Consider the following 55734-nt stretch of genomic DNA (forward strand, 5'->3'; position numbering starts at 1 on the left):
AGCAGTGTGCTTGGCCGGATCAACTTGCACCGGCCCCTCCAAAGAGCCTCCGTGCCCCCGCGTGACGACATGTGGTTCGTGCCATGCGCCCCTAAGCTGTTCAAGAGTCCAGATCACCGTTGGTGTTTTACCGGTTCCACCAGCGTTTAGGTTGCCGATACAGATCACGGGCACACCAGGCTTTTCGCCGGATTCCGAGGCGATCCTTCGGGCGGTTGCCGCAGCATATAGGCGCCCCAACGGTGCCAGCAGACGCGCCCTCGGATCCGGTTGGTCCGGGGGCGTGTTCCAGAAATCAGGTGCCCGCATGATCCGCACTCCGCTGATCCAGAATATCCTGCACCAATTCGATCAGGGCGTCAGCCTGTGGTGCGCCTTCGGTCAACAACTGCCACCCCGCCAGCGCCATGTCGGCAGCTTGATCCGGGGCCAGAAGCTGCACAACGGCGTCGCCCAGTTCGGTTGCCGTTTTTACCTCTTTGGCGGCGTTCACCTGTTGCAGGCTGGAATAGAATTCCTGATGGCGGTGCACATATGGTCCGAACATGATCGCAGACCCCAGCGCGATTGCTTCGGACGGGTCCTGACCGCCCGCGCCGCGTTCCAGCGAGCTGCCCATGAATGTCACTGCTGCCATGCGATGCCACAGGCCCAGGTTTTCGGGGTCCGATGTCAGGACGACCTGAGTGGTATCTTCGATCATGTCCCCTTCATCCCAGCTGACGCAGCGCAGGTCCATCGATTCCAGCCGCCGCCTCAGCGGCGTGACTTCCGGCTCGTTTGCCACGTGCAGCACCAGAACCAGCCGATGCAGCATCCGCAGCGCCTGACGGTGGGCTGTCAGGACCGAGATAAACTCCTTGTCCTGAACCCATGCCGCCAACCAAACCGGGCGCCCGGCAAGCGTATGAGTGGTCTCGATAAGCTCGTCTTCCGGCCAGGGCCGGGGGTCGGGGCTGATCCGCAAAGGCGGTGATTCCACGACTTTTCCGGATGGAACACCGAGACGGCGGATCTGTCGAGCCGTCTCGGCGGATGGCGTGAGAATCTTGCGGAAACAGTCAAAGGTCACCCGTGTGATGTCCGGCAGCCAACGGGCGTTTCGGGACAGTGTGACGCTGAATTGAGCGTCGAACAGGACCAGCGGGATCGCCTGTTCGTCAGCGCGCGTGACAATGTTGGGCATCAGATCCCCACCGACCCACAACCCCATGTTCGGACGCCAGTATTCGATAAACTCGCGGGCTGCTCCACTCTGTTCCTGTGGCAGGTTGATCAAGGGGAACTTGCTGTCCGGCCAGTTGGACAAATCCTCATTTGGGGGTGCTGTCAGCAGGAAATTCAGCTTGGCCCTGACCTGTGACAGCCGACGACAGAAGTCGGTCACAGCCCGCAGCCGATCCGGGGTGGCAACATGGATCCACAGCAACTCACCTTCGGGGCGCGGCATGTTGGATTGCGGCGCAACCCGGTTGCGCATCCCCCATGACAACACCCTATAGGCGGCCAGGCTGAGTGAGCGCGGTTTGCTCATGTTCCGATTCCCGGCCCGGCCGGGTCCAGCAGTGCGGACAGTTGCTGATGAATCGAGGCGCTGGCGGCGATCACGCCGTTCAGCCTGGGGTGCGCATTGTTGAAGATCAGCCGTTGCCCCGTACGGTCCGAACAGATTCCGCCGGCCTCTCGAATGATCAGGTCGCCTGCGGCAATATCCCATTCCCAACTGGGGCGCAGGGTCAGCATGCCATCGAACCGCCCCTGCGCAACCAAAGCCATGCGATAGGCAAGCGACGGGCGGTAGGCGCGTTCGAACTCTGGTGCCTGCGCGTGGCGCCAATGCCGTGCGTCAAGGTTTGGCTTGGCGGCCAGAATTTCTGATTGCAAAAGCTCTGCGGTGTCCGAGGTCGTGATCGTTTCGCCATTGAGAGTCGCGCCCTGACCCTGTGCCGCCGTGTACAGCAAATCCCGCATCGGCAGGTAGATGACCGCCGCCGTCACCACGCCGTTGTCGGCGACGGCCATGGAATGCGCCCAGGTGCGCGCGCCTTCTGCAAAGCTTCGGGTGCCGTCGATCGGATCGATGATGAAAGTGTTGCTGCGGTCCAGCCGGTCGGGTGAGTCTTCGGATTCCTCGCTGAGCCAGCCATAGCCCGGCCGTGCTGAACACAACCGTTCCTCCAGCATCGTGTTCACGGCAAGATCCGCTTCGGTCACTGGCCCGGCGCCATCGGGTTTGTCCCAGCGCTGTGCTTGCGTGCCGGAATAGCGCGTGGCGATCTTGCCGGCCTCCAGTGCCGCTTCGATCAGCAGGGGCAGGTCAGTTGCCGGCAAGTGTCATTCCTTCGATCAGAAGCGACGGTACCACGCGCGACAGATAGGGGCGGGCATCGTTCGCCGGGATGATCCGGCGCAGCATGTCCCGCAGATTGCCCGCGATGGTGCATTCATTGACCGGATGCGTGATCTCGCCATTCTCGACCCAGAAGCCCGATGCACCCCTTGAATAGTCACCGGTATTGGGGTTGATCGTCGATCCGATCATGGACGTGACCAGCAACCCGGTCCCCATCTCGCGCAGCAGGTCGGCGCGGCTTTGGTCGCCTTGTGTCAGGCTCAGGTTCCAGTTGCTGGGCGATGGCGGGCCCGAGACCCCACGAGTGGCGTTACCCGTGGACGCCATGTCCAGTTTTCGCCCGCTTGACAGGTCCAGCGTCCACCCGGTCAGGATGCCGTTTTCCACGATTGCCCGGCGTCGTGTCGGCAAACCCTCGGCGTCAAAAGGACGCGAGCCCGAGATACGTGGCCGATGCGGGTCTTCGATCAGAGACAGGTGTGCGGGCAGAACGTCCTGCCCCAGACAATCCTTGAGCCAGGATGCGCCCCGCGCGATTGCTGCACCATTGCTGGCGGCCAGAAGGTGGCCGATGAGCGAAGATGAGATTCGTTCGTCAAAGAGCACGGGAAAGCGACCCGTTTCAGGTTTGCGCGCACCAACCAGTTGCACGGCGCGTTCGCCTGCTGTGCGCCCGATCTCATCTGCGCTGCGCAGGTCGGATTGGAACGTCCGGCTGTCGCCGTCATAGTCCCGCTCCATCCCGGTGCCTTCGCCCGAGATCGCAACACAGGATATCGACCGGCTACTGCGTTCATATCCGCCGGTGAACCCGTTTGTCGCGGCCAGATGCACATGGTGGGTTCCATAGCTTGCGGCCGCATCTGACACCTGGGTAACGCCGGTAACGGCCAGCGCTGCGGCCTCGGCCGTCAGAGCATCCTGCATCAGGGCTTCGGCAGACGGGGCCGGGGTAGGGTCTGTCAATTCCAGTGACTCTGTGTTCCAGTCTGTGACCAGCTGGTCCGGGTCAGCCAGCCCGGAAAACGGATCTTCGGGGGCTTCCTTGGCCATCGCAACCGCTCGTTCCGCCATGGCGCGCAGGGTTTCCGGCCGGCTGTCGGAACTGGACACAATGGCAGACCGTTTGCCCAGAAACACCCGCAATCCCAAATCAGTGCCTTCCGAGCGTTCGGCGTGTTCCAGCGCGCCGCCCCGCACTTCGACGGAAACAGAGGATCCGTCGAGAACGATGGCATCCGCCGCGTCCGCGCCCGCCTTGCGGGCCACGTCAAGCAAGTGCTGGCTGATTTCTTCTGGTGTGCGGGTCATGAGGCCTCCGGGTTGGTTGCCAAGGACCTAGCCTTGGACTGCCCGTCTCGCAAGACCTGTGACCGGATTGTATGTTTAGGATCGCGGTGAACCCGTGCCGTTTCAGAGGTTTGTGCAGGGGTCGGCAGGACGGAGAAAGGGCCGCATGTTGCGCGGCCCTTTCCGTTGATCGTCACTTGATACGCTGACCATTCGCCAGGATCTGACCGTCTTCGGTGAACTCGATCTTCGAGTTCAGTGTGTCCGGTTCTTCGCCCGGGACGGCCATCAGGCCCATCATCATGCGGGCGCCCAGCGCGTCTTCGTCCGAGATGATTCCCATGCCGATCAGGGTGTCGATCAACTGGTTGGCACCAACCAATTGAAGGTTCGCCACGCCGCTTGGGCTGGGCAGGCCATCAAACTCTTCGGTGTTGGTGTTGTCGAAAGCAAAATCTCCGTCACCGGTCAGCTTGGCGCCAACCAGCGAAACCAACAGTTCGTTGATCTTCAACGAGTGCAGTTCCCCCGGCGCTTCGTCGGATTCGACGTCGATTTCAGGATCGAATATGTTCATCAGCACTTTCGCTGTACCCGTCGCATCCAACGCAATCGTCGCAGGGTCACGCGGCAGTGCGCCCGCAGGATCGAAAATGCCCCACAAGATGTCCGACATGGTGAAATCGGTCAGGTTCAGCCCAAAGCCGAAAGGTTGAACTTCATCCGATTGCTGGATGGGGAATTCGAAGTTCAGGCCAGCCTTGGCCATCGAAAGTTCGATCGGGAACGGCAGGCCCGCCGTGGTAACGGCCATCTTCGTGCTGTTCTGGTCAATGTCATAGACGATACGATCTGCATCGATGCTGGCAGCAAAACGCCCGCCTTCGGACGTGCTGTTCATCGAGAACGCCTGACCTTCGCTGGTTCCGCTCAGATCGGTGCTGCCCGCGGCATAGGTGAAGGTGCCGTCAAACGAGAAACCAGCCTTGTAAAAGGCTTCTGGGTCCGAAAAGTCAAAATCCGGCGGGATCACGTTTTTGCCTTCAAATGCCAGTTGATCCAGTTGACCGTTGATCAACCCGTTTTCGCCGCTTTCAGGATCCTGAAAGTTCAGATCATAGGACAATGTGGCTGCGTTGAACGTCTGGCTGATGTTCCGATTGTCGCCGATCTGCATCCGCGAGCTGCCGGACAGATCGCTTGCTTGGACGTTGATGCCAAACACATCCTTGGGCAGCGCCTCACCATCGACCTCAATCGAATCCAGTTTCACCCCCAGATTGTCAGCCTTGTAGTCATAGGTCATGTCGTCCGGTGTGCCTGAAACGACCATGTTCAGTTGGCTGTGGGAATAGGTGACAGTGGCTGCGAAGTTTTCGTCTTCGGCCTGACCGGTGATTTCCATGGGAAAGTTTTCCGGCAGGTCAATGGTAACGGTCCCGTCACCATTTTCGGTCAGTGTCATTTCTGGCATGACCATCCGAAACTGCCCTTCCTCTTCGGGCAGGGCCACTGAAAGTGTCATATTGGAAATCGTGGTGACGTCGCCCGAGGTGCTTTCGTCCCCCGTGATGGTGTAACCCATTGAGGTGAAATAACTCTGCCAGTCGGACCAGACATCATTGGCCGACAGGTCTGCAAACGCCCCTTGGGTGGCAACGGCATAAGCCAGGGCAGCGCCGCAGCTGCGGCGAAGGAAAACGGACATAAGGTAACCCTTCTTGATCAATTTGTGGCGCATGGTCGGGTTTGTGGCGGGTATCGTCAAGGGGGCAAGGGCTGGACCCTTTCCCCGTTTACGCGTTACGGCTGTAGCCGACAGAGATTGCAATGCGTGAGGAAGGGCAAATGCAGGGAAAAACTGTTCTCATAACCGGGGCCAGCCGAGGAATTGGGGCCGAGGCAGGGCGCGTTTTTGCCGCAGCCGGTGCCAATGTCGCATTGGTGGCCCGCAGCCAGGATCAGATTGACGCCCTGGCGGCCTCATTGGGCGATCAGGCCATCGCACTGGCCTGTGACGTCAGCGATTTCGCGCAGGTGGAACAAGCCGTGGCCACATGCGTGGACCGGTTAGGTGGGTTGGATGTTCTGATCGGCAATGCCGGCGTGATCGATCCGATCTTTCATCTCTCGAATGCTGACACCGAGGCGTGGAGCAAGGCCATCGACATCAACCTGAAAGGCATTTTCTATGGGATGCGCGCGGCGTTGCCGGTAATGCGGGCTGCGGGAGGAGGGAGCATTCTGACGATCTCGTCCGGTGCAGCGTCGAACCCGGTCGAAGCCTGGAGCCATTATTGCGCCTCGAAGGCCGGGGCCAAGATGCTCACGGAATGTCTGCATCTGGAAGAAGCCCATAATGGTATTCGCGCCATGGGTCTTTCACCGGGGACGGTGGCCACCGATATGCAGCGTTCGATCAAGGCCAGCGGCATCAATCCCGTCAGTCAACTGGACTGGGATGCCCACATTCCGGCAGACTGGCCCGCACGGGCGCTGCTGTGGATGTGTTCCGATGATGCAGATGAGTTCCTGGGCACCGAAATTTCGCTGCGGCTTGATGACATTCGCAAACGGGCCGGGCTGATATGATCGATTTGACCAAAGAAGGCGGCCTGTGGACCGTCACGATCAACAACCCTGACAAAGCAAACGCCCTGACGGGGGCCATGCTGGCGGAACTGGCCGAGATTGCCGAATCCGCGACAGGCGCGAAGGCGTTGATCCTGACCGGCGCGGGCAAAGTGTTCAGTGCCGGGGCAGATCTGGACGAGGCGCGCGCCGGTCTGGCCAAATCGGATGTCTGGGAAAGGCTGTCTGGTGCCATTGCCGCGCTGCCCTGTCTGACCGTCGCCGCACTGAATGGCACCCTGGCCGGTGGGGCTAATGGTATGGCGCTGGCCTGTGATCTGCGCATTGCCGTGCCATCGGCCAAGTTCTTCTATCCGGTGATGAAGCTGGGGTTTCTGCCGCAACCGTCCGACCCCGCGCGGCTGGCGGCTCTGGTCGGACCGGCCAGGGCCAAGTTGATTCTCATGGCCGGTCAGAAAATCACCGCGCAGGAAGCGTATGAATTTGGTCTGGTGGACCGGATTGTCGATCCCGATCACCTGATGCAAACCGCACGCGATCTGGTGGCCGACAGCGTGAATGCCGACCCCGAGATCGCAGCGGGAATCGCAAGGTTGTGTTCATGAGGCTGTCTGCACTGCGCCTGCGGGTCGCTGACCCGGATCGGCTGGCCGCGTTTTATCGCGACGTTCTGGGCATGTACGTTGGCCAAGCAGAAACCGGCCACCGTGTCGGCTATGACGGCGCAGACGCAGACATTTTGTTGCTGCCGGGGGGAGGAGGGTACACCCATGACAGGGGGCAGCGGTACTGGAAGATAGGAATCACTGTGCCGGATGTCGATCTTGCCGCGGCTCATCTGCGCGGGTTTGACGTTCCAGTGAGCACGCCGAACCAGTTTCTGGACATCGGCTACATGTGCCATCTTGCGGATCCCGAAGGGTTCGTCATCGAGCTGCTGCAACATGATTTCGAAGGCAACCGACCGCCGCATGCGGCGGACCCCGACGCGCCCTTCGCGCGGGCTCGGATCGGTCAGATTACCCTTCGAACCGGCGATATTGCCGCCGAAGACGCGTTCTGGCGCGCCCGGGGCATGTCGTTGCTGTCGATGCAGGAGGTCGCCCCTTGCGGCTTTGACCTGCATTTCTATGCCTTTACGGACGAAACCCCTCCCAATCCTGATCTTTGGGCTGTTGAAAACCGCGAATGGCTGTGGAAACGCGCCTATACGGCGTTGGAATTCCAGCATGTTGCGGGCGCACAATTCGCGCATGTACCGGACTTTCAGGGTATCGAGATCGAAGGCCTGTCCGAGCCCCTGACAGATACTTTCGGCGACCCGATCCTGCCGGGCTGATCATCGCCCGCGCCGCTTGCCCGGAACTTTCGAACGAAACCCGGGTGGGCGTTTGCGGACCCAGATCAGAAATTTCTCGAGCCTTGGATGCGCACGCAGGGCCTCGACCGTGTTGAAACTGCGTGCCAGTTCGGCCTCGGTCAGGGTGGCGTGCACCTCTTTGTGGCAGATCTGATGCAGCAGAACGGTCGGTCCGCCCTTGCCTCCTTTGAGTTTTGGGATCAGATGATGCAGGCTGCCACCCCCGTCGGGGATCGGGCGGTCGCAAAGCGGGCAGATCGGATCGCTGTTCGTCATGATGATGTGAAACTTGCGCCTGTGACGGGCGAAGGCAAGAGGGTGCGAATGGCGCAGGCAATGGTGATCGGAGCAGGCCCCGCCGGGTTGATGGCGGCCGAACAGCTGGCCGCAGCCGGGCATTCCGTGTTGGTGGCCGAGGCCAAACCTTCGGTCGCGCGCAAATTTCTGATGGCCGGGAAATCGGGGCTGAACCTGACCAAGGACGAGCCGCTTGATGACCTGATCCGCGCCTATGGTGAAGCGGCGGATTGGTTGCGCCCGATCATGACTGACTTTGATGCCGAGGCGGTGCAGCACTGGGCGCGCGGGTTGGGGCAGACGCTGTTTGTCGGCTCGACGGGGCGTGTATTTCCTGAATCCATGAAGGCCTCACCCTTGTTGCGGGCCTGGCTGGCACGGTTGGGCGAGTCCGGGGTCGAGGTCAGGACCCGCTGGCGTTGGACAGGCTGGGACGGTGAAGCGCCGGTGTTTGACACCCCGGACGGGCGGCGCCGTGTTTCGCCGGATGTCACCGTGCTGGCACTGGGCGGTGCAAGCTGGGCCCGCCTTGGCTCGGACGGTCACTGGGCGCAGATATTGGCCGGAAAAGGCGTGGCGCTGGCTCCGTTCGAACCTGCAAACTCAGCCATTTCCGTTGATTGGAGCCCACATATGCAGCCTCATTTCGGGGCCGCATTGAAATCGGTCCGATGGATGGCAGGTGACCTGGAGAGCCGAGGAGAGGCAGCGATTTCCAGAACCGGTCTGGAAGGCGGCGGGCTGTATTCGCTGACACCGGCCTTGCGCGCGGGGCAGCCATTGTTTGCTGATCTGAAGCCTGATCTGGACCAACAGGCTCTGCTGGCGCGGTTTTCTGCGAAACGGTCGAAAACAACGCTGTCCCAGTGGATGAGAAAGTCGCTGAACCTGTCCGCTCAGAAAATCGCCCTGTTTCATGAAATGACCAAACACGGCGGCCATTCTCAATCCGTGCAAGTGAGCATGTTGAAAAAGCTGCCCATCCGGCATGCCGGACTTCGCCCGATGGACGAAGCCATTTCGACCGCAGGTGGTGTGAAACGGACAGCGCTGGATGACGGGCTGATGCTGACGGCCCTGCCGGGTGTGTTCTGCGCCGGTGAAATGCTGGATTGGGAGGCCCCAACCGGGGGATATCTGCTCACGGCTTGCCTGGCGACCGGGCGCTGGGCCGGTCAGGCCGCCGCAGATTGGCTTGAAACGGCCAAGTGAGTTAGCGGGATCGCGCCAACATCGCCAAACGGATCATCGCGCGTTCCACCAGCGCCATGGCAGGGGCTGTCTGCCCGGCAGAGCGCAGCGCCAAATCCGTATCCGTCAGAACCGTCAGCGCGGTTTGCAGCTTGGCCGCCCCCCAACCTTGTGCCTGTCGCAGGATACGGTCACGCCGCTTGCCGTAAACCGGCGGACGCAGCTTGCCGATGCCCTGCGCAGCACCACCGGGATCGGACGCGCAGGCATAGAGTGTCCGAAAATGCCGCATTGCTCCGATGCACAGAGTCACGCCGTTGGTGCCCTGCGCCTGCAACCTCCGGATCAGCGGCCCGATCTCACCGGCGCGGCCCTCGGCAACGACGTTGAGAACATCATCCAGCGCCGCCTCGGTCGAGCGCGGAGCGCAGGCCTCGATATCTTCGACTGTCAAGTCAGAGCTGTCATCACGCTTGTAAAGAGACAGTTTTTCAACCGTTTGCGCGAAATCACCGGGGCTGAGGCTTGCTGCCAATTCGCTGATTGCAGACATGACATCTCGGGGCACGTTTTTCATACCCGACTCGGCAAGAACCCGTTCCACTTCGGCGCGTGAGGGCGGGTCGTCATAAATGCCAACCGCATAAGCGGCAGGGTGGCCTTCGAACACCTTGCGGATTTTCGAGTTGGGTTTCAATTGCCCTGCGGTCACGATGATCTGGGCGTCTCCGGGGGCCCAGTCTTCGAGCGCGGCCAGAATTGCAGGCGCTGCGGTTTCGGTTGCGTCTTCTACGAAAACGGCACGTGGGCCGGGAAAGAAGCCGACCGCCTTGACCGCGTCCAGCAACAAAGCGGGATCACCACGCAGATCGCCACCGGGCATGCGGGTCAGGCGCATTTCTTCTTCGGCTTCGGGGCCAAGCAGAGCGGCCAGCACCTGCTGTCGCTTGAGCGCAACCCGCATCGCATCCGCGCCATAGATAAGCAGCCCGGTCTTGTCCGCGTCCGGCTTGGCAAAATACCCCTCAGCCTCGCGCGGGCTCAGCTTCATGCGGCCAGGTCCGGCATGGCGTAAAGGCGGTTCATGATCTGACCCGACAGTATCATCATCAGCCGTCTCTTGGCATCGCGCTCATCCGCCAAGGTGGAAACGGTCGATCCTGCGGCGGAATATGACACAAAATCCGCCACCGAGCCCGAGGCGATGATCTCACCGGTTGCGTTGGACCGCAGCGTGTATTGCGCGCGTCCGTCGATGGTGTAGCGTTGCGTTTCGTTCGTGGTGGTGATTGCTGCGCCACGCGTTACGGTCGAAACCTGAACATCCAGCTTGTAGTCGTTGACCGACCCGGCGCTTCGCCCCAGTTGCTGTTCCAGATTTTGGACCAGCAAATAGCTTTCCACGGTGTTGGGGGCCGACACCTCGACACGGCCATACAAGGCCGAACCCGATCCGCCGGGCGCATAGACGGGCTCAAAGCCGCAGGCGGCCAGCGCCAGCGGCATCAGCAAAAAGGTTCTGCGATCAAACGACGACATTCACAATCCGGCCCGGAACGACGATTACTTTCTTCGGCGCATTGCCTTCCAGCGCCTTTTGGACAGCTTCGGTGCTGAGCGCGATTTTTTCAACCTCGGCTTTGTCCAGATCCTTGGCTACGCTGATTTCCGCGCGACGCTTGCCGTTGATCTGGATCGGCAAGGTGACGGTGTCGTCGACCAGCATCGCCTCGTCGGCGACGGGCCATGGCGCAACGGCCACAAGGCCTTCGCCGCCCTGATGGGCCCAAATATCTTCCGCCAGATGTGGTGTCATCGGCGACATCAGCTGTGCCAGCGTTTTGATGGCCTGCTTTTGGGCCGCAGCACCTGCCTTGGATTTCGCCAGGGTGTTGGTGAAGGCATAAAGCTTGGCGATGGCTGCGTTGAAGCCAAAGCTTTCAACACCCAATGTCACGTCGCGGATGGTTTTGTGCATCTCGCGCAGCAGTTCCTCATCGCCTTCGCCCGTGGCGTTCGGGTCCATGGCACCGATCTTGTCGCAGAGAGTCCAGACACGGTTGAGATGCTTGTACGCGGCCTCGGCCCCCGCAGCCGTCCATTCCACGTCCCGTTCGGGCGGCGAATCGGACAGCACGAACCAGCGGGCTGTGTCGGCGCCGAAGGCCGAGATGATGCTGACCGGGTCGACAACGTTCTTCTTGGACTTTGACATTTTGGCCGATGGGATGATCTCGACCTCTGTGCCGTCGGCCAGTTTTCCGTCCGTGACCTCCTCGGGCAGGTGATAGACCGGACGACCGTTGGCATCGCGGGTCTGGTAGATCTCGTGTGTCACCATGCCTTGGGTGAACAGCGCGTCGAAGGGTTCGATGGCTTTGTTCGGCAAATGCCCGGTGATGTTCATCGCGCGGGCGAAGAAACGCGAATACAGCAGATGCAGAATCGCGTGTTCGATACCGCCGATATACTGGTCTACATTCATCCAATATTCCGCCTCGGCCAGATCGGTGGGTGTTTCCGCGCGCGGAGCGGTGAATCGGGCGAAATACCATGACGAATCCACGAATGTGTCCATCGTGTCGGTCTCGCGTTTGGCAGGGGCGCCACAATTCGGGCAGGCGCAGTCGCGCCAGGTCGGGTGGCGATCCAGCGGATTTCCCGGTTTGTCGAAGGTGACATCATCGGGCAGGCGAACCGGAAGGTTCTCTTTCTTTTCAGGGACCACACCACAGCTGTCGCAGTGAACGACAGGAATCGGGCAGCCCCAATAGCGCTGGCGGCTGAGGCCCCAGTCCCGCAGGCGATATTTCGTGACCCCTTCGCCCCAACCGGCTTTTTCGGCGAAATCGATGGTGGTGTTGATCGCCTCTTCGCCGGTTGCTTCGGTCAGGCCCGCGAAATGGTTCACCCAACGGACTTTCTCGGTCTTTGGCGGGACAAAGGCGATCTTGTCGACCGGTGTGTCGTCGTCCAGCGCAAAGAACGTATCGATCACCGGCAGGTCGTATTTGCGGCAGAAATCAAGGTCGCGCTGGTCATGGGCCGGGCAGGCAAAAATCGCGCCGGTGCCATAATCCATCAGGATGAAATTGGCGATCCAGACCGGCAGTTCCCAGTTCGGGTCCAGCGGGTGCTTGACGCGGATGCCGGTGTCGAAACCCAGCTTCTCGCCAGTTTCGATGGCCTCTTCCGTGGTGCCGCCCTTGCGGCATTCCGCAACGAATTCAGCAACTTTTGGGTTTTCGGCCTCAAGCTTTTTGGCGATCGGGTGATCGGGCGAGATCCCCACGAAGGACGCACCCAGCAGCGTGTCGGGCCGCGTCGTGTAGACAGTTATCGGTTCCCCACCATCGGTGCGCTCGAACCCGAATTGCAGGCCGCGCGACTTGCCGATCCAGTTTTCCTGCATCAGCCGCACCTTGGCGGGCCAGTTCTCGAGCGTATCCAGCGCCTCGAGCAGCTCTTCGGCGAAATCCGAGATCTTGAAGAACCACTGGGTCAGCTCGCGCCGTTCCACCAGCGCGCCCGAGCGCCATCCGCGCCCGTTTTCCACCTGTTCATTGGCCAGAACGGTCATGTCGACCGGATCCCAGTTCACCACGGCATTCTTGCGATAGACCAGCCCGGCCTCGAGCATGTCGAGGAACAGCGCCTGCTGCTGGCCATAATATTCCGGGTCACATGTGGCGAATTCACGGGACCAGTCGATCGACAGGCCCAGCGGCTTCATCTGGGCGCGCATGTCGGCGATATTGCCGTAAGTCCATTCCTTGGGGTGGCCGCCAATCGCCATGGCAGCGTTTTCCGCCGGCATCCCGAACGCGTCCCAGCCCATTGGGTGCAGAACATTGTGCCCGGTGGCCAGCTTGTGCCGCGCGATGACGTCGCCCATCGTATAGTTGCGCACATGCCCCATATGGATTCGCCCCGACGGGTAGGGGAACATCTCAAGCACATAGTATTTCGGCTTGTCCGCCGTCCGTCTGGCGGTGAAGATCCCGGCCTTGTCCCAGGCCTCTTGCCATTTTGCTTCGATTTCGGTGGCCGAATAGCGCGACATTGTGCGGTCCTTCGTGAATGAAAACGCCGGGTAGGAACCCGGCGTGGTATTAGTGTGATTTTCGGCGGAGTGCTAGAACTTGTTGTCGGCGATGCGCAGCTGACGGGCGCGGGACAGAATCGCATCCTCCACGGCGCGGGTTGTTGCCGCGCTTACCGGGGCGCCCCCGCTGGATTGCAAGGCGACGGACAAAGACCGGGCCGCAAGCGCCGGATCGCTGATGTGTACGGTCGCCCTGTATGACCGGCCTCCGCCCGGAGGGGTGCCGTAACCTGTTACGATCACTCCGGTAAACGGATCGACCTCCTGCACAGGCAGGAAATTCAGTATGTCCAGAGAAGCTGCCCACAGGTACCGGTTTACATTGGTGGTCTGCTCGGCCTTGCTGCGATCGAAAATGTCCCACAACGTTGAACGTTCGGGATCGTTCAGTTCGCGTTCATCGGAATTACCGCTGGCGGGATTGGGGGAATATGTCGAAGTGGTTCGATTCTGCCCGCATGCCGCAATCGTGGTGGTCAGCATGATTAATCCCAAAATCGTAGGCAGGCGCATTGTCAGCAGGTCCTGTTTCACTTGTTTTGCAGTATTCAGGGCATACTCCTAGCCAAGGACCCTCGCTGCAACAAGCCTATTCTTCTGAAATGTAAGTGTATCACCCGCATCCGGGCGAAAAGGAACTGTGGCATCCTTGCACCAATCTGACCCCAATGACGTGACCGGGTTTATGCCAAGCTTGCGCAATGGGGGCAAAAAGAGCGAAACGGTGTCCGTGCTGAGACATATGCCGAGGCATGTGTCGAGTAGATAACTCTTTTGAAAGAAACCGAGGGAAACAAGATGAAAAAAGTTCTCTTCGCATCGACGGCGCTGATCGCGACCGCAGGCGTTGCGGCAGCTGAGATTAACTTCAGCGGTTACGGCCGTTTTGGTATTGGTTACACTGAAGACCGTACCGCAACCACAACCGTTACTGGACCTGGCGCAGACGGCCTGATGGGCACAGCAGATGACGTATCCGCAAGCTCGACCGCACAGTCTGACGACGCTATCCTGGTCTCGCGCTTCCGTCTGAACATCGACGGCATCGCAGAAACCGACGGCGGCGTTCGTTTTGAAGGCCGTGTTCGTCTGCAAGCTGACGAAGACAGCAGCACCGGTGAAGCAAACTCGGCCGGCCTGAACGGCGCACGCTTCTCGGTCATCTACGGCGGTCTGCGTGTTGACGCGGGCAACGTCGCAGGTTCGTTTGACAACCTGGCAAACTACTACGGCAACGAAGTAGGTCTGGAACTGTTCGCAGGTCAGTACTCGGGCGTTGACTACAGCTTCCTGGCGTACTCGTCGACCGGTTCGGGCGCGAACGCTGTGTTCTTCCAGTATTCGGTTGGCGACTTCTCGTTTGGTGCGTCTTATGACCAAGCGCAGGTTACAACTGTTGCAGCTGGTGGTGCCGCTTCGACCACCACTGACGCAGACCGCTGGGACATCAGCGCGACCTACACCTTCAACAACATCACTGCCGCTCTGGCCTATGGTCAGACCGACGGTGGCGCAGGCAGCGATCCGAGCCTGACCGTTCTGACCCTGGGTGGCGAATGGGGTGACTTCTCGGGTACTCTGTTTGTCGCGGACGACGCAACCAAAGTTGCTTCGACCGACGGTACTGCATGGGGTCTGTCGGCTGCCTACAACCTGGGCGCTGCAACCACCCTGCTGTTCACCTATGGTGACGGTAACGCATCTGCTGACCTTCAGCAGGTTGCAATCGGTGCAATCTACGACCTGGGTGGCGGTGCATCGCTGCGCGGTGGTCTGGGTGTAAACGACTGTGACTCTTGCGCAGACTCGACCATCAAGGCTGACTTCGGTGCTCAGTTCAACTTCTAAGCTGATCTGAACCGTAAGGTTTAAGGGCGGGTCTTCGGACTCGCCCTTTTCTTTTGCGCCGACTTGGTGTTTTTCTGCGCCAAAGACAGATTGAGGGCCCCATGTCGTTGCAAGAGATCACCGCGCGTATCGCCAAAGCCGAAGCCAAAGCACAACGGCAGGCCGGTTCGGTCAAATTGATTGCCGTTTCCAAGGTGCAGCCCAACGAACGGGTTCAGGCCGTTCTTGAGCAGGGGCACAGGTGTTTTGGTGAGAATCGCGTACAGGAGGCGGCCAGCAAATGGCCCGCTTTCAAAGAGCAGTTCGATGCCGTCGATCTGCATCTCATCGGCCCGTTGCAGACCAACAAAGCCAGGCAGGCGATGGAACTGTGTGATGCGATCCATTCGGTCGATCGCCCCAAACTGGCCAAAACCCTGGCGCGGCTGGCGCAAGAGTTGGGATACTGCCCCGACTTGTTCATTCAGGTCAATACGGGTGAAGAAGCGCAGAAGGCCGGCGTTCTTCCCGCGGACGCGGACGGGTTCATCGCGGAATGCCAGTCTTTGGACCTTCCGGTGCGCGGGTTGATGTGCATCCCGCCGGTCGATGAAGAACCCACACTTCATTTCGCACTTTTGGCCAAGATCGCCGCACGCAACGGGCTTGAGGGCTTGTCGATGGGTATGAGCGGTGATTTCGAGCAGGCCATCGCCTTGGGCGCGACCCATGTCCGCGTCGGGTCGGCCATTTTCGGCGAGCGGGTCAAACCTCTGGGATGATCAGGCGCGTTCCAGGAGAGATTCGCCCTGCAATCCAGTGCAAATGGTCCCGACGGAAGGCGATGCAACCTTCGGTCGGGTAGCCGGGCCTGCGCCACTGGTGCAGAAAAATTGCCGATCCCCTGCCGGGAACCGCATTCGGCCAGTTCCAGTCGGTCAACAGAACCAGATCGTAAAGCGGATCAGCCCGGCGCAGTTTTTCATGACTGAACGCATAAGGGGCGGGCACCATGTGATTGTAGCGGCTGTCCTCGACGTCATCCGACCACAAGTCCTGCGGCCCAATCGGGATCGCCCAGAAGTTGGGGGCGACCAGCCGGTCGGGCCGATAGAGCATGCCGACGATTCGATGGCATCCGGTAGGTGTCGCCCCGTCACCCTCGTGTTTCGTGTTGCTCAATCCGCCTTTGCCAATGGAACACGGAAACGTTCTGCCCAGAAACCGAACGCCGTTCGGGGTCAGAACCAAATCACTTGGGGTCACAGCAAGTGCCCGGATTTCGCGGCTTTCGTGGCCAGGTATCCCCGGTTATGCGCGGTTTCGCCCACTTTCAAAGGAACGCGCTCGGTCACGGCGATCCCCGTGCGTTCCATCATCGAGATCTTGGCGGGGTTGTTGGTCAGCAGGCGCACCGAGTTGAAACCCAGCGATTTCAGGATATCCGACCCGAGTCGGAAATCGCGCTCATCATCCTCGAAACCCAGCCTGTGGTTTGCTTCTACTGTGTCAAAGCCCTGATCTTGGAGAAAATAGGCGCGCATCTTGTTGGCCAGCCCGATACCGCGCCCTTCCTGGTTCAGGTACAGAAGAACTCCTGCCCCTTCGGCCCCCATTTGTGCCAGCGCGCCGCGCAGTTGCGGACCGCAGTCGCATTTCAGGCTGCCCATCAGATCGCCCGTAAAACAGGCAGAATGCAACCGGGCCAGAACCGGCTTGTCCCGATCCGGGCGGCCGATTTCGACCGCGTAATGCTCTTCTCCGCCATCTTCGGGGCGGAAAACATGCAGGCGACCGGCCTCGGAGACTTCCATCGGAAGGCGGGCGGCGACCACTTCATGCAAGGCGCTGCGGTCCGCCAGATGCGGGGCGGCGCGTGTGTGATCAATGCAGGTCAGGCCGTGCGATACGGCAAAGGCCCGACCGTCTTCGACCGGCACGACGACCGCGGCGGGAAGAATGCGAGCGGACTTGGCCAACGCAATCGCGATGCGGTGCAAATTGGCGTTACCGTGGCGCTCGGTCATCAGCGGCCCTTTCATCGGCGCGCTCAGATCGTCCGAGGGATCGGCAACCGCCTGCACCCATGTGATGTCTGCATCGGCGGGAATCGAAACCCGTGCGAGATCACCGTCATAGGCACGCGCTTTGAGTGTTTCGGCCCGCCGCCCGGTAATGGCCACCACCGGTTCCCCGAGCTTTTTCAGATCAGCCAGGCGCTGTGGGCTGAGCGTTTCCGCAGAGATCGCCACAACGCTAAAGCCGCTGTCATCGGTCAGCACCACTGGAACGCCCATGCGCAGATCGGCCCGGGCCCTGGCCAGAAGTTCGGTGATATCGGGAATGAGACTCATCTATGTTACCCTATAACGCTCAGCTTTTCTCCTAGCTGTTTCGAAAGGAAATGTGAAACAATTCTGCCAACTCTGACACGAAGGCGTGAAACCGTTGCAGCAAATCTTGTTGATTGCATATTCCGCGCGCAAGTGATGGAAAAGCGTTTGGAGGATCGGGAAATGGCTCAACTCAAGAAAATCCTGTTGGTGGACGATGACGAGGATCTGCGCGAGGCGCTCAGCGAACAACTTGTCATGACCGAAGACTTTGACGTTTTCGAAGCGTCAGACGGCCAGTCCGCGATGGAGCGCGCACGCGAAGCGATCTATGATCTGGTCATTCTTGATGTGGGTCTGCCCGATACCGACGGGCGGGAACTGTGCCGCCTGATGCGCAAACAGGGTGTCAAAAGCCCGATCCTGATGCTGACCGGTCATGACAGCGATGCCGATACGATCCTTGGCTTGGACGCCGGCGCGAACGATTATGTCTCCAAACCATTCAAATTCCCGGTTTTGCTGGCCCGTATCCGCGCTCAGCTGAGGCAGCACGAACAATCCGAGGACGCGGTATTTGTTCTTGGCCCCTATACGTTCAAACCAGCGATGAAGATGCTGATCACGGAAGAAGACCGCAAGATCCGCCTGACCGAGAAGGAAACCAACATCCTCAAGTTCCTGTACCGTTCGACCGATGGCGTCGTGGCGCGGGATGTGCTGCTGCATGAAGTTTGGGGATACAATGCCGGTGTCACGACGCATACGCTGGAAACCCACATCTACCGTTTGCGTCAGAAAATCGAGCCCGATCCGTCCAATGCGCGCCTTTTGGTCACAGAATCGGGTGGATATAGGCTCGTGTCTTAACTGGTTGTGGATTGATGTGGATCAAAGTGATACTCTGAACTCATAATTAGGTTACTCCCAACCCGTGCATGTCCGGGTCATGACATGTACCTCCCTGTTGGACTGCCGGGCCGAATGGCCCGGCTTTTTTTCGGTGCTGAAGGGGGGCTGCTACGCAAGACAGAAAGCAGCACTGACCGATTTTTGGCCCAAAATAGAACAATGAGCTCTGCGGCGGGTCACTCTTCCACGGGAGCAACGGCCCGCTGATAAAGGTGCCACGTGGTGTGGCCAAGGATCGGAAGGGTGAAAACCAGACCCAGAAACGCCGGAACCAGCGACAACAACATGGTGACCGAGATGATCGCCGCCCAGCCCAGCATGACCACCGGGCTTTCGGATACGACGCGCAAAGAGGTCAACATGGCGGAAATGAAGTTGGTTTCCCGGTCCAGCAGCAAGGGCATGGCGACGACGGTCACCGAAAACAGAACGGCCGACAGGAATGCGCCGACACAGGTGCCTACGGCAAGGAATATCCAACCCTGCGGTGTGAAGAATACGGCGTTCAAAAACCCGTCGAAATCCGAAAAGGATGCGTTCTGGAGTATGATCGCCAGCCAAAGCCGAACCTGGTAAATCCATACCCAAAAAATGAAAAGAGTGACAAAGGCCATCCAGCCCATTTCGCGTTTGCGTTGATTGGCCATAACGGTCAGGATTTCAGACCAGCCAAAGCTTTCGCCTTTCTGCAAGCGGCGCGACATTTCATAAAGCCCGGCGGCGGCAAAAGGGGCGATCAGCGGAAAGCCTACAATGGCAGGGATAATCATCCAGATCTGGCCAAGCCAGATCAGGGCCCAAACCAACAGAATTCCGAAAACCGCAAAGAAAAGGCCGAAGAAACCGCTCATGACAGGGCGGGCCAGAAAGTCGGAAAACCCTGCCTTCAGTGACGCTGTGATATCATCTACAGTGACCCTGTTGACATTGGGCATGGTCTGCTGCTGTGGCGTCAGGTTTTCCGGCGGCGTAGAACCTGCGGATTCGGATGCCATGACACACTCCTCCCAAAGCATCGTGCCGGGCCGGTCTGTTCGCGAACAGACCCAGCGGTGAAACAGACATTCCTCATTCGCACACAAGTCTGCATCAGGCGAGGTATCAGGGCAAGAGGAAGCTCGACGGCGAAGCTCGTTGACCTGCCGACGGATAGTCTAGGGATGAAGCCGCCTTTTCTCGTGGCAACTGGCTTTGTGCCACGCTAACCTGCGCCAATCGCGACAAAGGAATCCCCGACATGCCTTTCACCCTTGCCACATGGAACATCAATTCCGTTCGCCTGCGTGAGCCTATCGTTTTGAAATTGCTGCAAGAAGAAGCCCCTGACGTATTGTGCCTGCAAGAGTGCAAATCACCGGTTGAGAAGATCCCGACCGAAGGGTTTGCCGAACTGGGTTACAGGCACATGATCGCGCGGGGGCAGAAGGGTTACAACGGCGTCGCCATCCTGTCGCGCCTGCCGATGGAAGAGGTGGGTGACAAGGATTTTGCAGGCCTCGGACATGCCCGCCACATTGCCGGGCGGTTGGAAAACGGTGTCACGATCCACAACTTCTATGTCCCGGCGGGCGGCGACGTGCCGGACCGGGACGTCAATGAGAAATTCGGCCAGAAGCTCGACTATCTCACTGATATGCGCGATTGGTTCCGTGCGGAAAAGCCGGCTAAATCCATCCTTGTCGGTGATCTGAACATCGCCCCGCGTGAGGATGATGTATGGTCACACAAACAACTGCTGAAGGTCGTCTCGCACACGCCCGTCGAGGTCGAGCATCTGGCCGAGACACAGGAAGCAGGCGGCTGGGTCGATATCACCCGTCAGGATATTCCGGAAGGGCAGCTTTACAGCTGGTGGTCCTATCGCGCCCGGAATTGGGATGCGGCAGACAAGGGGCGCCGGCTGGACCATATCTGGGCCACGGCCGATATCTCGAACGCGGGCCATTCCAGCCGCATCCTGAGGGACGCCCGTGGATGGGAAAAACCCAGCGATCACGCTCCGGTCTTTGCCAGTTTCGACGTCTGATCTGCAACTCAGCCCTTGGTTTCCGCGGCCAGCGACTGCATATAGGGCGCAAATTCGAACGAAAGAGTGATTGCCATGGACCTTCTGAACGGCGGAGACGCCCCAGCAACCGATCTGATCAAAGACGGGACCGAGGCCACTTTCATGGCCGATGTGGTCGAAACCTCGCAGGAAACACCTGTGATCGTCGATTTCTGGGCACCTTGGTGTGGCCCGTGCAAAACCCTTGGCCCGATGCTGGAAGAGGCTGTGTCAGCCGCGAAAGGCGCGGTGAAGATGGTCAAGATCAATGTGGATGAGGCGCAGACAATTGCCGCGCAAATGCGCATCCAGTCGATCCCGACCGTCTATGCCTTTTTCAAGGGTCAGCCGGTGGACGGGTTTCAAGGCGCGTTGCCGGGATCCGAGATCAAGGCTTTCGTGGACCGTGTGATCGAAGCCGCAGGCGGTGAAAGCCCGGGCGGCCAGTTGGATGATGCCGTGCAGGCTGCCGAGGAAATGCTTGCCGAAGGTGCTGCCGCGGACGCGGCTCAGACCTTTGCCGCGATTCTGGGTGAAGATCCGAACCACGCCGCGGCTTATGGCGGGCTGGTGCGGGCGCATATCGCCACCGGTGATCTGGAGCAGGCAGAGGCGATCCTGAACGGCGCTCCGGCCGAGATATCCACATCGGCCGAGCTGGAAGCCGCACATGCGCAGCTGGAACTTGCCAAGCAGGCGGCAGATGCCGGCCCCGTCGCCGAGCTGATGGCGGCTGTCGAGGCGGATCCGGACAACCATCAGGCCCGCTTTGATCTGGCCCAGGCGCTGCACGCGAACGGCAATGTGGAAGAAGCCGTGGCACAATTGCTGGAGCTGTTCCGCCGGGATCGTGAATGGAATGAGGGCGCGGCCAAGACACAGCTTTTCACCATCTTCGATGCGCTCAAGGCCAATGACCCGATTGTTCTGAACGGACGTCGCAAACTCAGTTCGATGATATTTGCCTAATCTCTCATCAGAGCTAGAATTGGGTACATGATGCACCCCGCCGACCTGCCGGATACGGTATCCGTTTTTCCATTGCCCGGGGCACTGCTGCTGCCCCGCTCGCGCTTGCCGCTTCACATATTCGAGCCGCGCTATCTTCAGATGCTGGACGACGCGCTGAAAACCAAGGAACGGTTGATCGCAATGGTTCAGCCGAATCCTTCGGTCAAAGACGAGGACAAACTGCACCGTATTGGATGCGCAGGGCGGGTGACGCAGTTTTCGGAAACCGAAGATGGCCGGTATCTGATCACGTTGACCGGTATATCCCGGTTCAGGGTCCTGTCAGAGCTGGACGCGTTCACGCCCTACCGGAGGTGTGCGGTCTCGTGGGACGGGTTCGATCGTGATCTGGGAAAGGCCGAGAAAGACAACGGGTTCGACCGCGCAAAGTTCCTGACATTGCTGGAGCGTTTCTTTTCATCCCGTCAATTGTCCACCGACTGGGATTCGCTCAAAGATGCCGAGGATGAGCTTTTGGTGAATTCTCTGTCGATGCTTCTGGATTTCGACCCCGAGGACAAACAGGCCCTGCTGGAAGCCCCTTGCCTGCGCACCCGGCGCGAGACGTTGGTGACGCTGATTGAATTCGCCATGCGAGGCGGATCGAATGAGGAAAAACTGCAATGACCGACCCTGAACACGTCTTTGATCGCCACATGCTCGAGGCGATGATCTGCCCGCAGACACATACGACCCTGCACTATGACGCCGAAAGGCGGGAACTTGTTTCAAAAGCGGCGGGTTTGGCTTTTCCCATCCGCAACGGGATTCCGGTCATGCTGGTCGACGAGGCCCGGCAGCTGGATTAAATCGGGCGCCCTTGCAACAGCTTGGGCAGATCGCCGGTCAGCCCGGCAGCCTCGCGAACGAAACCGCGACGCAGCCCGGGCAAAGCGCCGACAACCCCCATGCCAATGTCACGACCAAGGCGCAGCAACGGATTGTCGTTTGAAAACATCTTGTTGAAGACATCTGTCGCCATTGCCAGCGAGGCCGTGTCGAAACGGCGCCATTCCTGATAGCGCTCCAGCACCATGAGCGAGCCGATATCCTCGCCGCGCCGTCCCGCCAAAGTCAGAACTTCAGCCAGAGCGCCGACATCGCGCAGGCCAGCATTCAGGCCCTGACCGGCAATGGGGTGCATTCCGTGCGCGGCATCCCCAACCAGCGCCATGCGATCACTGATGAAGGCATTGGCGATGGTCAGGTTCAGCGGATAAGTGAAACGATCACCCGCCAGACTGATTTCGCCAAGAAAATCGCCAAATCGCGGGCGTAGCACTTGCACGTAATCATCTTCGGGCAGGGCGTTGATGTGCTGTGCGGTGTCCGTGCGTTCGCTCCAGACGATGGAACTGCGATTGCCGGTCAACGGCAGAATCGCCAGCGGACCCGGTGGCATGAAAAACTGATGCGCAATGCCATTATGTGGCAGCTCATGTTCGATGGCGCAGACCAATGCCGTCTGGCCATAATCCCAACCGGTGCGTTTGATGCCGGCCCGAGACGCGGTTCCGCTGCGGCGACCGTCACAGCCAACCAGCAGGCTGCCGCCCAGGGTTGTGCCGTCATCCAACGTCACGGTCACGTTGGCAGTGTCGACCTGTTGCGAAACGACGGATTTGCCGCTTACCTGGGTGATGCGCGGCTCTTCGGCCATCGCGTCCAGAAAAGCACGGCGCAGGTGGCGATCCTCGACCATGTACCCCATCGGGCCTTCTTCGATCTCGGCATGGTCGAAATGCATGAAAAAAGGCGATGGTCCTGTTCCGGCATGACCATCTGTGACCTTGATTTCCAGCATCGGTTGGGCGTGCTGCGCGACGCGGTCCCAAATACCGATGGCATCCAACAACCGCTGTGAGGCCAGAGCCAGCGCATAGGCACGCCCGTCGAATGCCGCGTTCTTGCGCGCCTTTTCGACCAGCGCATCGATCACCGTGACCGAATGACCGGTTTGTGCCAGTGCCAGCGCCAAAGCAGGGCCGTTCAACCCGCCGCCCACGATCAGAATGTCAGAAGCCTGTGTCATGCCCTGCAATATGCGCGCCCTTTCGGGATTGTCCATGTGCAGTCCTGTCGCTACCGTCACCCAAAGCCTAAAAATCAGGAGGGATGAGATGCAGGACTGGTTGACCATGACCGCGTGTGATTTGGGCCGTGGCATTGGCATGGGCCAGATCGATCCGGTCGAACTGACGGAAACCTACCTGTCCGCTATTGACGCTCATCCGCATCGGGACCGCATCTATGCCCGCGTCACCCATGACCGTGCCCGGGCTGAGGCTGAAGCCGCTCGGCAACGCGCGCAACTGGGCCTGCGCCGGTCGTTGCTGGACGGGGTCCCGATCAGTTGGAAAGACCTGTTCGACACCGCCGGCACCGTGACCGAGGCCGGTTCGGCTCTGTTGAAGGATCGCGTACCGGAAGCGGATGCTCTGGTGCTGCGCAACGCGACTCAGATGGGAACGGTTTGTCTGGGCAAGACGCATATGAGCGAGCTGGCCTTTTCCGGCCTCGGGTTGAATCCGATCACCGAAACCCCGCCCTGCATTCATGACGAGGCAGCAGTGCCCGGGGGGTCGTCTTCAGGGGCGGCGGCCTCGGTCGCCTGGGGGTTGGCGGCGTGTGGCATCGGCTCGGACACGGGCGGGTCGGTGCGTATCCCGGCGGCATGGAATGATCTGGTGGGGCTGAAAACCACTGCGGGGCGGCTCAGCCTGGAAGGTGTGGTACCGCTTTGCCTGCGGTTTGACACGGTTGGACCTGTGGCGCGTTCGGTCGAGGATGCGGCGCATGTTCTGGCTCTGCTCGAGGGGGGGACGCCTGCCGATCTGCGTGGCGCTTCGCTGAAAGGACGCCGTTTTGCCGATTTGCAGAACATCGCCAAAGACGATCTGCGCGACACACCGCGCAAAGCATATGACGAAGCCGTTGCCAAACTTGCGGACGCGGGGGCCGAGATCGTGCCGTTGGAAGTGCCCGAGTTGAACGAGGCCATGACGTTGACCAGCATCGTATACACGACCGAGGCCTATGGGCTGTGGCGCGATGTGATCGAGGCCAATCCCGACGCGATGTATCCCGAGATACTCGAACGCTTCCGCATTGGCATGGGGTATTCGGGCCCCGACTATGTGGCCGCCTGGGCCAAGCTCAAGGCGTGCCGCAGCGCCTGGGACGCGGCAACCGCCGGGTTTGATGCGGTTCTGGCGCCGACAGCGCCGATTTTGCCGCCCAATCTGGAGCGCTTGCTCAGCGATCACGACTACTACGTGACTGAGAATCTTCTGGCCCTGCGGAACACGCGGATTGGCAATCTGATGGGGCTTGCAGCGCTGAGCCTGCCCACCGGAACCCCCGGTTGCGGGTTGATGATGCTGGGCTATCCCGGCTCGGAAGAGGCGTTGTTGCGGCTTGGTTCGGCAACGGAATCGGTGCTGGCCTGAATGCCACAATCCCCTGATTCGGAACCTCTTTGTCTGGACGAAGAGGCATACGGACTGTAATCTGCCAAAAAAACGGGGCGCCAATGACCCCGATATTGAGGCAGTATTATGGTTTTCCCCGAGCGGTTTTCGAACCTACCGGCTTATGCATTCCCGCGTCTGCGCGCCCTGCTGGATCATCACCAGCCGGGCGGTGACGTCATTCATATGACCATTGGTGCGCCGACACATGAATTTCCGGCCTGGGTGACGGATGTCATCATGGAAAACGCCGCCGGGTTCCAGGGATATCCCCCGAACGAAGGGTCGGATGACCTGCGCAGTGCGATCACGGGCTGGATCAAGCGGAGATATGGGGTTCAGATGGACCCTGATGCCAACGTAATGGCGCTGAACGGCACGCGCGAGGGGCTATACAACGCCGCCATGGCTTTGTGCCCGGAACAGAAGAATGGTCAGCAGCCGATCATCCTGTGCCCGAACCCGTTTTACCAGGTTTACATGGTCGCCTCGCTGTCGGTCGGCGCGCAGCCATACTTCGTGCCAGCCACCGCCGCGACGGGCCATCTGCCGGATTATACCGGCCTGCCTGCGGACGTGCTGAACCGCACCGCCGTGGCCTATATCTGTTCACCGGCCAATCCACAGGGGGCCGTTGCCTCGCGCGATTATTGGGCCGACCTGATCCGTCTGGCCGAGCAGTACGATTTCCGCATTTTTGCGGATGAGTGTTACTCCGAGATTTACCGTGAAGAGGCCCCGACAGGTATTCTGACCGTCGCGCGGGACCTGGGCGCTGATCCTGAAAGGATCACGCTGTTCAACTCGCTCTCCAAACGTTCGAATCTGGCCGGCTTGCGGTCGGGACTTGTCGCAGGTGGTCCAAAGTCGATCAAACAGGTCAAGCAGTTGCGCACCTATGCCGGGTCGCCTCTGCCTCTGCCCTTGCAAGCTGCCGCGGCAAAGGTTTGGGCGGATGAGGAACACGTTCGCGAAAACCGCGCGCTGTATCAGGAAAAATACGCCATAGCGGATGAGGTATTCGCAGGCGTGCAGGGCTATATGCCGCCCGAGGCCGGATTCTTCCTGTGGCTGCCGGTCGAGAATGGTGAAGACACTGCATTGAAAGTCTGGAAGGAAACCGGCGTCCGGGTCCTGCCGGGCGCATATCTTTCACAAGGCGATCCGGGAAAGAACCCGGGCGAAGGATTTATTCGGGCTGCATTGGTGGCCCCAAAAACAGAGTTGCAGCGTGGTCTGATCACACTCCGCGACTGCATCTATTCGTGAGGTACGAGGGCAAAATGGCATCATACAACGCGCGTAACCGCGATCCATTGCTGGACAGCACAACGCAGGCAGCCCTGGAGCGACGCAGCAAGGAACTGATTGGCATCGCCCTGATCCTGCTGGGTTTGGCTGCGGCCGCGATGATCTGGTCCTACACACCTGATGATCCAAACTGGATGGTGTCCACCGACGCACCGGTGCAAAACTGGATGGGGCGGATTGGGGCCTCGATCGCCGCTCCCTTGTTCATGATCGTCGGCTGGGGAAGCTGGGGCATCGCATTGGTTCTGATCGGTTGGGGGGTTCGGTTTGCGGGCCATTTCGGGGAAGATCGCGCGATTGCGCGTCTGATCTTTGCGCCGATCTGGATCGCCGTCGTCTCGGTGTACGCCGCAACCCTCGTTCCTGGCGCAGACTGGCGCGCGACCCACAGCTATGGTCTGGGCGGATTGTTCGGCGATACGGTCATGGGCGCGTTGCTGACGCTGCTGCCGATTTCGTCCCATTTTCTGGTGAAGCTGATGTCGCTTGCCATGGCGGTCGGGATGATCGCGCTGGGCATATTTGTTCTGGGCTTCACCAAAGCTGATGTGAAAAAAGGCTTCCGAGCCTTCCTGCTGGGTCTCGTCATGGCATACGACATGCTGATGACCCTGATGGGCCGTGGTGCAGCCTCGGCAGCGCAAGCTGCGCGAGATCGCCGCGCGCAATGGGAAGAGCGCAAACTTGCACGTGGCGCGGCGGCCGAGGCCGTGTTCGAGGATGATCTGGCTTATGCCGATCCAATCTTTGAAGAACCTGAACTGGAAAGTCCCGAACCTCCGGTCAAATCCGGCCTGTTGGCGCGCATGCCGTCACTCATCAGGCGCCCCGATCCCATGCCCGAGCCAGAGCTGGTCGATCCGGAACCGATCGCGGGTTTCGACGAAATGCCGGGGGAAGATCGCATCCGGTCGAAAATCTCGGCCGCTGTGCGCAATCGCAAAGTGGCCACCGGTGAGGTGACGCCCGAACCCGACCCGAACCTTCCGCTGACCAAAGGCCGTGGCCGCCGCCCGGGGCCGCTGATTCTGAACACAAGCCAGCCCGATGGCTTGCCGATGGAACCGCCGGTGACAGCAGCAGGGCTGCCGCCCGAGCCACCCATAACAGCGGGTGACAAGCCAGAGTCGCAAGACTCCGCACTGGTTGAAAACGCGCCCGCGCCCATGCAGACCCCCTATGCGCCCGAACTGGACGAGGGTGACGCCGAGGTATTCGAGGATGTCGAACAAGCTGTTCGGCAACCGCGCCCGGCAATGAAAATCCCGGTGGTCGAACCGCGCAAGCCCGTGGTCGCACAACCGATACGCCGCACACCGCAGCCGTCTCGCCGCGCACAGGCCGAGGCGCAGCCCGCATTGTCCTTTGAAGAGCGGCACTCGGATTTCGAACTGCCACCTCTGGGCCTTTTGTCGAATCCGGCCAGCATTCAGCGCCATCATCTGAGCGATGAAGCCTTGGAAGAAAACGCGCGGATGTTGGAGAACGTTCTGGATGATTACGGCGTCAAGGGCGAGATCGTCAGCGTTCGCCCCGGCCCGGTTGTGACCATGTACGAGCTGGAGCCCGCTCCGGGTCTGAAGGCAAGCCGTGTGATCGGCCTGGCCGACGACATCGCACGCTCGATGTCGGCCCTGTCGGCGCGGGTTTCGACCCTGCCGGGGCGTTCGGTGATCGGTATCGAACTGCCGAACGAAAACCGCGAAATGGTGGTTCTGCGCGAAATCCTGGCCAGCCGTGACTTTGGCGATGGCAACCAGGCGCTGCCGTTGGCCCTGGGCAAGGATATCGGCGGCGAATCCGTCGTGGCGAACCTGGCGAAGATGCCGCACCTGCTGATTGCGGGCACCACCGGGTCAGGTAAATCGGTGGCAATCAACACGATGATCCTGTCACTGCTGTACAAGCTGACGCCGGATGAATGCCGTCTGATCATGATCGATCCCAAGATGCTGGAACTGTCGGTCTATGACGGCATCCCGCACCTGCTGTCGCCGGTCGTGACCGACCCGAAAAAGGCGGTGGTCGCACTGAAATGGGTCGTGGGCGAGATGGAGGACCGCTATCGCAAGATGTCCAAGATGGGCGTCCGCAACATCGCGGGTTACAACGGGCGCGTGAAGGATGCGCTGGCCAAGGGTGAAATGTTCAGCCGCACGGTTCAAACCGGGTTTGACGATGAAACCGGAGAACCCACATTCGAGACGGAAGAATTCGCGCCCGAAGCGATGCCCTATATCGTCGTCATCGTCGATGAGATGGCCGACCTGATGATGGTGGCGGGAAAGGAAATCGAAGCCTGCATCCAGCGTCTGGCGCAGATGGCGCGGGCCTCGGGCATTCACCTGATCATGGCCACACAGCGCCCCTCGGTCGACGTGATCACCGGTACGATCAAGGCGAACTTCCCAACGCGGATTTCGTTCCAGGTAACGTCGAAAGTCGACAGCCGCACCATTCTGGGTGAAATGGGCGCCGAACAGCTGCTGGGGCAGGGCGACATGCTCTACATGGCTGGCGGTGCCAAGATTACCCGCTGCCACGGGCCGTTCGTGTCGGATGAAGAGGTCGAGGAAGTCGTCAACCACCTGAAACAGTTCGGCCCGCCGGATTACGTCAGCACGGTGCTGGATGGCCCGGCCGAAGATAAGGCCGACAATATCGATGCCGTTCTGGGGTTGAACACAGGTGGCAATACGAACGGGGAGGATGCGCTCTACGATCAGGCGGTGGCAATCGTGATCAAGGATCGCAAATGCTCGACCTCGTACATCCAGCGAAAACTTGCCATCGGCTACAACAAAGCTGCACGGCTTGTTGAGCAAATGGAAGACGAAGGTGTTGTTTCGTCAGCAAATCATGTGGGGAAACGCGAAATCCTCGTCCCCGAACAGTAAGATATTTAATAACAAGGGCAGAAGACCTATCTGTACGGCATGAAACAGATTGCTTTTGCCCTTGCTTTGACACTGGCCGCACCCGCCGCATGGGCGGCGGAGAAACTGCCGCTTTCACAGATTTCCAACTACCTGAACGGATTGAAGACGGTTCAGACGACATTCACGCAGGTGAATGACGATGGCTCGCTGAGCACCGGCAAGCTGTGGATGCAGCGCCCCGGCAAGATGCGGTTTGAATATGACCCGCCCAACAGTGCCGTGGTTCTGGCGAGATCCGGAAGTGTTCAGATCTTTGATCCGAAATCGAATCAGCCGCCCGAGCAATACCCGCTTAAGCGCACGCCCCTGTCCATCGTGCTGGCGCGCAACGTGAACCTGAGCCAGGCGAATATGGTCGTAGGTCACAGCTTTGACGGGACGGCCACGGTTGTCACGGCGCAGGATCCCAAAAACCCCGAAGCGGGCCGGATCGAACTGATGTTCACGGACAATCCGGTCGAGCTGCGCAAATGGGTGATTCACGACAATGCAGGCAGCCAGACAACGGTATTGCTGGGCGCCCTGAATGAAGGCGGTCGCCTTGATCAGAAGCTGTTCTCGGACAAAAAGAGAAGCGGGTCAGGAAATCGCTGACCCGCTGACGCTTCAGTACCGGCAGTTCGCCAACTGAGCCTGATATAGTCGCGCGCGCGCGTCCACGTCATTTGCAACGTTCAACAGCCAGGATTTGTTGTTGTAGCTGCCGCGCGCGTACCCTGTATGGCCTTCGTGATAGGCCAGGTATTGATTGCGCGTGTCGCTGGGATGGATGCCGTTGCGCTCGTAGCTTTTGTTCATGTACCAGCCGATGAAATCCGAGGCGTCGCGGATGCGATCCCGTTTGGCCCGACGTTTTCCTGTTTCGCGCTGATATTGTTCCCACGTCCCGTCCAGTGCCTGACCATAGCCGTAAGCGCTGCTTTGACGGCCCATCGGGATCACGCCCAGAACATATCTGTGTGGCGTGCGCGCGTCATGCTTGTACCGGCTTTCCTGATAGATGGTCGCCATCTGAACGTGAACCGGAACGCCCCATTTGCGCTCGGTATTCTTGAAGGCCTTGATAAAGTCGGGTTTTTCACGCGCAATGCTGCACGCGTCGTTCAATCTGCTGGGCGGCTGTTTGGAACCGCCCCCACAGGATGCCAGAAGCAGCACCCCAAGGAGTACGAAAAGAATTCTGCTCATGTGCCTTGTGCCTTTTTTGCTTATTCTAGCGCAGATTGAGCGCTGAGGAAATCACAATCGCTATAAAATGATGGCCAGAACAGCCGGTAACGCCGCCACGGAAAGTACGGTGGACACCATGACCATGCCGGCGACGGCGTCGGAATCGGCCCCGAACCGTTCGGCCAACAGGTAAGAGGTTACGGCAACCGGCGTACAAATCTGAACAACCAGAACGCCAAATGCGATCGTATCCAGATCAAACCATCGTCCGATTCCCCATCCCAGCGCAAAGCACACCGCCAGTTTCAGCGTCGACAGCCACAGCGCCCGCCCCAGGCTGTGCGAGGTCAGGCGGGCGATTGCCACACCCAATGTGACCAGCATCAGCGGGACGGCCATTTGCCCCAAAAGCTCCAGCGTGCTGGTCAGAAATGTCGGCGTCTGCCACCCCTGCGACAGACACACTGCGCCAAGGATCGTCGCCCAGGCCATTGGTTGGCGCGCAACCTGTCCCCACGCACCTTTACCGGCGACCAGATAAATCCCGTAAGTGAAAGAAAACAGTGCAGTAACTGACAGAAAGATGACTGCATACCCCAGGCCGACCTGTCCAAAGGCAAAGATACACAGCGGCAGGCCCAGATTGCCGGTATTGCCGAAAATCAAAGGTGACAGATACGTTCGCGGGTCCAGTCTCAACCCTCGAACGATCAGCCAGAACAACACTGCCAGCAGCAGATTTGCGACCAGTGTCGCCATTGTGAAGCGTGACAGATCATTGCCCGGGATCTCGGTTTGCATCAGGGCAACAAAGATCAGGCTGGGCATCGCCAGCATCGTTGCAAAACGGGTGACGAATTGCAGGCGGTATTCGAAACCCAGCTTGACCCAGCTAAAACCAACAGCCGCCAATAGAAAAACCGGCGCCACGATTTCGAACACTGTCAGTATAAGGTTCACAGACTGTTTCCCTGATTTTCACATCAATGATTGGCTTTTCCGCCCGGAAACGGGTAAAAAAAGCGGTGGGGGCTGATACAATGCTAAAGACACGTGCAAAATACGGCTTGGGCCAGGTGGTTCGTCACAAGAAACACCCTTTTCGAGGGGTGATTTTTGACGTGGATCCCGAGTTTTCGAATACCGAAGAATGGTATCAAGCCATTCCGGAAGACAGCCGCCCAAGGAAAGAGCAACCGTTCTATCACCTGCTGGCCGAGAACGATCAATCCTTCTATGTTGCTTATGTTTCAGAACAAAATCTTGTTGCCGACTATTCAGGAGAACCGGTCGAGCACCCGGATATACCCAACATGTTCGGACCGTTCGAAGATGGTGCATACCCCCTGCATTTCCACCTGAACTAGCGGAACCGAACCGGCGGGCGTAGGTCTGCCGCAGATCAGTATCCAAGCGAACAGCCATCCTTACGTGGGTCGCTGCCGCCTTCCAAAATGCCGTCGTTTCGGATTCGGATCGCTTGCGCTCCGCCAAGTGGTGTTTCCGGTACTTCAATTTTGTGGCCGATATCGGACAATTGTTTCGCAATCGCCTCGCTGTACCCGCGCTCCAGTTTCAGAACCGATCCGTCAAAGAAGGCACGCGGCGCATCGATGCTTTGCTGCAACCCAAGCCCGAAATCGGTAAGATTTGACACGAAACGCGCGTGTCCGGTTGGCTGATAGGCACCGCCCATCACTCCAAACGGCATCGTGACCCGACCGTCCTGTGCCAACATTCCCGGAATGATCGTGTGCATCGGGCGTTTGCCGCCGCCCAGTTCGTTGGGGTGGCCGGGCTGCAATGTGAATCCTGCCCCGCGGTTTTGCAGCAATATGCCGTATTTTTCCGACGCGATACCGGATCCAAAGCTGTGAAAGATCGAATAGATCAGCGAAACAGCCATTTGGTCGCGGTCGACCACGGTGATGTAAACCGTGTCCTTGTGAACCGCTTCGGTCAGAGGCGCCGCAGCAGGCATCGCCTTTTGGGGATCGATCAAAGCAGCCAATCTGGCAGCGATATCCGGATCCAGAAAGTGCTCCATTCTTGCCATGTGGTCGGGATCCGCGATGAACCGGTTTCGAGCGTCATAGGCCAGTTTGGTGGCCTCGGCTTCGATATGAATACGCTCCGCTCCGAATGGATCCATCGAGGCCATGTCAAAGTGCTTGAGGATATTCAGCAGCAAAATCGCGGTTGCGCCCTGGCCGTTCGGTGGATGTTCCACCAAATCCACGCCTTTGTAGGCCCCATGTATCGGCTGCGTTTCGGTATATCTTGTGTGATGAAAATCCTCAGCGGAATGGACACCACCCCTTTCCGAAAGTGCGGTAATCATATCATCGGCGATTTCACCTGAATAGAACGCGTCGCGCCCGTGGGCCGCGATCTGGCGCAATACCTCAGCCTGTCCCGGCGCACGGAAAACCTGCCCGATCGACGGGGCTTGCCCGTCAATCAGATAGTGGTCGCGGGCGGCGCCCTGAAGTGTTGCGGCCCCCGATTTCCAATCGAAAGCGACACGGGGAGCCACCGGAACACCCGCTTCAGCATAATGAATCGCCGGGTTCAAAATCGCGCCCAACCCCAGGCGACCCTCGGTCTGGGCCAGGTGGCAGAAGGCATCGACGGCTCCGGGAATGGTCACGGCATCCGGCCCATCCAAAGGTACGGATGACAGGCCCTGATCGCGCAACATCTGGGATTGCGCGGCAGCCGGTGCGCGACCTGATCCGTTGAGCGCGCGTATCCTGCTTTCGCCGGCACGATTGAACAGAACGAAGCAATCGCCGCCCAATCCGGTCATCTGAGGTTCGCAAATCCCCAGAAGAACAGCCCCGGCGATCGCGGCATCCATCGCGTTGCCGCCCTGGCCCAAGATATCGATGGCCACCTTTGCCGCCAGCGGATGCGACGTTGCGCACATGCCTTGCGTGGCAAAAACTTCGGATCGGCCCGGGCTATGCAGATCACGCATGGCGAATTCTCTCTCTGTGGAACAAGAGAAAGCTATTCACTGATCAGCGATTGTCCAGCAGTTTCGGGGGGGAAGTTCCTCGGCGCCATTCACTGGGTGGGGGCTGTGATATGTGGCGCCGAGGGAAGCTATCTGAGCTACGAGTCACTGTATGGCGGTTGTTTGCGGCGCGACAATGTTTCGAAAATGACCTTATTGTGACCAATTGCGGTCGATCACCCGTTGGATTCAAAGTCAAACCGCAGGGACAGACGATTGCATCCACCGCGCCGCTCGTACCGGATATCACTGGTGAGGCGATGAATCAGGAACCAGCCGAACCCGCCTTCGGGGAGGTCCTGTAGATCCGTTCCAATTGGAGCAGGGGTGCCATCCGGAAGCCGGTATCCAGGCAGCGGGCGCCCCGTATCCGAGATCAAGATGTCCAGAAGATCCCTGTCCAGCCGGCAGGTGACCTGAACCTTGGCCGCGGCGATGCCATTGTAAGCGTGTTCCACGACGTTGTTGATGGCTTCAGCCAATGCAATCTTCACATCATCGGCTTTATGGGGGGGCAACCCCCGTTCCGCCAGACCGACGCTGAGCTTTGCAATGCCCACACTGGCCTCTGATTCCGTCGCAGGGAAGGTCAATTCCAGACAGGTCTTGTTTTCAATCGGCTCCACGCCATCTATCCCCTGCTGCCGTCAGGCGTCCGTCTCTGACAACGCGTCATCCAGTGTTTCAAAAAGCCTGAAAACCGTATCCATGCGTGTCAGGCGAAAGACTTTTTCGACCACTGGCTGCAACCCGGCCAGATCAAGCCTCCGGTCCTTTCCCAGCTGTTTCATTGAGGCAACGATTGCACCCAGACCGCTGGAGTCAATGAACTCGACATCGGACAGATCCAGAACAACGCGATGAGCGCTGTCCTCGGTATTGGCGCGCATGTCTTCCTTGAACTGAATGGCCATTGCAGCATCGATCCGGTCGGCATGAACGGTGATGATCTGAGTTTCGCCGGTTGTCTTGCTGGTCAGCCCCATGATCCTGCCGCTTTCCAAACTGAAATTGAGTCGTAGAAATACGCTAGACGGCAATTCTTACCATTCGGTATTCAAGGGCCGGAAAGCAGGAGGAAAACCCGGATGAGAGACGTTGTTATAGCAGGGGCTGCCCGTACACCGATGGGCGGGTTTCAGGGCATGTTTGACGGTGTTGCTGCGGCTGACCTCGGGGGCGAAGCGATCCGCGCGGCTTTGCAACAGGCAGGGGTACAGACAGTCGACGAAGTGCTGATGGGTTGCGTTTTGCCGGCCGGGCAGGGTCAGGCACCTGCGCGGCAGGCCGGATTCGCGGCAGGATTGGGCGAAGAGGTTCCCGCCACCACGCTGAACAAAATGTGTGGTTCGGGGATGAAGGCCGCAATGATGTCCTTTGACCAAATTGCCTTGGGTCACGCAGATACGATGGTTGCGGGCGGCATGGAAAGCATGACCAACGCGCCGTATCTGCTGCCCAAGATGCGCGGCGGCGCCCGCATTGGCCACGGCCAGGTGGTTGATCATATGTTCCTCGACGGCCTTGAAGATGCCTATGACAGGGGCCGTCTGATGGGGACCTTCGCCGAAGATTGTGCCGAGGCGTACCAGTTCACCCGTGAAGCACAGGATGAATACGCGCTGCAATCTTTGTCCAACGCGCTGTCTGCGCAGGAAAGTGGTGCATTCGATCAGGAAATCGCGCCCGTTACGGTCCGGACGCGCAAGGGTGAAATTCTGCTGGAGACAGATGAGCAGCCAAAATCCGCCCGCCCCGAGAAGATCCCGACGCTGAAGCCTGCATTTCGCAAGGACGGTACAGTGACGGCCGCCAACTCGTCTTCGATTTCGGATGGCGCGGCGGCGCTGGTTCTCGCGTCGGCAGAGGCCGCCGAAGCGCAGGGCATGACGGTTCGGGCCCGGATTTTGGGTCATGCGAGCCATGCTCAGGCCCCCGGCCTTTTCACGACGGCTCCGGTCCCGGCGGCGCAGAAGCTGTTGTCGCGCATTGGCTGGAGCAAGGATGACGTCGACCTGTGGGAAGTGAACGAGGCCTTCGCGGTTGTTCCGATGGCTTTCATGCACGAAATGGGCTTGCCGCGAGACAGGGTGAATGTGAATGGCGGCGCCTGTGCCCTGGGTCATCCCATCGGTGCCTCTGGTGCCCGCATCATCGTTACGTTGTTGAATGCGCTGGAAAAACGAAACCTCAAACGGGGTGTCGCGGCAATCTGCATTGGCGGGGGTGAAGGCACGGCCATTGCCATTGAACGCGTTTGACCCTTCATCTTTTTCCAAATACTCCGGGGGCTCGGGGGCCGTGCCCCCCACCATCCGAAGGGGTTGCAATCAATGACTGCCGATTATGAAACGCTTGCCAAGACCATCGCGGCCCTGACCGAAGGTGAAACGGATCATGTTGCTCTCATGGCAACTGTCGCCTGCGAGGTTCACCATTCCGACGATCGTTTTGACTGGACCGGGTTTTATCGTGTCACCGAACCGGGCGTTCTGAAGATCGGCCCCTATCAGGGTGGGCATGGGTGTTTGGTCATCCCGTTTGAACGGGGCGTCTGCGGTGCTGCCGCAAGAACGGGCGAAACGCAGCTGGTGCCGGATGTCGATGCATTTCCGGGTCACATCGCCTGCGCCAGCTCAACCCGGTCCGAACTGGTTCTGCCAGTGCGGGATTCGTCGGGAAAAGTCATCGCCGTTTTTGACATTGACAGCGACCAGCCGGATGCTTTCACGCAACAGGATGCGCAAAACCTGGAAGGCATTCTGACTGCCGTGTTTGCGAGGCACTGACCGCTGCGGTCGTTGCGGATGTGCATCAACCCGAGGGATTCCCGAGGGATTGAACGGCCCGTCTGACTTCGTCTTGCAGGCTTGGAAACGATCTCCTATCAAAATCCATAGCGAAGTTTCGTTTTGGGGTGTTTCTCAGGGATGCAAGAGTCTGACATCAATCCGACGGTCGCGGATGAAGCGCCTCCAAAAGGGATCAGACGCGCCCATATGGCGACATTCCCGGATCGCATCGGCGTATTGCCCCATTCGGTGGCAAGCATCGCGCATCAGGTCGACAGAGTTTTCATCTGCCTGAACGAATACCAGAAAGTTCCCGATTTTCTGGGCGAGTTCGACAACGTCACCGCCGTGATTCCCGACCGGGATTACAAGGATGTTGGCAAGTTCATTTTTCAACCTGATCCGGAAGACACCGTTTTTCTGGTCGACGATGATATCGAATATGCGGACAACTATGTCCGTCAGACCATACGCCGGGCGCGGGGCGTCGGGCTGGAAAAGCGCGTCTTCGGTTATCACGCCACGACATTTACAAACCCGACGCCCAAGTCCATACGGCAGCGCACGTTGTTGCGTATGAACCAACGGCTGACCTACTCGACCAGGGTGCACCAGCTGGGAACCGGAACCGTCATGTTGTCCGGGTCGCTGTTCCCAGCACTGGATTACATGGAGGGCAGCGAGAAGTTTGTCGATGTGCGTTTTGCCCGCTACTGTTTTGAAAATGACATCGAAATGTGGACGCTGCCCAGAAACCGCCGCCGCTTTCCCAGCTTGCTCGCCGGGCTTGAGCCGGAAAAGCGTGAAACGATTGCTGACAGTTTCACCCGTCGTTGGCCTCAACATGTGTTGGATGAAGTGAAGGTTTTTGCCGGTCTTCAATTCTAATCCCGGGCGGGCTTTGCACGGTTCACGCTCATTCAAGACCTGTCTCTGTTGCCAAGGATTTCCCATGTCGCCGCAGCGCGACGGGGGAACGATATGTGCTGTCTTTTTGAAATGAAGCCCTTGTACGGCAAACACTGATATCCGGCTGCTGCGTACCTGCGGTTTTTCTGATGTTTCAAGGGCCTCCGTGCCTGCTGGTCCTCAATTCTGTTGTCGGTACGAAGTGATGACCAACGCCCCATTGAAACCGGGCGTGAAAAAACGCTTGGAAATTTCACCGTCTTGCTTCATCGTGAAAAACGAAGGAAGAATTTCATGAGATTCGGAGCGGCCTGTGAACAGCCAAGCCCCCCAAAGCGCGACCCTTGGTGCTGACCTGAGGGCCTTGCGCAAGGCCCGAGGGTTGACCCTGACCGAGATTGCAACTCGGCTGGATCGCTCTGTCGGTTGGTTGAGCCAGGTTGAGCGCGATTTGTCCGAGCCTTCAATCTCGGACCTGCGCCAGATTGCCGAATGCCTCGGCGTGCCAATGTCGATGCTGTTTGCGCATTCCGCTGCCCCCGCAGACGAACAGGGCTACGTTGTGCGCGCCGGGTCGCGTCGCCCGATGGGGTCGGGCGAAGAAGGGCTGATCGAAGAGTTGCTGTCGCCGGATCTGACCGATGATTTCGAGATGGTGCATTCCACTTTCGAGCCACATTCACGGATGCAGACGCCAGCCAATCGCCCGACGCAGGAAGTGGGCTATATGATCTCGGGTCGATTGAACCTGACGATCGGGGCGCGTGACTTCCTGGTGGGGCCTGGTGACAGCTTTCGGATCAAACACGAACCTTATCAATGGGCCAACCCCTATGATGAGCCTGCCGTGGCCATCTGGGTCATTGCTCCGCCGGTGTACTGATGAGCTTCGAGGCCTGGACCATATTCGCGCTGTTCTGGGTGGTATTCGTCACCACTCCGGGGCCGAACGCGGTCAACTGCATCTCGAACGGGATGAGCCTGCCATTTCCAAAGGCGATGATGGGTGTATTGGCCATCCTGACACAGGCCAGCATGTTTTTGATCCTGTCCGCGCTGGGCGTCACAGCCCTGATTGCCGCTTCTCCGACCGGTTTCTTCATGGCCAAGCTGGTCGGAGCGGGCTTTCTGATCTGGCTGGGCGTGCGGGGGTGGATGAACGCAACAAAGCCCGCACCGGTTTCAGAGCGCCCGGCCCGGCACGTTTATTTGCACGCGCTGGCAGTGGCCACGATCAACCCCAAAAGTGTCGCCGGATATCTCGCGGCGTTCTCGCAATTCGTTCAGCCCGAGGTTCCAATCTGGCAGCAGATGGTCGTGATCATGCCAACCGCGCTGATCATCACCACGCTCAGCTATACCGGTTTCACCGTGTTGGGCGCCTTGATGGGCAAGGCGGCGCTGGGCGCGGTGTTCAATATCTGGGTGCGCCGGGTGATGGCGGCCTGTTTCATAATCTACGGCGTGTTGTTGGGAACCAGCACCGCGCCTGCGGCAAGGGGGTAGTCTTATGTACAGCGGGTCCTGCCTTTGCGGTTCAGTTGCTTTCACCATCGACGGAGACCTTTCTCCGCCTTCGGTCTGCCATTGCGGGCAGTGCCGAAAGCAATCCGGCCATGTCTGGGCCTCGACCACGACCCATCAGGACAACCTGAGTTTCTCGGCCCGCGACACGCTGAACTGGTTTCACGCGTCAGACACCGCACGGCGCGGGTTTTGCAGCAAATGTGGCTCGTTTCTCTTCTGGCAACACAACCAAGAGGACACGATTTCGATTTCCATGGGCGCATTCGATGCCCCCACGGGCCTAAAGCTCTCGAAGCACATCTTTGTGGCTGACAAGGGCGACTATTACGACATCACGGACGATCTGCCCCAACGGGCACAGTAACAGGGACCAAGACACATGAGTGATTTTCCGACAAAAGCCCGCGTGGTCATTATCGGTGGCGGTGTGGTGGGGGCTTCCTCGCTGTATCATCTGGCCAAGAAAGGCTGGACCGACTGCGTTCTGCTGGAAAAGAATGAACTGACCGCAGGTTCGACCTGGCACGCGGCGGGCAACGTGCCGACCTTCTCGACCTCGTGGGCGATCATGAACATGCAGCGGTATTCGACCGAGCTGTATTCGCGTCTGGGTGAAGAGGTCGACTATCCGATGAACTACCACGTGTCCGGCTCGATCCGTCTGGCGCACAGCAAAGAGCGGATGCAGGAGTTCCAGCGGGCCATGTCGATGGGCCGCTATCAGGGAATCCCGATGGAAATGTGGACGCCGGAGCAGGCCAAGGAACGCTACCCGTTCCTGGAAACTCATGATCTTGAGGGTGTTCTGTATGACCCGACCGATGGCGATATCGACCCCGCGCAGCTGACCCAGGCGCTGGCCAAGGGTGCGCGTGACATGGGGCAGAAGATCATCCGGTTCTGCCCCGCCACCGGCGTCACCCAGCATGACGACGGCACCTGGACCGTCCACACCGAGAAGGGTGACATCGACTGCGACTATGTCGTCAACGCTGCCGGATACTATGCGCAACGCGTCGGCGAGTGGTTCAAACCCTATGGCGGCCGCACCGTGCCGGCGATGGTCATGAGCCACCAGTATCTGCTGACCGACGAAGTGCCGGAAGTTGAAGAATGGTCCAAGAAGAACGGCGGCAGGAAGCTGCCGCTGCTGCGCGATGTAGACGTCTCGTACTACCTGCGGCAGGAAAAGAACGGCTTCAATCTCGGCCCCTACGAGCCCAACTGCAAGGGCCATTGGATGACCGAGGATGACCCGATGCCCGAGGATTTCAGCTTCCAGCTTTGGAACGATGATCTGGACCGCATCGAGGACATCGTCACCGACGCGATGGAGCGGGTGCCGCTGATGGCGACCTCGGGCGTGGGCCGCGTGATCAACGGGCCGATCCCCTATGCGCCCGACGGCCTGCCGCTGATCGGCCCGATGCCGGGCGTCAAGAACGCCTTCGAGGCACATACCTTCACCTTCGGTATCGCCCAGGGCGGCGGCGCGGGCAAGGTGCTGGCCGAATGGATCGTGGATGGCGCCACCGAATGGGACATGTGGGCCGTCGATCCCCGCCGCTATACCGACTACACCGATCAGGATTACTGCAATCAAAAGGGCATGGAGGTCTACGGCAACGAATACGCCATGCACTTCCCGCATCATGAATGGCCCGCCGCGCGCGACAAGAAACTGTCGCCGGTGCATGCCAAGGTCAGGGAACTGGGCGGCGTCATGGGCGTCTACAACGGCTGGGAGCGCGCCAACTGGTTCGCGCAGCCGGGCGACGATACCTCCGAGGAAGGCACCCACACCTGGGGCCGGTCCGGCCCGTGGGAGCAGCGGATCAAGGAAGAATGCGAGGCCGTGCGCGACCATTGCGGCGTGCTCGACCTGCCGGGCTTCTCGCGCTTCATCGTCAAGGGCGAAGGCGCCGCCGAGGCGCTGCGCGGGCTGGTCACCGGTGGCCTGCCCAAGGAGGGGCGGATCAACCTGGTCTACATCGCCGACGACCGTGGCCGCATCCTGACCGAGATGTCCTGCATGCGCCTGGGCGAGGATGATTTCGTGATGATCACCGCCGCCACCGCGCAATGGCACGACCGCGACATCCTGAGGAACGCGATGCCCGCGGGCGTCACCGTCGAGGACGTGACCACCACTCGCGACACGCTGATCGTGACCGGGCCGAAATCGCGCGAGATCCTGTCGGGCCTGACCGATGCAGACCTCTCGGCCGGCTGGCTGACCCATCAGGCGGCCACCGTGGCCGGGCAACCCGCCCACCTGATCCGCGTGTCCTTCGCCGGTGAACTGGGCTGGGAGGTGCATGCGCTGAACGAGCACATGCCCGCGATCTATGACGCGATCCTTGCCGCCGGGGCCAAGCCGTTCGGCATGTATGCGCTGAACTCACTGCGCATCGAAAAGGGATACCGCGCGTGGAAGGGCGACCTCAGCACCGACTACTCGCTGCTGGAAGCGGGCTTGGAGCGGTTTGTCAAACTGGACAAGCCGCAGGACTTCCCCGGAAAGGCCGCCATCCTGAACGAAAAGCAGCAGGGCGTGAAGAAGTCGTTCGTCACCCTGACTGTCGATGCAGGTGATTGCGATGCGCCTTACATGTCGTGCATCTGGCAGGGCGATCAGATCGTGGGCGAGACCACTTCGGGCGCATGGGGGTACCGTGTCGGCAAATCCATCGCGCTGGGCATGATCAAGTCAGAACATGCAAACCCCGGTACCGAGCTCGAGGTGGAAATCTACGGCCAGAAGTGCCGCGCCGTGGTGCAGCAGGATCAGCCGCTGTGGGATCCCGCAAATGAGCGGCTGCGCGCCTGACCTAAGGAGGCCCCCATGCGTCCGCAATATTCCAGGCTGGAACCCGGTGAGGGTCCCAACTTTGACTGGGAAAACGACCATACCTTCGTTAAGGTTTCCGGTCGGGGCACGCGCGGGGCCTACACCTTGATGGAAGACAACGTGAAGGCCAGCTGTACGCTTGGCCTTCATCGCCACAACAGCCATGCCGAGGTTTTCTGTTTTCCGAAGGCGGGGTTGGTTTCTTTGTTGATGGTGGATCGCGTTGATGTGGGCTGAGGATCACGAGCCACGGTCCGTAACATTCTGATGGTGAGGTCTGAGATGACGATTCCCAATACCATGTCGGGCGTCTACCTGACCGGTCACGGTGGACCCGAGGTTCTGGAATGGCGTGATGATATTCCGGTTCCTGAACCCGGGGCAGGACAAGTTCTTGTTCGGGTCGCCGCCGCAGGCGTGAACAACACGGATATCAACACGCGTGTCGGTTGGTATTCCTCGGACGTCACCGGCGCGACGGATGCGGTTGACCAAGAGGTCGAAGCGGGTGGTTGGGGCGGTGCATTGCACTTTCCCCGCATTCAGGGCGGCGATCTGTGCGGCATCGTGGAACAGGTTGGGCCGGGTGTTGCCTTCAAACCGGGGCAGCGCGTGACCTGTCCGATAAACCTGCCGCGCCCGCGTCCGGGAAACCCGCAGGGCTTCATTGCGCTGGGTTCCGAGATCGACGGGGCTTTTGCGCAGTACTGCCTGGTTGAAGCCGATGATCTCTATGACGTCAGCGCCTCGCCCCTTTCGGATGTGGAAATCGCAGCCATTCCTTGCGCCTTTGGCACGGCGGAAAACCTGCTGACCCGCGCAGGCGTGACTGCCGGGCACAAGGTGCTGATTACCGGTGCTTCGGGTGGCGTCGGGCTGGCGGCGGTGCAACTCGCTGCGCTGCGCGGGGCGTCGGTTTGGGCTGTAACAGCTGGCGCGAAAGCCGAGATCGTGAAATCCCAGGGGGCAGAGAACACGTTTGACCGGAACGACCCGCTGCCGCAAGATATGTTCGATGTGGTGATAGACGTTGTGGGTGGCCCGGCTTGGCCATCGCTGATCCTTTCCCTGAAACCCGGCGGGCATTACGCCGTTTCGGGGGCGATAGCGGGCCCGATTGTCGAAGCTGATCTGCGGGACATATATCTGCGCGACATCACCATACATGGGTGCACGCACCAGGCACCCGAAGTCTTTGCCCGTCTTGTGGAACTGGTGAATACCGGACGGATCAAGCCGCTGGTTTCCCGGACCTATCCGTTGAAGGATATTGGCGTTGCACAGGCTGACTTTCAATCGAAGACCCTTCCGGGAAAACTGGTATTGGTGCCCTGAGGAGTAACGACATGGCAGATATCACCCTTTTGGACGGCTCTATCGGGCAGGAACTGGTAAAACGCAGTGGCGACCGGGCGACACCGCTGTGGTCGACGCGCGTGATGATCGATCACCCCGATTTGGTCGCGGAAGTACACCGCGACTATTTCCGCCGGGGTGCGACGGTCGCGACAACCAATACTTATGCCGTGCATCGCTCTCGTCTGGTGCGGGTGGGGATGGAGGATCAGATGCCCACCCTGATCGACACTGCCCTGACACAGGCGGAACGTGCCCGCGCGGAAACCGAGGGCCGGATCGCGGGTGCATTGGGGCCGTTGCTGGCATCTTATCGACCCGATCTGAACCCGGATCCGGCGGACGCGGCTGAAAAGTTCGCCGAACTTGTGGCCATGATGGCCGCGCGGGTCGATCTGTTTCTGATCGAGACCGTGTCTTCGATACAGGAAGCCGAGGGCGCTTTGCGCGGCACGGCCGGATGCGGAAAACCGGTTTGGCTGTCCCTGTCGGTCAATGATGACGATGGCAGCCTTCTCAGGTCCGGCGAAGCGTTGGCGGACATTGCTCCGCTGGTGGAAGAGTTTTCGCCCGATGCCGTGTTGATCAACTGTTCGCGCCCCGAAGCGATCCCGGCGGCGCTGGAGGTTCTGTCCGGCATGAATCGGCCATACGGGGCCTACGCCAATGGTTTTACGCATATTTCGGATGGCTTCCTTCAGGATGCGCCGACCGTGGATGCCCTGCAAGAACGGCATGACCTTGGCCCCGGGGCTTATGCGGATCAGGTGATGCGGTGGATCGATCAGGGGGCAACGATTGTTGGCGGGTGCTGCGAAATCGGGCCGGATCATATCGAAGAACTGGCGAACCGGGTGCGGGCCGCCGGTCATAACATCGTTTGAAGAAAATGGCGGCAAAACCTACTTCTGACGCTCCAAAACAGGCCATACGGCATTTCGACATCCTTGTCGCGCCGGGTTTCGTGCTGCTGGAACTGGCGTCTTTGGTCGAGGTGTTGAGGCTGGCCAACCGTGTATGCCCAAGCCCTCCGTTCACCTTCACCTATCGCTCGCTCAAAGGTGGCCCGATCGCCAGCAGCAGTGACGCCGTGGTTCAAACAGAAGCGGTGCCGCCTCAGCCCAAGGCGGACTACCTGTTCGTAATCGGCAATTCAGATCCGGATCATCCGGATTTGTCGTTGGGGCGGGTGGTGTCGGACTATACCTTCCGGGGCGCCAAGGTGTTCCTGCTGGCCGAAGCCGCCAGCCGCTATATCGACGAGCAGGGAACAGCCGACCTGGCAACCCATTGGGAAAACGCATCGTTCCTGCGGGAACGCGGAGCCCGGTTCGAAGCCAAACTGTCGATCGCAACCGAACAGGGCGCAGTGGTGACATGTGCCGGGATGGAGGCAACAACGGATATCGCCTTGGCAGTGATCGGGCGTCATGTCTCGGGACCGGCGAAGATGACCGTGGCCGACATCATGCTGCATGAGAACATCCGCGATTTCGCTTCGATGCAGCCATTTTCGGGCGCCAAGTTGACCGCGACAGGCGATTCGAAGCTGGATCAGTGCATAAAGCTCATGCAGGCCAATATCGAAGACCCCCTGCCGATCAATCAGATTGTCGAATCGCTGCACCTGTCGAACCGGTCCCTCGAGCGTAAGTTCAAAACCTTTTTTGGAACCACTCCCAACGGGTTCTACCGGGAAATGCGACTGGCCAAGGCAAATAACCTGTTGCTGAACACCACGATGAGCGTTCGCGAAATTGGAATGGCCTGTGGTTTCCCGAACGGTTTTTCGTCTGTGTACAAAAGCTTCTTCGGGGTAACGCCTTTTGTCGTACGTCGGCAAAAGCGCGCGGCTTCACATCGGTGAAAACTGCGGATTATGTGACGCTTTTGGTGCATTTATTGTCGATCTTCCATGGCAACCTATGCCAAACCTGACACAGCGGAGATTTCAGGATGGTTGATCTTCCCAGCAAGGCCCGAGCGGTCATCATCGGCGGTGGCGTCATCGGATGTTCGGTCGCGTATCATTTGACCAAAAAGGGTTGGAAGGACGTCGTGTTGCTTGAACGAAAGCAACTGACCAGTGGCACCACCTGGCATGCGGCGGGTCTGATTGCGCAGCTGCGCGCCACCGCAAACATGACCAAGCTGGCGAAGTACAGTCAGGAGCTGTATGGCTCGCTGGAAGAGGAAACCGGCGTCGCCACCGGCTTCAAGCGCTGCGGGTCGATCACCGTGGCGCTGACCGAGGAACGCAAAGAAGAAATCTATCGTCAGGCTGCGATGGCGCGGGCGTTTGGTGTCGAGGTCGAAGAAATCTCGAATGAGCGCGTGCAGGAGCTGTATCCGCACATCAATCTCGAGGGCGTCAAAGGTGCCGTCTATCTGCCGTTGGATGGGCAGGGTGATCCCGCCAATATTGCGCTGGCCCTGGCCAAGGGCGCCCGCCAGCGCGGAGGCGTGGTGAAAGAGAGGGTAAAGGTCACCGACATCGTCAAACAGGGCCGCCGCGTGACCGGCGTCGATTGGGTGGCCGATGACGGCAGCGCCTCGGGTCATATCGAATGCGACATGGTGGTGAACTGCGCGGGCATGTGGGGCCACGAAGTTGGCCGAATGGCCGGCGTGAACGTCCCGCTGCATGCCTGCGAACACTTCTATATCGTGACCGAAAACATCGACGGCCTGACCCAGCTGCCGGTGCTGCGGGTGCCGGATGAATGCGCCTATTACAAGGAGGATGCCGGAAAAATCCTTCTGGGTGCGTTTGAACCCAACGCCAAGCCCTGGGCGATGAATGGCATCCCGGACACGTTCGAATTCGACCAGCTGCCCGAGGATTTCGACCATTTTGAACCGATCCTCGAAGCCGCCTGCGAACGGATGCCGATGCTGGCCGAGGCCGGTATCCACACCTTCTTCAACGGCCCCGAGAGCTTTACGCCTGATGATGCCTATCATCTGGGTCTGGCGCCTGAGATGGACAATGTCTGGGTTGCCGCCGGGTTCAACTCGATTGGCATTCAATCGGCAGGGGGTGCGGGCATGGCGCTGGCCGAATGGATGGATTCGGGTGAAAAACCCTTTGACCTGGGCGATGTGGACATCAGCCGGATGCAACCCTTCCAAGGCAACAGGAAATACCTGTTCGAACGGTCCAAGGAGACGCTGGGCCTGCTCTATGCCGACCACTACCCCTATCGCCAGAAAGCCACGGCGCGCGGCGTGCGCCGGACGCCGTTCCACCACCACCTGAAAGAACACGGGGCCGTGATGGGCGAACTGGCCGGGTGGGAGCGCGCCAACTGGTTCGCCAATGAAGGGCAAGAGCGCGAATACAACTATAGCTGGAAGCGCCAGAACTGGTTCGAGAACTCGGCCGCCGAACACCGCGCGGTGCGCGAGAACGTGGGCATGTATGACATGTCCTCGTTCGGCAAGATCCGCGTCGAAGGCCCCGATGCCCAGAAGTTCATGAACTTTATCGGTGGCGGCGACTACGCGGTGCCCAACGGCAAGATCGTCTACACGCAGTTTCTGAACCGTTCCGGCGGAATCGAGGCGGATGTCACCGTGACACGTCTTACCGAGACGTCCTATTTGGTGGTCACCCCGGCAGCGACGCGGCTGGCGGATCAGACCTGGATGATGCGTCATTCGGGCGATTTCAACGTGGTCATCACCGATGTCACGGCGGGTGAAGGCGTTCTGGCGGTGATGGGTCCGAATGCGCGGGCCTTGCTGGAAAAGGTTTCGCCAAACGATTTCACCAATGCGGCAAACCCCTTCGGCACCGCGCAGGAAATCGAGATCGGCATGGGCCTCGCCCGCGCCCACCGTGTCACCTATGTGGGCGAGCTTGGATGGGAGATCTATGTCTCTTCCGACATGGCGGGCCACGTCTTTGAAACGCTGCACGATGCGGGGCAGGGCATGGGGCTGAAACTCTGTGGCATGCACATGATGGACAGCTGCCGGATCGAAAAGGGCTTCCGCCATTTCGGCCATGACATCACCTGCGAGGATCACGTGGTGGATGCCGGGCTGGGCTTTGCCGTCAAGGTGGACAAGGGCTGCGACTTCATCGGCCGCGAGGCGGTGATCGCGCGCAAGGAAAGCGGGCCGAAATCGCGCCTTGTGCAATTCCGCCTGACCGATCCCGAGCCGCTGCTGTTCCACAATGAACCGATCATCCGCGATGGCGAGTATGTGGGCTATCTCAGCTCGGGCAACTATGGCCACACGCTGGGAGGCGCCATCGGTTTGGGTTACGTGCCCTGCGAAGGGGAGAAGGCTGCGGACGTTCTGGCCTCGACTTACGAGATCGACGTTTGTGGCACGAAAGTCCGGGCCGAGGCGTCGCTCAAGCCGATGTATGACCCGAAATCCGAACGGATCAAGGTGTGACCACGGGGTTCGGTGGGGGCTCTGCCCCCGCCGCCTTCGGCGACTCCCCCGGGATATTTTCGGCCAGATGAAGATTGGTGCCCCTTGTTCATCTGGCCACAAATATCCCGGAGCGCGAGGCAGAGCCTCGCATTTCAGACCTCACCTGAAAAGCGTGGTCTGACAACTCATCAAACATCGTTATGTGACACTTCACTGTTTTCAGAGTTTTCAACCCGTTCATTTCTGCCTTAAACCGAACCGGTATCAACCGGAGACCCGATGTGGCAGACACGCTTCTACCTTCACAGAACACGGACACACCAAAGGGGCTTGCGCTGGCAGTCACGGCCTATGTCCTGTGGGGGTTTTTGCCTCTGTACATGAAAGCGCTGGATCATATGGGCGCGGTCGAGGTTGTGGCGCACCGTGTTATCTGGTCAGTGCCCGTGGCCGGGTTGTTGCTGGTTGTCCTGGGCCGAACCCGGGATCTGAAGGCCGCGCTTGGCAACCCGAAGATGTTGGGCATGGCCGCTTTGACCGCTGCGCTTATTTCCGTGAACTGGGCGATTTACGTATGGGCCATTTCCACGGGCAACGCATTGGATGCAGCGCTGGGATATTACATCAACCCTCTGTTCAGTATTGCGCTGGGGGCAATCCTGTTGAGGGAACCCCTGACACGGACACAATTGTTCGCGGTTGGATTGGCTGCGATCGGTGTGGTGGTACTTGTGGTGGAAGCCGGTCGTTTGCCTTGGGCCGCTCTTGGCTTGATGGTCAGCTGGGGGTTCTACGCGTTCTTCAAGCGCTCGTTGCCGATTGGGCCGAACCAGGGTTTCCTGCTCGAGGTCCTGATCCTTTTGATTCCGGCACTGGTCTATGTCACCTTTTTGGGTGTGCAGGGCACAGGACATTTCGGCGTGGCGATGTCGGACACCTTGTTGCTGTCCTGTGCAGGGGTTGTGACGGCGGTGCCGTTGCTGGTTTACGCAAATGGCGCCAAACTGGTGCGTCTGTCCACGATGGGCATTCTGCAATACATCGCGCCGACCATGATTTTCATTACAGCAATAACCCTGTTCGGTGAGAAGATAGACACCGGCCGGATGATTGCGTTCCCATTGATCTGGGCGGCTCTGGTCGTTTACTCGATCCCTATGATCCGGCAGGCGCGCGGTCAGGCCTGAAGCAACAGACGCGCGGCTGCATCCGCCCAAAGCGCATACGCCCGGGGGCTGGGATGATAGCCATCCGGTGCAGCCAATGCCGGGTCGTCCGGCAGATCGAGGGGCAGGTGTTGAACATGCGGAAAAGCAGCGACAACCTCTTGCAGCCCCTGGTCCAGGCGCGCGGATTGGCATCCTAGTACCCAGGCCAGTGGCTGTGGCAGGGCCGGAAACCTGTTCATCTGCGGGACAGCGGTGACGACGATGCGCCGAGCGCCCAGGTCTTCGGAAAGCAAGCGGATGAGACGGGTCTGGCGGTGCGCAAATTGCTGGCGTGTTACAGCCCGGGTGACATCATTGACCCCGAGTGCCGTAACGACAGCATCGAATTCGCCATTTATCTGCGACAGGCGGTCAATCGTATCCTGGGTGGTGTGCCCGGTTGTCGCTTCCAACTGCCATTCGACCGCGTAGTGCCTTGCCAGACGGTTGACCAGATGTCCGGATAACGCCTGATCCTGCGTGCCCGCGCCCACTCCGGCTGCCGAGCTGTCACCGGTGATCAGAAGCCGCAGGCGCGGCCCGCGCCCTGTGCGGCCCTCGCGCGGGCCAGTCGGTTCCGGCAGCAGCTGAGCGTTCCGTCGCACCGATAGGCCCTGCGCGGCAAGCACCGGAAGCAAAGGCACCCGCAAAATCTGATCGGCAGCCAATGAACGTGGCATTGTCAGCTCAGCGCGTTTTTGAATTCCAGAAAACGGGCGTCGGTCATAACCCGCGCCATCATGGCATCGCGCAAGGCACCTACCGTTTTATAGGGGCGCATGACGACCTCGAAAACCTGAATCAACCCGTCGTCATTCAACGTAATCAGATCGACACCGATACCATCCAGATCACCGACTTTGCATTGAAATTCCAATGCCCAGTCTTTCCCGCCGCCCATGATGCGCCGATACCGAAAATCTGAAAACACCTGCCCGACATGCCCCAGAACGGCCGCGACCGGAGCGCGCCCTGTCCAGGTGCTGTAGTAGGTTGGTGGCAGGAACTGCACATCTTCGGCCAAAAGTTCGTGGATCAAGGCCTCATCGCCCTTCGCGACAACCTCTTGCATGCGTTCTATTGTCGGGTGCATGGCATCTCCTCCGCTTTTTTGGGGAGAAGGTCACCGAACATGGGCGGGCATGCAAGGACGACGTTGCGGGAGGTCACGAGCTGGGATAGGCACCCCTGCATGAGCGAAACCTATGATCCCCCTCAAACCCCGCTGGATGTGTTGCATGAAGACGCACAGCTGATCGTGGTGAACAAACCTTCGGGCCTGCTTTCCGTTCCGGGGCGGGGGGCGCATCTGTCCGATTGTCTTTTGACCCGGGTGCAGGATGCATTTCCACAAGCCCTGCTGGTGCACCGGTTGGACCGGGACACGTCCGGTGTCATGGTCTTTGCCCAAACGCCGCACGCGCAGCGCAACCTGAGCATGCAATTCGAGCAGCGTCAGACCCGCAAAACCTATATCGCCCGTGTCTGGGGGCATCTGGAACCCAAGACCGGTACCGTTGATCTGCCTCTGATCGTGGACTGGCCCAACCGGCCCAGACAGATGGTTTGTCATGCGACGGGCAAACCTGCCGTGACGGACTGGCGTGTCGTGAAGACCGAAGGCGATACGACGCGTGTGCGTCTGTTTCCCAAAACGGGCCGGTCTCATCAGCTTCGTGTTCATATGCAGGCTCTGGGCCACCCGATCCTGGGCGATCCATTCTATGCAACAGGCGATGCGCTGGGCTTCCCCAGATTGATGCTGCATTCGGAAGAACTGCGCCTGAAACACCCGGAAGGTGGGGTTTCGATGAAGTTCCGGGCCCGGCCCGAGTTCTGATCTCAGGCCGTGCTGGTCCAGAGCATCTTCAGATTTCCCAGCGAAAAACGTCTTGATCGTTTCTTTGAAACGGGCTGCTTGCACTGCCGGGCCATGGCGATTTCGCGCTCGATCTCGAAGGCGCGCAGGGTTTGGTCCTGAGACCATTGCCCCAGCCTGAGTGTCATCATGACATGGGTGTCGAGATATGGCATTTTTCGTGCTCCTTTTCGTGATGCCATTCCAATTTGACCCATCTCTCCTGACACCCTCTTGTCAGTGGGGTGTGCTAGGGTGTCAGCATGGTGACAGGAGGATGCAATGCGCCGTTCGACCCGATTGTTTGAAATCATCCAGATCCTGCGGGCTGCGGGCGCTCCGGTCACGGCAGAGGCACTGGCCGCAAAGTTGGAGGTGTCCGTGCGCACGGTCTATCGGGACATTGCCGAGTTGCAGGCGCAACGGACGCCCATCGAAGGTGAGGCGGGCGTTGGTTACATTATGCGGCGCGGTTACGACTTGCCGCCGCTCAATTTCGACGCAGAGGAAGTCGAGGCTTTGTGGGTTGGACTGTCCATGTTGGCGCGCACCGGAGACAGCCATCTTCAACGGGCTGCCAGTCGAATATGTCAAAAGATCGACGCGCTGCACTGCCCTGCTGACTGGTTGCAGGTTGCCCCATGGGGTGCTCCGGCGGACGATCCGGAAAAGGGTTGTGTTTCGATTGCACATTACCGCGAAGCCATTCGGGCAGAACGGAAAATCCGTATCACCTATGAAGATGGTGAAGGCGAACGCACGGTCCGGGTCGTGCGCCCTGTGGCGCTGATCTATCACATCGAATGCACGATGCTGGCAGGCTGGTGCGAACTGCGCAACGGGTTTCGCCATTTCCGCACCGACCGTATCTGGTCCAGCGAATGCACGGAGGAAAGCTTTTCGGGACAGAGCAGGTCGTTGCGCGACCTCTGGCAGGAACAGCAGAATGCAGAAGCGTTCGTTGAAACGGTTTGAATACGCGTTTGGCGGGTATTCGCCGATCTCACCGCATTGTTGCTTGAGCCGCCAAGCCGGCACAGTGATATACTGAGGAAAACGAAGCATGCCCGAATAACGGGTGCTGGAGCAGAAGGTGATATCATGACGATTTCCAAGTTTTTCGTGGCCACGGGCTTGTGTTCAGCCCTTGTGTTGGCGGCCTGTACCGATCCGGGCACGCTGACAGTACAAAACGACCCGAACCAGAACGCCAAACAAGGCGCCGTATTGGGTGGTCTGGTTGGCGCTGGTATCGGGGCGATTGCCAATAACTCGAACCCCGGTCTGGGTGCGCTGGCCGGTGCCGCAATCGGTGCTGCCGGGGGCGGAGTGATCGGCAATCAACTGGACAAGCAGGCCGCGGAGCTGCGTCAACAGCTGGCAAATGACGGAATTACGATCGTAAACGCAGGGGATCGCCTGATTGTGACGGTCCCGAATGACATCACCTTTGACACCGACAGTTCGACCGTACGCCCGGCGCTGCGGTCTGATCTGGTGAAAGTGGGCCAGAACCTCGTCAACTACCCGAATTCGAACGTGCAGATCATCGGGCACACTGACAGCGACGGAGACGCAACCTACAATCAGGGCCTGTCAGAACGCCGCGCGAACGCAGTGGCCGATATCCTTCAGGCCAATGGTGTCAGCTACAACCGCATTCGCACGATCGGGCAAGGTGAAAACAACCCTGTCGCGTCCAACCTGACGCCCGAAGGAAAATCGCAAAACCGGCGTGTCGAGATTGTCGTGGTGCCCAGCGGAAACGCGTAACCCCTGCGTATTGTGAACAGCGGGGCCACCCTTTGGGCGGCCCCCTTCGCGCAATGACTGTGCGTCAAATGGGGTTTGGATCAGGGTGAACTCGGTCTAACTTGCGACAAACACAGAAACGGAGCTTTCCTGATGTCCCAACCGACCCTTCTTGGCCTGTCCGGGTCCCTGCGCCAGAACGCGACCAACCGTAAGCTTCTGCGCGAGGCGGCTCGGTTGTTCGATCCGGCGAGCTTTGTCGAAGCGGATTTGAACCTGCCCCTCTACGATGGTGATCTGGAAGACGGCGAAGGGATTCCCGAAGTGGTTCAGACGTTGGCCAATCAGATCGCACAGGCCGATGCGGTGATCATCTCGACACCTGAGTACAACAAGGGCCCATCGGGTGTTCTGAAGAACGCGCTGGATTGGGTCAGCCGTACGCAAGGCAATCCATGGGCCGACAAACCGGTTGCGGTAATGTCGGCGGCTGCTGGTCGTGCGGGCGGGGAGCGGGCGCAGATGATCCTGCGGGCCTGTATGGTTCCCTTTCAGCCGCGCATCCTGCAAGGGCCCGAAATCCATCTGGCGAACAGTTCGAACGAATTCGACGATCAGGGAAGGCTGCGTTCCGATCGCTATGAAAAGTCATTGCACGATTTGATGCAGAAACTTAGGGCCCAGGCCGGGTTCTGAACGCGGGTCAGGCAAATGACGCAAGAGCGACAGACCGATCTTCTGGATCCGGCCCGCGCGGCCGCATTTCAGGTGGCGCTGGGCGCTGTGCCGACGATCGCCAGTGGTTCGGAATTGCCGCCCTTCTTCCATCAGCTCTATTTCTGGACCCCGCAACCGGCTGCCGCATTGGGCCGGGATGGGCATCCCAAGGTTGGGGGCCTGATCCCGGATATGGGGTTGCCGTGCAGAATGTGGGCCGGGGGGCGGTTGACCTTTCACGCTCCTCTGATCGCAGGGATCACCGCCGAAAAAAAATCGGTTCTTGAAAGCCAAAGCGCCAAGGTGGGGCGGTCCGGCCCGTTGGGCTTTGTCACTTTGCGGCACGAGATCTGGCAGAACGGTCAGTTGCGCGTGACAGAGTGGCAGGATCTCGTCTATCGCGAAGATCCTGCGCCGGATGCTGAAACGCCCCAACCGCCCAGAGCGCGCACCGATGAAACCGATTTCCGCGAAGTCGGGTTCGATTCAACCTTGTTGTTTCGATACTCGGCCCTGACCTTCAATGGCCACCGTATTCACTATGATCTGGACTATGCGCGCGATGTGGAAGGATATGGCGGGCTGGTCGTGCACGGGCCGCTTCTGGCGCAGCTTCTGATTTTGTTCGCGGTGGATCTGAGCGGTCCGCTCGCCTCGTTTTCGTTCCGTGCGACTTCACCGTTGATGCATTTCGAAACTGCCCAGTTGTGCCGGAGAGGTGAAAACATGTGGGTGCGCGGCCCTGACGGGCGGCGATGCATGCAGGCTGTCGTACAGTCACAATGAGGCTTCGGGCCGGAACTCATCAGGGATCCTATCCCGGTCTTCCAGCATAAGATCGGCCATGACCTCGGCGATTTTGGGGGCCATGCCGAACCCGATTTTGAACCCGCCATTGGCGATGAACTGCCCCTGATGCAGGGGATGCGCGCCCAACATCGGCGCACGGCTTTTGCTGCGAGGGCGCACACCGGCCCAGCGTTCGATCACCTCGGCCCCGTGCAACAGGGGCAGGACGCGCGTGGCGCGGTCTATCACGTCGTCCAGAGCTTCGTCCGTGCTGGTCGGGTCATCGTAGTCCCGTTCCGAGGTCGATCCGACCGCAAGTGTTCCGTCTGCATGTGGGACAATGTGAATCGCGTCGGCGAACAGTTGCGGCACTTCCCCCGCGTCGAAGCGCAACAGGGCGGCCTGCCCTTTGACACCATTTCCGACGGTCTTGCCGTAGGCGTCGTTCAATTCCTGCAATCCTGCAAGGCCGGTGGCGTGGATGACCTGCCCCTTGTCCTCGGCTTCACTGACAATGTGGACGCCCATGACCTCCAGGGCTGCGACCAGCGCGGCACAGGCCCGCCGGGGGTGCATCCGTGCCGTTAACGTATCCCGGATGACAAAACCTGTGGGGCTGGGCGGGCACCATGAACCCGCTTGGGCCGTGGTCATGACACGCCATTCCGCGCGGCCTTGCCAAAGCTCATCTGCGGTGCCTGCGCGCTGGCGGGCCAATTCCAGACCACGCGCGTCCGGGATCGGCTGAAGGCGGCCCAGCCGGCCATAGCCGGGGGAAACCCCGCCGGTGTCTTCGACCTGCCGCCAGAACGGTTCAGCCATGATCAGGCTGTCGAACTGAAATGCTTTCTTGGCGTTCCAGTTTTCCGGCACATGCGGGGCCAACGCGCCGACCAGACCTCCGCTGGACCCCGCGCCCGGTCCGAACGGATCGACAACCTGCACGTTTGCGCCGCGTCGCGCACAAATCCAGGCGATGGACAGGCCGAAAATTCCCGCGCCGCGAACCGTCACATCGACCATTGCCAATTCCCTTTTCCTTGTTCAGTGTCGCGCCGCTTAGCTACAGGATTCCCCGATGGCAGACCAGCGCGCCAAATTGACGTGGACCGAAGATCAGATCCCGGTCTCGGACCGCTTCGACGACCCATATTACTCGTTGCAGAACGGGCTGGAAGAGACGCGCCATGTGTTTCTGGCGGGAAATGATTTGCCTGCACGGTTTGCGCCGGGGTTTCACATTGCCGAGTTGGGTTTCGGCACCGGCCTGAACCTGCTGACGGCCTGGTCGGAATGGGAAGCATCCGGCCAAAAAGGGCCATTGCGCTTTACCAGTTTCGAAGCCTTTCCCATGGCGCCGGAAGACATGCAACGCGCGCTCGGGTCCTTTCCTGAATTGCATCCGTGGAGCAGCCGTTTTCTGGCGCATTGGACAGGACGCACATGTACATTGGAGTCGCTTCAGTTCGAGGTGGTGATCGGCGATGCGCGCAAGACATTGCCGAACTGGGACGCAATGGCAGATGCCTGGTTTCTCGACGGGTTTTCACCGGCCAAGAACCCTGAATTGTGGGGTGTGGGCCTGATGCAGGACGTGGCAAACCACACTGTCACGGGGGGGACGGCGGCCACGTATACGGCCGCGGGTTTTGTGCGCCGGGGGCTTGAAAGTGCCGGTTTCAACGTGACCCGCACGCCCGGCTTTGGCCGCAAGCGGCACATGACACGGGCACGCAAAGTATGACCCAAAAGAACAATGTGGGCGCGGGCATCGCATTGATGGTGGGCGCGACGATTGTCTTTGCTTTGCAGGACGGTATCTCGCGCCATCTGGCCGGAACCTACAACACCTACATGGTGGTCATGATCCGCTATTGGTTCTTTGCAGCTTTCGTCATCGCTCTGGCTGCGCGGGCCCCCGGTGGGCTGAAGGCGGCCACAAAGACAAGTCAGTTGGGTGTGCAGATCGTGCGGGGGGTGCTGCTGGCGGCCGAGATCTGCATCGCGGTGTTCGGCTTTACGGTCCTTGGCCTGATCGACAGTATGGCGGTTTTCATCTGCTATCCTTTGCTTGTCGCCGCGCTGAGCGGGCCGGTGCTGGGTGAAAAGGTCGGATGGCGGCGGTGGGTCGCGATCGGCGTAGGATGCATCGGAGTTCTGATCATTTTGCAACCGGGTGGCGGGGTCTTTAACCCGTGGGCTGTCATACCTTTGATTTCCGCATTGCTGTTTGCGATCTATGGTCTTTTGACGCGATATGTCGCCCGTCAGGACAGCGCGGCGACCAGCTTTTTCTGGACCGGTGTCGCCGGGGCCGTGGCGATGACCGTGTTTGGCATGTGGTTCTGGGAGCCGA

General features: G+C 59.6%; 59 protein-coding genes (2 of these 59 cut by a window edge). 36 read left to right on the forward strand and 23 right to left on the reverse strand.

Features of this window, described 5'->3' with window-relative positions; genetic code table 11:
* From lpxK to AC2FF8_RS17155, 5 genes are all read right to left on the reverse strand, one after another.
* Positions 1-309 carry the 5' end (the start) of a tetraacyldisaccharide 4'-kinase gene (gene lpxK / locus AC2FF8_RS17135; protein WP_496880301.1) on the reverse strand. 693 nt of this gene lie to the left of the window's left edge, so only the first 309 of its 1002 coding nucleotides appear in the window; the start codon lies at positions 307-309; its stop codon lies beyond the left edge, outside the window.
* Positions 296-1534, reverse strand: a complete 1239-nt coding sequence (locus tag AC2FF8_RS17140) for a 3-deoxy-D-manno-octulosonic acid transferase (RefSeq protein ID WP_425080112.1) — start codon at positions 1532-1534, stop codon at positions 296-298. The genes lpxK and AC2FF8_RS17140 overlap by 14 nt, the downstream gene beginning before the upstream one ends.
* Complete coding sequence (locus AC2FF8_RS17145; protein WP_496880302.1) at positions 1531-2331, reverse strand: inositol monophosphatase family protein; 801 nt, start codon at positions 2329-2331, stop codon at positions 1531-1533. The genes AC2FF8_RS17140 and AC2FF8_RS17145 overlap by 4 nt, the downstream gene beginning before the upstream one ends.
* Positions 2318-3664, reverse strand: coding sequence for a TldD/PmbA family protein (locus tag AC2FF8_RS17150; protein WP_496880303.1), 1347 nt, complete (start codon positions 3662-3664; stop codon positions 2318-2320). The genes AC2FF8_RS17145 and AC2FF8_RS17150 overlap by 14 nt, the downstream gene beginning before the upstream one ends.
* A 172-nt stretch (positions 3665-3836) precedes the next feature.
* Positions 3837-5351 (reverse strand): DUF2125 domain-containing protein, encoded by a 1515-nt coding sequence (locus AC2FF8_RS17155; protein ID WP_496880304.1) that lies wholly within the window; start codon positions 5349-5351, stop codon positions 3837-3839.
* 140 nt (positions 5352-5491) lie between these two features.
* Here AC2FF8_RS17155 and AC2FF8_RS17160 point away from each other — a divergent pair, with 140 nt between their 5' ends.
* Genes AC2FF8_RS17160 through AC2FF8_RS17170 form a run of 3 tightly spaced genes read left to right on the forward strand, consistent with a single transcriptional unit; the run spans position 5492 to position 7574 of the window.
* Positions 5492-6235 (forward strand): SDR family oxidoreductase, encoded by a 744-nt coding sequence (locus AC2FF8_RS17160; RefSeq protein ID WP_496880305.1) that lies wholly within the window; start codon positions 5492-5494, stop codon positions 6233-6235.
* Positions 6232-6840: an enoyl-CoA hydratase/isomerase family protein gene (locus AC2FF8_RS17165; RefSeq protein ID WP_170345584.1), complete on the forward strand. Its 609-nt coding sequence runs from the start codon at positions 6232-6234 to the stop codon at positions 6838-6840. Before AC2FF8_RS17160 ends, AC2FF8_RS17165 begins: the two co-directional genes overlap by 4 nt.
* Positions 6837-7574, forward strand: a complete 738-nt coding sequence (locus AC2FF8_RS17170; RefSeq protein ID WP_496880306.1) for a VOC family protein — start codon at positions 6837-6839, stop codon at positions 7572-7574. The genes AC2FF8_RS17165 and AC2FF8_RS17170 overlap by 4 nt, the downstream gene beginning before the upstream one ends.
* Here the strand turns inward: AC2FF8_RS17170 and AC2FF8_RS17175 are convergent, their stop codons facing one another.
* Positions 7575-7871 carry an HNH endonuclease gene (locus AC2FF8_RS17175; protein ID WP_496880307.1) on the reverse strand — a complete coding sequence of 99 codons (297 nt, stop codon included), beginning with the start codon at positions 7869-7871 and terminating at the stop codon, positions 7575-7577.
* Positions 7872-7919: 48 nt separating this feature from the next.
* On the opposite strand from AC2FF8_RS17175, the gene AC2FF8_RS17180 reads away from it, so the two are divergent.
* Positions 7920-9104: a TIGR03862 family flavoprotein gene (locus tag AC2FF8_RS17180; RefSeq protein WP_496880308.1), complete on the forward strand. Its 1185-nt coding sequence runs from the start codon at positions 7920-7922 to the stop codon at positions 9102-9104.
* A gap of 1 nt (position 9105) precedes the next feature.
* On the opposite strand, the gene holA is transcribed toward AC2FF8_RS17180, so the two are convergent.
* From holA to AC2FF8_RS17200, 4 genes are all read right to left on the reverse strand, one after another.
* Positions 9106-10134 (reverse strand): DNA polymerase III subunit delta, encoded by a 1029-nt coding sequence (holA, locus tag AC2FF8_RS17185; RefSeq protein ID WP_496880309.1) that lies wholly within the window; start codon positions 10132-10134, stop codon positions 9106-9108.
* Positions 10131-10622 carry an LPS assembly lipoprotein LptE gene (gene lptE, locus AC2FF8_RS17190; protein ID WP_425080103.1) on the reverse strand — a complete coding sequence of 164 codons (492 nt, stop codon included), beginning with the start codon at positions 10620-10622 and terminating at the stop codon, positions 10131-10133. The genes holA and lptE overlap by 4 nt, the downstream gene beginning before the upstream one ends.
* Positions 10609-13146 carry a leucine--tRNA ligase gene (gene leuS, locus AC2FF8_RS17195; protein ID WP_496880310.1) on the reverse strand — a complete coding sequence of 846 codons (2538 nt, stop codon included), beginning with the start codon at positions 13144-13146 and terminating at the stop codon, positions 10609-10611. The genes lptE and leuS overlap by 14 nt, the downstream gene beginning before the upstream one ends.
* 72 nt (positions 13147-13218) lie before the next feature.
* Positions 13219-13701 carry a DUF3576 domain-containing protein gene (locus AC2FF8_RS17200; RefSeq protein WP_170345590.1) on the reverse strand — a complete coding sequence of 161 codons (483 nt, stop codon included), beginning with the start codon at positions 13699-13701 and terminating at the stop codon, positions 13219-13221.
* 285 nt (positions 13702-13986) lie between these two features.
* Here AC2FF8_RS17200 and AC2FF8_RS17205 point away from each other — a divergent pair, with 285 nt between their 5' ends.
* Both AC2FF8_RS17205 and AC2FF8_RS17210 read left to right on the forward strand, forming a co-directional pair.
* The gene (locus AC2FF8_RS17205) at positions 13987-15036 is read left to right on the forward strand and encodes a porin (RefSeq protein WP_171724914.1); all 1050 of its coding nucleotides are present in this window, start codon (positions 13987-13989) and stop codon (positions 15034-15036) included.
* 101 nt (positions 15037-15137) lie between these two features.
* A complete protein-coding gene (locus tag AC2FF8_RS17210) occupies positions 15138-15797 on the forward strand; it encodes a YggS family pyridoxal phosphate-dependent enzyme (RefSeq protein ID WP_170345592.1) in 660 nt (219 codons plus the stop codon).
* Here the strand turns inward: AC2FF8_RS17210 and AC2FF8_RS17215 are convergent.
* Complete coding sequence (locus AC2FF8_RS17215; protein ID WP_480685934.1) at positions 15781-16281, reverse strand: L,D-transpeptidase family protein; 501 nt, start codon at positions 16279-16281, stop codon at positions 15781-15783. The genes AC2FF8_RS17210 and AC2FF8_RS17215 overlap by 17 nt on opposite strands.
* Positions 16278-17369 (reverse strand): GTP cyclohydrolase II, encoded by a 1092-nt coding sequence (gene ribA, locus AC2FF8_RS17220; protein ID WP_170345594.1) that lies wholly within the window; start codon positions 17367-17369, stop codon positions 16278-16280. Before ribA ends, AC2FF8_RS17215 begins: the two co-directional genes overlap by 4 nt.
* Before the next feature lie 162 nt (positions 17370-17531).
* On the opposite strand from ribA, the gene AC2FF8_RS17225 reads away from it, so the two are divergent.
* Complete coding sequence (locus AC2FF8_RS17225; RefSeq protein WP_117872957.1) at positions 17532-18218, forward strand: response regulator transcription factor; 687 nt, start codon at positions 17532-17534, stop codon at positions 18216-18218.
* 218 nt (positions 18219-18436) lie between these two features.
* On the opposite strand, the gene AC2FF8_RS17230 is transcribed toward AC2FF8_RS17225, so the two are convergent.
* Positions 18437-19255, reverse strand: a complete 819-nt coding sequence (locus AC2FF8_RS17230; RefSeq protein ID WP_480685935.1) for a DUF2189 domain-containing protein — start codon at positions 19253-19255, stop codon at positions 18437-18439.
* A gap of 242 nt (positions 19256-19497) precedes the next feature.
* Here AC2FF8_RS17230 and AC2FF8_RS17235 point away from each other — a divergent pair, with 242 nt between their 5' ends.
* The 4 genes from AC2FF8_RS17235 (at position 19498) to AC2FF8_RS17250 (ending at position 22127) form a co-directional block, all read left to right on the forward strand.
* Complete coding sequence (locus tag AC2FF8_RS17235; protein ID WP_496880311.1) at positions 19498-20286, forward strand: exodeoxyribonuclease III; 789 nt, start codon at positions 19498-19500, stop codon at positions 20284-20286.
* Between the two features lie 75 nt (positions 20287-20361).
* A complete protein-coding gene (trxA, locus tag AC2FF8_RS17240) occupies positions 20362-21276 on the forward strand; it encodes a thioredoxin (protein WP_496880312.1) in 915 nt (304 codons plus the stop codon).
* Between the two features lie 27 nt (positions 21277-21303).
* On the forward strand, positions 21304-21945 hold the full coding sequence (locus AC2FF8_RS17245; protein ID WP_496880313.1) for an LON peptidase substrate-binding domain-containing protein: 642 nt from the start codon (positions 21304-21306) through the stop codon (positions 21943-21945).
* Positions 21942-22127 (forward strand): Trm112 family protein, encoded by a 186-nt coding sequence (locus AC2FF8_RS17250; RefSeq protein WP_480685939.1) that lies wholly within the window; start codon positions 21942-21944, stop codon positions 22125-22127. The genes AC2FF8_RS17245 and AC2FF8_RS17250 overlap by 4 nt, the downstream gene beginning before the upstream one ends.
* On the opposite strand, the gene AC2FF8_RS17255 is transcribed toward AC2FF8_RS17250, so the two are convergent.
* Positions 22124-23386, reverse strand: a complete 1263-nt coding sequence (locus AC2FF8_RS17255) for an FAD-dependent monooxygenase (protein ID WP_496880314.1) — start codon at positions 23384-23386, stop codon at positions 22124-22126. The two genes, AC2FF8_RS17250 and AC2FF8_RS17255, sit on opposite strands and share 4 nt — an antisense overlap.
* Before the next feature lie 52 nt (positions 23387-23438).
* Here AC2FF8_RS17255 and AC2FF8_RS17260 point away from each other — a divergent pair, with 52 nt between their 5' ends.
* From AC2FF8_RS17260 to AC2FF8_RS17275, 4 genes are all read left to right on the forward strand, one after another.
* On the forward strand, positions 23439-24767 hold the full coding sequence (locus AC2FF8_RS17260; RefSeq protein WP_496880315.1) for an amidase: 1329 nt from the start codon (positions 23439-23441) through the stop codon (positions 24765-24767).
* A 108-nt stretch (positions 24768-24875) separates the two neighbouring features.
* On the forward strand, positions 24876-26057 hold the full coding sequence (locus tag AC2FF8_RS17265; RefSeq protein ID WP_496880316.1) for an aminotransferase class I/II-fold pyridoxal phosphate-dependent enzyme: 1182 nt from the start codon (positions 24876-24878) through the stop codon (positions 26055-26057).
* A gap of 14 nt (positions 26058-26071) precedes the next feature.
* Positions 26072-28996, forward strand: a complete 2925-nt coding sequence (locus tag AC2FF8_RS17270; protein ID WP_496880317.1) for a DNA translocase FtsK — start codon at positions 26072-26074, stop codon at positions 28994-28996.
* A 39-nt stretch (positions 28997-29035) separates the two neighbouring features.
* The gene (locus AC2FF8_RS17275) at positions 29036-29632 is read left to right on the forward strand and encodes a LolA family protein (RefSeq protein ID WP_170345603.1); all 597 of its coding nucleotides are present in this window, start codon (positions 29036-29038) and stop codon (positions 29630-29632) included.
* A gap of 12 nt (positions 29633-29644) precedes the next feature.
* On the opposite strand, the gene AC2FF8_RS17280 is transcribed toward AC2FF8_RS17275, so the two are convergent.
* Both AC2FF8_RS17280 and AC2FF8_RS17285 read right to left on the reverse strand, forming a co-directional pair.
* Complete coding sequence (locus AC2FF8_RS17280) at positions 29645-30226, reverse strand: transglycosylase SLT domain-containing protein (RefSeq protein WP_170345604.1); 582 nt, start codon at positions 30224-30226, stop codon at positions 29645-29647.
* Between the two features lie 60 nt (positions 30227-30286).
* Entirely contained in the window at positions 30287-31168 is an 882-nt protein-coding gene (locus tag AC2FF8_RS17285; RefSeq protein WP_496880318.1) for an AEC family transporter, read from the reverse strand.
* Positions 31169-31248: 80 nt separating this feature from the next.
* Here AC2FF8_RS17285 and hspQ point away from each other — a divergent pair, with 80 nt between their 5' ends.
* Positions 31249-31575, forward strand: a complete 327-nt coding sequence (hspQ, locus tag AC2FF8_RS17290) for a heat shock protein HspQ (protein ID WP_050604943.1) — start codon at positions 31249-31251, stop codon at positions 31573-31575.
* A 35-nt stretch (positions 31576-31610) separates the two neighbouring features.
* On the opposite strand, the gene ggt is transcribed toward hspQ, so the two are convergent.
* The 3 genes from ggt to AC2FF8_RS17305 form a co-directional block, all read right to left on the reverse strand.
* Positions 31611-33188, reverse strand: coding sequence for a gamma-glutamyltransferase (ggt, locus tag AC2FF8_RS17295; RefSeq protein WP_496880319.1), 1578 nt, complete (start codon positions 33186-33188; stop codon positions 31611-31613).
* A 215-nt stretch (positions 33189-33403) separates the two neighbouring features.
* Positions 33404-33853, reverse strand: coding sequence for an ATP-binding protein (locus AC2FF8_RS17300; protein WP_480685944.1), 450 nt, complete (start codon positions 33851-33853; stop codon positions 33404-33406).
* A gap of 21 nt (positions 33854-33874) precedes the next feature.
* Complete coding sequence (locus AC2FF8_RS17305; RefSeq protein WP_117872067.1) at positions 33875-34213, reverse strand: STAS domain-containing protein; 339 nt, start codon at positions 34211-34213, stop codon at positions 33875-33877.
* 102 nt (positions 34214-34315) lie between these two features.
* Here AC2FF8_RS17305 and AC2FF8_RS17310 point away from each other — a divergent pair, with 102 nt between their 5' ends.
* The 13 genes from AC2FF8_RS17310 (at position 34316) to rarD (ending at position 48241) form a co-directional block, all read left to right on the forward strand.
* Positions 34316-35488, forward strand: a complete 1173-nt coding sequence (locus tag AC2FF8_RS17310; protein WP_496880320.1) for a thiolase family protein — start codon at positions 34316-34318, stop codon at positions 35486-35488.
* Between the two features lie 72 nt (positions 35489-35560).
* Complete coding sequence (locus tag AC2FF8_RS17315) at positions 35561-36016, forward strand: GAF domain-containing protein (RefSeq protein WP_496873830.1); 456 nt, start codon at positions 35561-35563, stop codon at positions 36014-36016.
* Positions 36017-36157: 141 nt separating this feature from the next.
* A complete protein-coding gene (locus AC2FF8_RS17320) occupies positions 36158-36907 on the forward strand; it encodes a hypothetical protein (protein WP_496873831.1) in 750 nt (249 codons plus the stop codon).
* Positions 36908-37241: 334 nt separating this feature from the next.
* Positions 37242-37811 carry a helix-turn-helix domain-containing protein gene (locus AC2FF8_RS17325; protein ID WP_496880321.1) on the forward strand — a complete coding sequence of 190 codons (570 nt, stop codon included), beginning with the start codon at positions 37242-37244 and terminating at the stop codon, positions 37809-37811.
* On the forward strand, positions 37811-38434 hold the full coding sequence (locus AC2FF8_RS17330; protein WP_171726145.1) for a LysE family translocator: 624 nt from the start codon (positions 37811-37813) through the stop codon (positions 38432-38434). The genes AC2FF8_RS17325 and AC2FF8_RS17330 overlap by 1 nt, the downstream gene beginning before the upstream one ends.
* Positions 38435-38438: 4 nt before the next feature.
* The gene (locus AC2FF8_RS17335; RefSeq protein WP_496880322.1) at positions 38439-38819 is read left to right on the forward strand and encodes a GFA family protein; all 381 of its coding nucleotides are present in this window, start codon (positions 38439-38441) and stop codon (positions 38817-38819) included.
* A gap of 15 nt (positions 38820-38834) precedes the next feature.
* Positions 38835-41285 carry a GcvT family protein gene (locus AC2FF8_RS17340; RefSeq protein ID WP_496880323.1) on the forward strand — a complete coding sequence of 817 codons (2451 nt, stop codon included), beginning with the start codon at positions 38835-38837 and terminating at the stop codon, positions 41283-41285.
* A gap of 15 nt (positions 41286-41300) precedes the next feature.
* Complete coding sequence (locus tag AC2FF8_RS17345) at positions 41301-41543, forward strand: cupin domain-containing protein (protein ID WP_425080086.1); 243 nt, start codon at positions 41301-41303, stop codon at positions 41541-41543.
* A 45-nt stretch (positions 41544-41588) separates the two neighbouring features.
* On the forward strand, positions 41589-42641 hold the full coding sequence (locus AC2FF8_RS17350) for an alcohol dehydrogenase family protein (protein WP_496880324.1): 1053 nt from the start codon (positions 41589-41591) through the stop codon (positions 42639-42641).
* A gap of 11 nt (positions 42642-42652) precedes the next feature.
* Positions 42653-43546 carry a homocysteine S-methyltransferase family protein gene (locus tag AC2FF8_RS17355; protein WP_496880325.1) on the forward strand — a complete coding sequence of 298 codons (894 nt, stop codon included), beginning with the start codon at positions 42653-42655 and terminating at the stop codon, positions 43544-43546.
* Positions 43547-43551: 5 nt separating this feature from the next.
* On the forward strand, positions 43552-44529 hold the full coding sequence (locus AC2FF8_RS17360) for a GlxA family transcriptional regulator (RefSeq protein WP_257599407.1): 978 nt from the start codon (positions 43552-43554) through the stop codon (positions 44527-44529).
* Positions 44530-44618: 89 nt separating this feature from the next.
* Entirely contained in the window at positions 44619-47072 is a 2454-nt protein-coding gene (locus AC2FF8_RS17365; RefSeq protein WP_496880326.1) for a GcvT family protein, read from the forward strand.
* A 263-nt stretch (positions 47073-47335) separates the two neighbouring features.
* Positions 47336-48241 (forward strand): EamA family transporter RarD, encoded by a 906-nt coding sequence (gene rarD / locus AC2FF8_RS17370; RefSeq protein ID WP_170345620.1) that lies wholly within the window; start codon positions 47336-47338, stop codon positions 48239-48241.
* On the opposite strand, the gene AC2FF8_RS17375 is transcribed toward rarD, so the two are convergent.
* Complete coding sequence (locus tag AC2FF8_RS17375) at positions 48232-48942, reverse strand: SGNH/GDSL hydrolase family protein (protein ID WP_496880327.1); 711 nt, start codon at positions 48940-48942, stop codon at positions 48232-48234. The two genes, rarD and AC2FF8_RS17375, sit on opposite strands and share 10 nt — an antisense overlap.
* Before the next feature lie 2 nt (positions 48943-48944).
* The gene (locus AC2FF8_RS17380; RefSeq protein WP_170345622.1) at positions 48945-49355 is read right to left on the reverse strand and encodes a nuclear transport factor 2 family protein; all 411 of its coding nucleotides are present in this window, start codon (positions 49353-49355) and stop codon (positions 48945-48947) included.
* 99 nt (positions 49356-49454) lie between these two features.
* On the opposite strand from AC2FF8_RS17380, the gene AC2FF8_RS17385 reads away from it, so the two are divergent.
* On the forward strand, positions 49455-50102 hold the full coding sequence (locus AC2FF8_RS17385) for an RluA family pseudouridine synthase (protein WP_496880328.1): 648 nt from the start codon (positions 49455-49457) through the stop codon (positions 50100-50102).
* A gap of 2 nt (positions 50103-50104) precedes the next feature.
* On the opposite strand, the gene AC2FF8_RS17390 is transcribed toward AC2FF8_RS17385, so the two are convergent.
* Entirely contained in the window at positions 50105-50296 is a 192-nt protein-coding gene (locus AC2FF8_RS17390) for a hypothetical protein (RefSeq protein WP_496880329.1), read from the reverse strand.
* 106 nt (positions 50297-50402) lie between these two features.
* Between AC2FF8_RS17390 and AC2FF8_RS17395 the strand changes: the two genes are divergently transcribed.
* From AC2FF8_RS17395 to AC2FF8_RS17410, 4 genes are all read left to right on the forward strand, one after another.
* Complete coding sequence (locus AC2FF8_RS17395; RefSeq protein WP_496880330.1) at positions 50403-51095, forward strand: helix-turn-helix transcriptional regulator; 693 nt, start codon at positions 50403-50405, stop codon at positions 51093-51095.
* A gap of 126 nt (positions 51096-51221) precedes the next feature.
* Positions 51222-51893, forward strand: coding sequence for a YiaD family glycine zipper/OmpA-like lipoprotein (locus AC2FF8_RS17400; RefSeq protein ID WP_170345626.1), 672 nt, complete (start codon positions 51222-51224; stop codon positions 51891-51893).
* A gap of 132 nt (positions 51894-52025) precedes the next feature.
* Entirely contained in the window at positions 52026-52568 is a 543-nt protein-coding gene (locus tag AC2FF8_RS17405; RefSeq protein WP_170345627.1) for an NADPH-dependent FMN reductase, read from the forward strand.
* 15 nt (positions 52569-52583) lie between these two features.
* Positions 52584-53375 carry an HTD2 family dehydratase gene (locus AC2FF8_RS17410; RefSeq protein WP_496880331.1) on the forward strand — a complete coding sequence of 264 codons (792 nt, stop codon included), beginning with the start codon at positions 52584-52586 and terminating at the stop codon, positions 53373-53375.
* Here the strand turns inward: AC2FF8_RS17410 and AC2FF8_RS17415 are convergent.
* Positions 53367-54401 carry an NAD(P)/FAD-dependent oxidoreductase gene (locus AC2FF8_RS17415; protein ID WP_496873844.1) on the reverse strand — a complete coding sequence of 345 codons (1035 nt, stop codon included), beginning with the start codon at positions 54399-54401 and terminating at the stop codon, positions 53367-53369. The two genes, AC2FF8_RS17410 and AC2FF8_RS17415, sit on opposite strands and share 9 nt — an antisense overlap.
* A 55-nt stretch (positions 54402-54456) precedes the next feature.
* Here AC2FF8_RS17415 and mnmC2 point away from each other — a divergent pair, with 55 nt between their 5' ends.
* Complete coding sequence (gene mnmC2 / locus AC2FF8_RS17420; protein WP_496880332.1) at positions 54457-55122, forward strand: tRNA (5-methylaminomethyl-2-thiouridine)(34)-methyltransferase MnmC2; 666 nt, start codon at positions 54457-54459, stop codon at positions 55120-55122.
* On the forward strand, positions 55119-55734 hold the 5' portion of the coding sequence (locus AC2FF8_RS17425; RefSeq protein WP_496880333.1) for a DMT family transporter. Its footprint extends 254 nt past the window's final position; only the first 616 of its 870 coding nucleotides appear in the window; the start codon lies at positions 55119-55121; its stop codon lies beyond the right edge, outside the window. Before mnmC2 ends, AC2FF8_RS17425 begins: the two co-directional genes overlap by 4 nt.

Source organism: Ruegeria sp. YTSA144 (assembly GCF_059610125.1).

Bases quoted from the DNA above. Each gene is read 5' to 3' on its own strand.
- AC2FF8_RS17140 (WP_425080112.1), bottom strand. From the start codon at position 1,534: ATGAGCAAACCGCGCTCACTCAGCCTGGCCGCCTATAGGGTGTTGTCA.
- AC2FF8_RS17150 (WP_496880303.1), bottom strand. From the start codon at position 3,664: ATGACCCGCACACCAGAAGAAATCAGCCAGCACTTGCTTGACGTGGCC.
- AC2FF8_RS17155 (WP_496880304.1), bottom strand. From the start codon at position 5,351: ATGTCCGTTTTCCTTCGCCGCAGCTGCGGCGCTGCCCTGGCTTATGCC.
- AC2FF8_RS17160 (WP_496880305.1), top strand. From the start codon at position 5,492: ATGCAGGGAAAAACTGTTCTCATAACCGGGGCCAGCCGAGGAATTGGG.
- AC2FF8_RS17165 (WP_170345584.1), top strand. From the start codon at position 6,232: ATGATCGATTTGACCAAAGAAGGCGGCCTGTGGACCGTCACGATCAAC.
- AC2FF8_RS17170 (WP_496880306.1), top strand. From the start codon at position 6,837: ATGAGGCTGTCTGCACTGCGCCTGCGGGTCGCTGACCCGGATCGGCTG.
- AC2FF8_RS17175 (WP_496880307.1), bottom strand. From the start codon at position 7,871: ATGACGAACAGCGATCCGATCTGCCCGCTTTGCGACCGCCCGATCCCC.
- AC2FF8_RS17180 (WP_496880308.1), top strand. From the start codon at position 7,920: ATGGCGCAGGCAATGGTGATCGGAGCAGGCCCCGCCGGGTTGATGGCG.
- holA (WP_496880309.1), bottom strand. From the start codon at position 10,134: ATGAAGCTGAGCCCGCGCGAGGCTGAGGGGTATTTTGCCAAGCCGGAC.
- lptE (WP_425080103.1), bottom strand. From the start codon at position 10,622: ATGTCGTCGTTTGATCGCAGAACCTTTTTGCTGATGCCGCTGGCGCTG.
- leuS (WP_496880310.1), bottom strand. From the start codon at position 13,146: ATGTCGCGCTATTCGGCCACCGAAATCGAAGCAAAATGGCAAGAGGCC.
- AC2FF8_RS17200 (WP_170345590.1), bottom strand. From the start codon at position 13,701: ATGCGCCTGCCTACGATTTTGGGATTAATCATGCTGACCACCACGATT.
- AC2FF8_RS17205 (WP_171724914.1), top strand. From the start codon at position 13,987: ATGAAAAAAGTTCTCTTCGCATCGACGGCGCTGATCGCGACCGCAGGC.
- AC2FF8_RS17210 (WP_170345592.1), top strand. From the start codon at position 15,138: ATGTCGTTGCAAGAGATCACCGCGCGTATCGCCAAAGCCGAAGCCAAA.
- ribA (WP_170345594.1), bottom strand. From the start codon at position 17,369: ATGAGTCTCATTCCCGATATCACCGAACTTCTGGCCAGGGCCCGGGCC.
- AC2FF8_RS17225 (WP_117872957.1), top strand. From the start codon at position 17,532: ATGGCTCAACTCAAGAAAATCCTGTTGGTGGACGATGACGAGGATCTG.
- AC2FF8_RS17230 (WP_480685935.1), bottom strand. From the start codon at position 19,255: ATGGCATCCGAATCCGCAGGTTCTACGCCGCCGGAAAACCTGACGCCA.
- AC2FF8_RS17235 (WP_496880311.1), top strand. From the start codon at position 19,498: ATGCCTTTCACCCTTGCCACATGGAACATCAATTCCGTTCGCCTGCGT.
- trxA (WP_496880312.1), top strand. From the start codon at position 20,362: ATGGACCTTCTGAACGGCGGAGACGCCCCAGCAACCGATCTGATCAAA.
- AC2FF8_RS17245 (WP_496880313.1), top strand. From the start codon at position 21,304: ATGATGCACCCCGCCGACCTGCCGGATACGGTATCCGTTTTTCCATTG.
- AC2FF8_RS17250 (WP_480685939.1), top strand. From the start codon at position 21,942: ATGACCGACCCTGAACACGTCTTTGATCGCCACATGCTCGAGGCGATG.
- AC2FF8_RS17255 (WP_496880314.1), bottom strand. From the start codon at position 23,386: ATGGACAATCCCGAAAGGGCGCGCATATTGCAGGGCATGACACAGGCT.
- AC2FF8_RS17260 (WP_496880315.1), top strand. From the start codon at position 23,439: ATGCAGGACTGGTTGACCATGACCGCGTGTGATTTGGGCCGTGGCATT.
- AC2FF8_RS17265 (WP_496880316.1), top strand. From the start codon at position 24,876: ATGGTTTTCCCCGAGCGGTTTTCGAACCTACCGGCTTATGCATTCCCG.
- AC2FF8_RS17270 (WP_496880317.1), top strand. From the start codon at position 26,072: ATGGCATCATACAACGCGCGTAACCGCGATCCATTGCTGGACAGCACA.
- AC2FF8_RS17275 (WP_170345603.1), top strand. From the start codon at position 29,036: ATGAAACAGATTGCTTTTGCCCTTGCTTTGACACTGGCCGCACCCGCC.
- AC2FF8_RS17280 (WP_170345604.1), bottom strand. From the start codon at position 30,226: ATGAGCAGAATTCTTTTCGTACTCCTTGGGGTGCTGCTTCTGGCATCC.
- hspQ (WP_050604943.1), top strand. From the start codon at position 31,249: ATGCTAAAGACACGTGCAAAATACGGCTTGGGCCAGGTGGTTCGTCAC.
- ggt (WP_496880319.1), bottom strand. From the start codon at position 33,188: ATGCGTGATCTGCATAGCCCGGGCCGATCCGAAGTTTTTGCCACGCAA.
- AC2FF8_RS17305 (WP_117872067.1), bottom strand. From the start codon at position 34,213: ATGGGGCTGACCAGCAAGACAACCGGCGAAACTCAGATCATCACCGTT.
- AC2FF8_RS17310 (WP_496880320.1), top strand. From the start codon at position 34,316: ATGAGAGACGTTGTTATAGCAGGGGCTGCCCGTACACCGATGGGCGGG.
- AC2FF8_RS17315 (WP_496873830.1), top strand. From the start codon at position 35,561: ATGACTGCCGATTATGAAACGCTTGCCAAGACCATCGCGGCCCTGACC.
- AC2FF8_RS17320 (WP_496873831.1), top strand. From the start codon at position 36,158: ATGCAAGAGTCTGACATCAATCCGACGGTCGCGGATGAAGCGCCTCCA.
- AC2FF8_RS17330 (WP_171726145.1), top strand. From the start codon at position 37,811: ATGAGCTTCGAGGCCTGGACCATATTCGCGCTGTTCTGGGTGGTATTC.
- AC2FF8_RS17335 (WP_496880322.1), top strand. From the start codon at position 38,439: ATGTACAGCGGGTCCTGCCTTTGCGGTTCAGTTGCTTTCACCATCGAC.
- AC2FF8_RS17340 (WP_496880323.1), top strand. From the start codon at position 38,835: ATGAGTGATTTTCCGACAAAAGCCCGCGTGGTCATTATCGGTGGCGGT.
- AC2FF8_RS17345 (WP_425080086.1), top strand. From the start codon at position 41,301: ATGCGTCCGCAATATTCCAGGCTGGAACCCGGTGAGGGTCCCAACTTT.
- AC2FF8_RS17350 (WP_496880324.1), top strand. From the start codon at position 41,589: ATGACGATTCCCAATACCATGTCGGGCGTCTACCTGACCGGTCACGGT.
- AC2FF8_RS17355 (WP_496880325.1), top strand. From the start codon at position 42,653: ATGGCAGATATCACCCTTTTGGACGGCTCTATCGGGCAGGAACTGGTA.
- AC2FF8_RS17360 (WP_257599407.1), top strand. From the start codon at position 43,552: ATGGCGGCAAAACCTACTTCTGACGCTCCAAAACAGGCCATACGGCAT.
- AC2FF8_RS17365 (WP_496880326.1), top strand. From the start codon at position 44,619: ATGGTTGATCTTCCCAGCAAGGCCCGAGCGGTCATCATCGGCGGTGGC.
- AC2FF8_RS17375 (WP_496880327.1), bottom strand. From the start codon at position 48,942: ATGCCACGTTCATTGGCTGCCGATCAGATTTTGCGGGTGCCTTTGCTT.
- AC2FF8_RS17380 (WP_170345622.1), bottom strand. From the start codon at position 49,355: ATGCACCCGACAATAGAACGCATGCAAGAGGTTGTCGCGAAGGGCGAT.
- AC2FF8_RS17385 (WP_496880328.1), top strand. From the start codon at position 49,455: ATGAGCGAAACCTATGATCCCCCTCAAACCCCGCTGGATGTGTTGCAT.
- AC2FF8_RS17390 (WP_496880329.1), bottom strand. From the start codon at position 50,296: ATGCCATATCTCGACACCCATGTCATGATGACACTCAGGCTGGGGCAA.
- AC2FF8_RS17395 (WP_496880330.1), top strand. From the start codon at position 50,403: ATGCGCCGTTCGACCCGATTGTTTGAAATCATCCAGATCCTGCGGGCT.
- AC2FF8_RS17400 (WP_170345626.1), top strand. From the start codon at position 51,222: ATGACGATTTCCAAGTTTTTCGTGGCCACGGGCTTGTGTTCAGCCCTT.
- AC2FF8_RS17405 (WP_170345627.1), top strand. From the start codon at position 52,026: ATGTCCCAACCGACCCTTCTTGGCCTGTCCGGGTCCCTGCGCCAGAAC.
- AC2FF8_RS17410 (WP_496880331.1), top strand. From the start codon at position 52,584: ATGACGCAAGAGCGACAGACCGATCTTCTGGATCCGGCCCGCGCGGCC.
- AC2FF8_RS17415 (WP_496873844.1), bottom strand. From the start codon at position 54,401: ATGGTCGATGTGACGGTTCGCGGCGCGGGAATTTTCGGCCTGTCCATC.
- mnmC2 (WP_496880332.1), top strand. From the start codon at position 54,457: ATGGCAGACCAGCGCGCCAAATTGACGTGGACCGAAGATCAGATCCCG.